Raw genomic sequence first — 57,507 nt, 5'->3', positions numbered from 1 at the left:
AAGTACGAGTCCGAGACGTGAAAGTCCAGCGGCGGCGAGGCCAGCAGAACACCCGTCAGACCACCGAAGAGGAAGGTGACCAGGAAGCCGGTCGCCCAGAGCATCGGCGTCTCGAAGGACAACGAGCCCTTCCACATCGTGCCGATCCAGTTGAAGAACTTCACACCGGTCGGTACCGCGATGAGGAACGTCATGAAGGAGAAGAACGGCAGCAGCACGCCGCCCGTCACGTACATGTGGTGCGCCCACACCGTCACGGAGAGACCCGCGATGGCGATGGTGGCCGCGATCAGACCGACGTAGCCGAAGATCGGCTTGCGGCTGAAGACCGGGATGACCTCACTGACGATACCGAAGAACGGCAGAGCGATGATGTACACCTCCGGGTGTCCGAAGAACCAGAAGAGGTGCTGCCAGAGGAGAGACCCGCCGTTTGCCGGGTCGAAGATCCGTGCTCCGAACTTGCGGTCCGCTTCCAGGGCGAAGAGGGACGCGGCCAGGACCGGGAAGGCGAGCAGCACCAGAACGCCGGTCAGCAGGACGGTCCACACGAAGATCGGCATCCGGAACATCGTCATGCCGGGCGCGCGCATGCAGATGATCGTGGTGATGAAGTTGACCGCGCCGAGGATCGTACCGAAGCCCGAGAAGGCAAGTCCCATGATCCAGAGGTCACCGCCCACACCGGGTGAATGTTCCGCGTTCGAGAGCGGGTTGTAGGCGAACCATCCGAAGTCGGCCGCACCGTTGGGGGTGAGGAAGCCTCCCACCGCGATGAGCGAACCGAAGAGGTAGAGCCAGTACGCGAACATGTTCAGCCGCGGGAACGCCACGTCGGGCGCACCGATCTGCAGCGGCATGATCCAGTTGGTGAAGCCGGAGAAGAGCGGCGTCGCGAACATCAGCAGCATGATGGTGCCGTGCATCGTGAACAACTGGTTGTACTGCTCGTTGGAAACGATCTGCGTACCCGGCCGGGCCAGCTCGGCCCGCATGACCAGGGCCAGCAGACCTCCGACGCAGAAGAAGGCGAAGGACGTGATCAGGTAGAGAGAACCGATCGTCTTGTGGTCGGTGGTGGTCAGCCATCTGATGACGACGTTTCCCGGCTGCTTGCGGCGTACCGGCAGTTCGTCCGCGTACGCGGCTTCGGATTCGACCGGTTCTGAGGTGCCACTCGTCGTCACTCCGACGCTCCTTTGATCGACGGCCCGTTGCGGACTCGCCGACCAGAATGGCCCGGCGCGGTTCGGCCCTGTGGGACATCCTTCCCGGTGGAGCGTCACCGGGCGCCAAGGACACTCAAACGGCCCAACGGCGGGGGTCGCCGCCGGAGGGGCGTCAGCGAAGATCGAAGACGAGGCGGCCGGACACCTTTCCCTCCAGCACTTCACCGATGGAGCTGTTGATGTCGTCGAGCTTCCGGGTCTCGCGGACGACCCGGGTACGGCCGAGACGGTGCAGCCGGAAGACCTCCGCCAGATCCTCGCGAGTGCCGACGATCGAACCGACGACCGTGATCCCGTTCAGAACGGTGTCGAAGACCGGCAGCGCGAGCGTGCCCTCGGCCGGCAGTGCGACCAGCACCAGTGTCCCGCCCCGGCGGAGCGATCCGTACGCGGCGGAGAAGGACGTGTTGCTGACGGCCAGGGAGATGGCCGCGTCGGCGCCGCCCAGCCTCTGGGTCTCCTCGGCGACGTCCTGGGTGCGGGCGTCGACGACGTGGTCCGCGCCGAGGTCCCGGGCGAGTGCCAGCTTCTCGTCGGTGACGTCGACGGCGATGGTCTCCGCGCCGAAGATCCGTGCGTACTGGAGGGCGAGATGGCCGAGGCCCCCGATGCCGGAGACCAGGACCCGCGCGCCGGGCCGGGCGCCCGAGAGCTTCACCGCCTTGTACGTGGTCACCCCCGCGCACGTCAGCGGGGCCGCGTCGAGGGGGTCGATCCCCTCGGGCACCGGCACCACGTAGGTGCCGTGGGCGACGGCGTACTCCGTGTGACTGCCGTCGACCGAGTAGCCGCTGTTGCGCTGTTCCAGGCAGAGGGTCTCCCAGCCGGACACGCAGTGGCCGCAGTGGCCGCACGCCTCGCCGAGCCAGGGAATCGCCACCCTGTCCCCCGGCGAGAGGTGACCCACCCGGTCACCGACGGCCTCGACCAGGCCGATGCCCTCGTGGCCGGGTACGAACGGGGGCTCGGGTTTCACGGGCCAGTCCCCCCGGGCCGCGTGGATGTCCGTGTGGCAGAGGCCGGAGGTCTCCATCCGCACCAGCACCTGGTGCGGCGCGGGGATCGGGACCGGCCTTTCCTCCACGGTCAGGGGTTCGGTGAAACTGCGGACCACGGCGGCTTTCACGGGCATTCCTCCGTTCAGCGGGCGGGTCGGAGGCGTCGGGTGCCACCACTCCACCAGATCGGACATGTGCCACAAAACATACTAAGTCACCTGGGTGATGTCCGACCGGTGCGGTGCCGCGCGAGCAGTGGTTCCCGTATCGTGCGAAGGCCGCTGCGGAGGCAGACCTATCCCCCGGCCCAACTGCGCAGCTCGGCGGGCGAGGCGAAGTCCGCCACGTTCTTGTCGATCGGATGATCCGTGTACTGGTGGATGCGCCAGTCCGCTTCGATGCGGGGCTCCCCGGGTTCGACGTAGTCCGCGATCCAGAGGCCGTCGCCCGCGTACGAGGTCCTGTCGACGTCGAGCCAGAACGAACGGCCGCAGTAGAGCAGTGCCCGGTGGTCCGGACGGAGCCGTTTCAACTCGTGGAGGGACTTGTCCTTGTCGGCGTTACTCGCCCGGGTGCCGTCTCCGGTCCGTTCCCAGTCCACGGCGAGCAGGTCGCCGGATTTCTCCGGCGTCCGGGCGAGGAAGAAGCGCACTTGTTCCGCCGCCTTCCCGGGCCAGAGGAAATGGTAGAAGCCGACAACACAACCGGCGTCCCGCGCCCTCTTTGCCTGCGCCGCCAGATGGGGATTGACGTAGGAACGCCCCTCCGTCGCCTTGATGAAGACGAAATCCACTCCGTCCGTGTCGAACGTCTCCTGGTACGAGCTGACATCGATTCCGTGCAGCATGGGGCCACCTTCCAGCGAGGTGCGGGGTACGTCCTCCGTCCGTTCACATGCCCCCACTGAGGCCGCCCCATTTCCCCTCCGGCAGAAGTATCGATTCTTCACCGGGAATAGCGGGCGGGACCCAGGGCTTGGCGAAGGAGAGGCAAAACGTCACCGTGCGGCACTGTCTGAAAACTCGGATCATATGCAAATCGGAATCATCGGTGCGGGCCATATCGGCGGTGACCTGACCCGGCGTCCGACTGCCCTCGGTCACACGGTGACCGTCGCCAAAACGGCACCTTCGCCCAGGACACCCTGGACCGGGGCCTCGAAGCGGGGGCGCCCGGCCGGCAGACGCTCCCCTCGGCGGGGACGACGAACACGCGGAGCGCGTCGTACGGGACCTCATCGACGAGCCGGGGTCCGACACGGTAACCGCAGGTTCACTGGACGCGTCGTGGCGCCAGCAGCCCGGCACGCCCGTGTACGGCATCCGGGGCGACGGCAAGACCGTTTTCGGGCCACTGGCCGCCGTCTCGCCCGAACGCACCGAGGAGTGGCGGGCCTCAGCCGCGGCGCGTCGTCGAGGACCGGTACCGCGTGGTGGGACGAACGCCGTGCGGTCGCCGTCAGACGTCCCAGTGGGCGGGGCGGGTGAGCGAGGGCGGGATCTTCGTCGTCCCGTCGCCCTGAGCCGCGTTGAGCTGGACCTGTGTCAGGAAGAGAGTGGCCGTCAAGTCGGCGTGTGAGAGCCGGGTGTCGCGGAAGTCCGCTCCGAGCACGTCCGCGACACTCAGGTCCGCGCCGGTGAGGTCGGCCGCGACCAGACATGCCGACCGCAGGTCAGCACCCCGCAGGTCAGCGTCCCGGAGCCGGGCCCCGAAGAGGTCACCGCCCGCGCGCACTTTCCCGGGACGGCTGGGCACGCGGCGGCCGGACGCCGGGCGACGCGACACGGAGGCGCGGGCGAGGGCACTGGCTCCGCGCAGCAAGGGCGCGACCGTCTCCCGGTGCGCGGTCACGTCGAGTCCGGCCAGCTCACCGGCGGGTTCCCGGGTGAGGCGCTCGGTGGCCTCGTGCGCCCGGCGCAGCTCCTCGCGCATCGGCTCGGCAGCGGACAGGGCGAGCGCCTCCGTCAGATGGGCGAGCATTTCGTGGAGCTGACGCATCACCCGGAAGACCTGGAACATCTCGTCCGCTGTCTCCGGGCGGGAACGCCAGTCCTGCCCCGCGTACACGCCCTGCGAGACTTTCTGACCCGCGCCGAAGCACTCGTACACGGTGCATCCGGGATATCCGGCGGGGCGCAGCCGCCGGTGGATTCCGCAGCGGAAGTCCCCCCGGAGGTGTGAGCAGGGCTCGCCCGCCTCCTTGTCGACCGCGAAGTCCGAGGAGGCGACGAGGGTGAGAGCGACGCAGCACAGTCCGAAGCAGTTGGCGCAGTCGGCGCGCAGGGCTTCGGGAGGGGTTCCGTCTCCCGGAACGGGGCCGGGGCCGGGCGCCCGGACGACTTGGGGCATGATCACTGTTCCTCTGAGTTCCGGAGCGATGGCGCGTGCAGGCTAGCCTGGCGGGCCCGTGCGGGTCACCGGATTTTCGGGGGCCCGCCTCCTGGTCGAAGGAGTGCTCAGGGGTCCGCCGGCCGCCCGCGATCCGCGCACGCCATGATGGGTGGCCCATACATCGTTGTAGGAGGTGGCCACCGAGATGACGAACGCACCGGTCGACAACATCCCGGCCCGACGAGTGCTCACGGACCCGGCGGGTCTGGCCCGGTACCAGCACGACGAGGCCGAGTGGGCTCCGTACGGGATGCCCCGGGCCGTGGTGAGGCCGCAGAACACGGACGAGGTGCGCGCGGTGGTGCGCCACTGTGTCGAACACGGAATCCCCTTGGTGTCGCGCGGCGCGGGTACGGGCCTCTCGGGCGGGGCCAACGCGGTGGACGGTGCGATCGTGCTCTCCTTCGAGGACATGAACGCCGTGCTGCGCATCGATCCCGCCGAGCGGCTGGCGGTCGTCCAGCCGGGGGTCGTCAACGACGACCTGCGGGCCGCGTGTGCGGAGCACGGCCTCTGGTACCCGCCGGATCCGGCCAGTTCCCCGTGGTCCACCATCGGCGGAAACGTGGCCACCAACGCCGGCGGCATGTGCTGCGTGAAGTACGGCGTGACCCGCGACTACGTGCTCGGTCTGCAGGTCGTGAACGGTTTGGGCGAAACGGTCCGGCTGGGGCGTAGCACCGCCAAGGGCGTGGCGGGGTACGACCTGGCCGGGCTGATGGTCGGCTCGGAGGGCACCCTCGGCGTGATCACGGAGATCACCGTGCGGCTCCGGCCGCGGCGGCCCGCCGAGCGGACCGTCGCGGGGTACTTCTCCTCGGTCGTGGCGGCGGGCGAGGCGGTCAGCGCCGTAACGGCCTCCGGTGTCATTCCCTCGGCGCTGGAACTCGTCGACCGCCACTGTCTCGCCGCCGTCGACGCGTGGAAGAACATGGGGCTGTCCGCCGACGCCGAGGTGGTCCTGCTGGGCAGGGTCGACACCCCGGGAGCCGAGGGAGACGCGGAGGCGGAGCTCGTACGGGAGTGTTTCGAGCGCGCCGGTGCCAGCTGGGCCGCGGTCTCCACCGACCAGCAGGAGGCCGATGCGCTCTTCGAGGCGCGACGGCTCGCCTACCCGGCACTGGAGCGGCTGGGCCCGGTGCTCACCGAGGACGTGTGCGTGCCCCGGACGGCGGTGCCGGAGATGCTGGCGAGGATCAAGCGTACGGCCGCCCGGCACGACATCCTGGTGGCCAACATCGCGCACGCGGGCGACGGCAACCTGCACCCGCTGATCATCACGCCGCCCGGTGACGACGCCGCCCGGGCCAGGGCGCAGCTGGCGTTCGAGGACATCCTCGACGACGCGATCGCGCTGGGCGGCACGGTGACGGGTGAACACGGCGTGGGCCTGCTGAAGATGAGGGGGCTGGGCCGGGAACTCGGTCCGGCCGTGCTCGCCATGCACCGGGCCGTGAAGTTGGCCCTCGACCCGCACGGCATCCTCAACCCCGGCAAAGTGCTGGCCCGCTGACTGACCGAAGTCTGATACGCCGTCGGAACCCCGGCCGGACCCCGTGTTCTGCCCGTACGGTGCCGGTGTCAGTGGGGCACGGCACACTGGTCGCAGGGGAAACGGGACTTCGGGACTTCGGGACTTCGGGACTTCGGGACTTCGGGACAGGGTGAGGGATGACGGCCACGGGGGACACGGGCTTCGAACCGGCGACGGGGGACGGGCCGCCCCTTCCGGAGTCCGCCGCGGTGGCCCGCTCCGCCGCCGTGGCCACCGCGCACGAGGGCCTGTTGCAGATCCGGCGCCTGACCAACGTGGAGCACCCCGCCCCGGAGGCGGTGCCCGCGGCCTGGGAGCTTCTGCGGCCCGTACGCGCGGTGGCGCTGGCGCTGGAGGCCGCCGGTGTCCGGCCGTCGGCCGTCCACACCTCGGGCCTGCGGGCCTCGACGGGCTACCTGGTCGGATCGGGCTCCGTACCGGGCACGGTCCGGGTGGAGTGGGTGGGCCCCGTGGGCAGCGGCGCCGCCCAGGACGAGGAGGAGTCGCTCACCCGGTGTGCGGGAGTCCTGCGCGGGCTGGGCTGGACGGCCCTGCTCTACCGGGGGCCGCGGCGGCGCCGCTTCCTCGAGGTGGAGCCGCCGTCCGGTCTCCGGCAACCGTCCGCCCGGTGACCCGGTCCGCGTCGCCGCGAGAACGGCTGCGGGGCGTTGTCAGACCCATGGGAGATGCTGATGGACCGACATTTCTGACCAGGAGACGCCGAGATGGAGAAGGACGAGCTCGCCGCTGCCCAGGCTTACGTCAGGCTGCTGGAGGCCACCCGGTCCGTGCTGACGGAACCGCAGGAAGCGCCGTTGTACCTGCCACTGCTCACCGCGCCGATGGAGGAGGCGGACCGGGCGCTCCGGGACGCCGAGCTCTCGGGGAACGAGGAACGCCTCTTCGCGCTCGTACGGGCGCTGCGGCCGAGCCTCTCCGCGAGCAGCCGGTGAACCCCGCCGCGCCCGGCCAGGGCCTGGCGGAGTCAGGCCCGGCCGGGCGCCAGGCCGAGTTCCCGGGCGCCGAGCGGTGCGAAGTACCCGGCCACGTCGGTCTCGCGTACGTCCTCGGTACGGGCCGGGGCCCATCGGGGCGCGTAGTCCTTGTCCACGATCCTGGCCCGCACGCCCTCGACGAAGTCGGGGTGCGCGAAGGCGCGGGTGGAGACACGGAAGTCCTGGTCGAGCGCTTCCTCCAGGCTCCTCGCCGCCCGGGCCCGGCGTACGGCGGCCAGCGTCACCGCCAGCGCGGTGGGTGACAGGGTGAGGAGGGTCTCGGCGGTCTCCTTCGCGGCGGGGGCGCCGTGGTCGCGCAGCCGGTCCACGACTCCGCCCACGGTGTCCGCGGTGTAGCAGCTGTCGATCCAGTCGCGCGCGGCGTCGAGTTCCCCGGCCTCCGGGACGGTGGCGTGGTCACGGACGGTGCGCGTCACGTCGGCGGGCGTCGTGCATCCGGCGAGTGCGGCCGTGAGGGCGGGAAGATTCTCGGTGCGGACGTGGTGGTCGGCGAGGCCGCAGAGCAGCGCGTCCGCCGCGCCGACGGACCGGCCGGTCAGCGCGAGGTGGGTTCCGAGCCCTCCGGGCGCCCGGGACAGCAGGTACGTCCCGCCGACGTCCGGCACGAACCCGATGGCGGTCTCCGGCATCGCGACGCGGGAGCGTTCGGTCACGATCCGTACGCTCCCGTGCGCCGAGATCCCGACGCCGCCGCCCATCACGATGCCGTCCATGTACGCGACGTACGGTTTCCGGTACCGGTGGATCCGCGCGTTGAGCCGGTACTCGTCGCGCCAGAAGTCCAGGGACGCTGCTCCTCCCGCCCGGGCGTCGTCGTGCAGGGCGCGGATGTCGCCGCCCGCGCACAGACCCCGCGTCCCGGCTCCCGAGACCACCACGGCCGTGACGGTGTCGTCGTACTCCGCCGCGACGAGCGCCGCGTCGAGGGCGCGTACCGAAGCGTGGTCGAGGGCGTTCAGCACGCGCGGCCTGTTGAGTGTGATGCGGCGGACATGCCCGTCGGTGTGCAGGAGGACGGGGGCGTCGTCGGTCATGGATACGCTCCGGTACGGTTCCGCGGCGGCGCCCGCAGGGTGTGCGGGCATGGGTATCCGCCATTCTGCGACCTCGTGGGTGACCGCCCGCGGGCGGGGCGCCGCTGTTCGCGGCGGGCCCACCAGCATCTGTGGCACTCCCTCCGGACCGGCTCGACAATTGGACGACCAGGGTCTTTCCTCGCAGCCCGTAGGGCCCGCCGCCGGACGACCTCCGGAGCCGCAATGAACGATCACACAGAGTCCGTGGATCACCCGTCCCCGCAGCCGGCCCCGGACGGCCCGCCTCACGACAGCGGGATCGGCACGGTCCAGCGGCTGGCGATGAACCGGACCGGGAGTTTCGACTGGGACCTGGAGACCCGCACCATGAACGTGGACGACGCGGGGCTGATCGTGTTCGGGGTGGATCCCGGGACCTTCGACGCGAGCCGCCCGGGGACCCTGGTCGAGCTGCTGGAGCCCACGGAACGTGAGCGCCTGAACCTGTCCGTCGACGAGGCCGTCACCAGCGGCGCCCACTCGTACAGCGTGCACTTCCAGGTGCCGATGCCGGACGGGGAACTGCAGTGGACGCACGTCCAGGCCCGCATCCTGCGTTTTCCGGACGGCCGGGCCCACCGGATCGTCGGGGTGGTGCGCGACGCGACGGCGGAGGTCACGCACTCGGAGTTCGTCCAGGAACTTGAGAACCGCCGGCAGCGCCAGACCAGCATCGTCGAGCGGACGACCAGCGCCATGTCGCGTGCCGCCTCCGTGGACGACGTGACGGCGGCGCTGACCGGCCCCGGCGGGACGGCGAGGCTGGGTTGCGACGGGGTGACGCTCGGGCTGGTGCAGAACTCGTCGCTGAACGTCGCCGCGGTGAGCGGGCACACACTGGAGGGTTTCGACGGACTGGGCTCGGGCGATCTCGGACGGAAGCTGCCCCTGGTCGACAGCATCCTCAGTGGCCGTCCGCGGTTCATCACCTCCCCCGCCGACCTGGTCCGGCGCTATCCGTCTCTGGAGCCGTACGAGGACCGACTGGGCTTCTCCTCCGCCGCCTATCTGCCGCTCGTCGCCCAGGCGCGTTCGCTCGGAGGCCTGGCCATGTTCTACGGCAAGCGGATGTCGTTCACCGCGGACGAGCGGATTCTCTGCCTGGGCCTCGCCGCCATCCTCGCGCAGAGCCTGCAGAGGGCGATGCTGTTCGACGAGGAGCGCGAGTTCGCGACCGGGCTTCAGGCGGCGATGCTGCCCCGGCGGATCCAGGACGTCGAGGGCGGCGAGATCGCGGTGCGCTACCACGCCGCGCGGAACGGACGCCAGGTCGGCGGCGACTGGTACGACATGATCGCGCTGCCCAACGGCCGGTACGGCCTGGTCGTGGGCGACGTGCAGGGACACGACACCCACGCGGCGGCGATCATGGGGCAGCTCCGGATCGCGCTGCGCGCCTACGCCGCCGAGGGGCACCCGCCGGCGACCGTGCTGGCCCGCGCCTCGCGTTTTCTCGCCGAACTGGACACCGACCGCTTCGCGACCTGCACCTACGCACAGATCGATCTGGGCTCGGGAGCCCTGCGCGTGGCGCGCGCGGGCCATTTCGAGCCGCTCATCCGGCACGCCGACGGACGGGTCCGCAGCCCCCAGGTCAGGGGCGGACTCCCGCTCGGGATCTCGACGTACTTCGAGTACGAGGAGTTCCCCGAGACCCGTCTCGACCTCGTACCGGGCGAGACCCTCGTGCTGTTCAGCGACGGACTGGTGGAGGAGCCGGGCGCCGACATCGACACCGGGCTCGCGGCGTTGGCGCACGAGGTGCGCACCGGACCACCGGAGGCCCAGGCGCTCGCCGACCATCTCTCCGAGCGTCTCTGGGAGCGCTGGGGGGCGGGCGACGACGTCGCCCTTCTGGTGCTGCGGCGCAGTCCGGACATGGGGTCCTCCCTGGCGCCGCAGCTGCACCAGTACATCCACCAGGCCGACCCGGAAGGCCTCTCGGACGCCCGCTCGATCGTCCGGCAGGCGCTGGCCGACTGGGACATGGAGGAACTCGCCGACGACGCCGAACTCGTCACCGGAGAACTCCTGGTCAACGTGCTTCTGCACACGGAGGGTGGGGCGGTGCTCACGATGGAGGTGCTTCCCGAGCCCGTACGCCGGGTCCGTCTCTCGGTCCAGGACCGCTCCAGCGTGTGGCCGCGCCGGCGCTCCCCCGGCGAGACCTCGACCTCGGGCCGCGGGCTGCTGCTGCTGGACGCGGTAGCCCTCCGGTGGGGCATCGAGCCCCGGGGCGCGGGGAAGGCCGTGTGGTGCGATCTCGGGCCGCCCGGCCCGTCCGCCGAGGAGGACGTCCCCGCCGGAGGAGCGGGGACCTGACGAACGAGCCGTCACCCCTTCGGTGCCGGACCCGGTCGGCCCGAAAGTTGGCTCGAAGCGCTCGGTCGCGGGGATCATCGTTCCGCTCCCGGAACGTTTCCGACGAGTCGTGGAGCGCGTGAAAAAAGACCCTGCGGACTCAGAATGGGTAGGTGTCCTCCTGCCGGACGGCCACGCCGAGGTGTTCACCGACCCGGTTGACCAACAGCGTCATCTCGTAGGCCACATGACCCACGTCGGCTTCCGCCGCGGTGAGCACGCAGAGGCAGCTTCCGTCCCCGGCCGCGGTGACGAACAGCAGCGCCTCGTCGAACTCCACCATCGTCTGCCGAGCCCTGCCCGCCTTGAAGTGTCTGCCCGAGCCGCGTGCCAGGCTGTGCAGCCCGGAGGAGACCGCCGCCAGGTGCTCCGCGTCCTCCCGGGCGAGCCCCGTGCTGGCTCCTGTCACCAGTCCGTCGTTCGAGAGCACCAAGGCGTGCTGTATGTGCTCCACCCGGCTGGTGAGATCGTCGAGAAGCCAGTCGAGTCCCCGGTCCAACGCCATGCGTGCCCTCCCCGTTGCCACTTCCCCGTACCCCTCTTCGCGCGTAAGCCTTGCGCACACCTCTCCTGCGGGCAAGCGGCCCACGGGTTCCGGGGCGTCGCTTCGCGCCACTCGCGTCCCGGCGGCGCAGGATGGGCCCATGGCACACCACATGACCGAGGAAGAGTGGCGGACGTTCCTCTCCGCCGGGACCCGCACCGGCAAACTGTCGACCGTCCGGGCCGACGGGAGCCCCCACGTCGCGCCCGTCTGGTTCCTGCTGGACGGGAACGATCTGGTCTTCAACACCGGCAGGGACACGGTGAAGGGACGCAATCTCGCGCGGGACGGCCGGGTGGCGTTGTGCGTGGACGACGACCGGCCGCCGTACTCGTTCGCCGTCGTCCAGGGGCGGGCCGGGCTCAGCGAGGATCCCGACGAGCTGCTGACCTGGGCGACGCGGATCGCCGCCCGGTACGTGGGTGAGGAGGCGGCCGCGGAGTACGGCCGCCGCAACGCGGTTCCGGGCGAACTGGTCGTACGGGTACGGATCGAGAAGGTGGTCTCGATGGCCGACATCGCCGGCTGAAGGCCCGCCCGGCCCCGATCCGGTCGGCCTCCGCTCCGGCTCCCCTGTCCGGTCCGGCCGTCCGGGTCGGGTCGGGTCGGGTGGACCGGCCTATCCCACGGAGTCGAGCAGCCGGGCGGTGTGCATCCGCCCGGCGTACTCGACCATCCGGATCAGGACCTCCTTGCCGGACGCGCGGTCCCGGGCGTCGCACAGGACGACGGGAGTCCCGGGGTCCAGGTCGAGCGCACGCGACACGTCCTCCTCACCGTAGGACCGTGATCCGGAGAAGCAGTTGACGGCGACGACGAACGGGATGCGCCGGTGCTCGAAGTAGTCGACGGCGGGGAAGCAGTCCTCCAGCCGCCGGGTGTCGGCGAGGACGACCGCACCGAGTGCCCCCTGTGACAGCTCGTCCCAGAGGAACCAGAAGCGGTCCTGTCCGGGCGTCCCGAAGAGGTAGAGGGAGAGCCCGGACCGGATGGTGATCCTGCCGAAGTCCATCGCGACCGTGGTCGTGGTCTTGCGCTCCACGCCTTCGGTGTCGTCGACGGTCTGTCCGGCTTCGCTGAGCAGCTCCTCCGTGCGCAGCGGACGGATCTCGCTGACGGCTCCGACCAGAGTGGTCTTGCCGACGCCGAATCCTCCGGCGACCAGGATCTTCAGGGCGAGGGCCGTGTTCTCGCCACCGGCCCCGCCCGCTGCGGCGTCCCCGTCCGCGTTCACCCCGTCACCGTCTTCACGGACCGCACCGCCTGCGTGCTCGGAGGACATCGATCACTTCTCTCACCCATGAGCCCTGGGGTGCGCCCCGGAAGATCGGGCGCACCCCTTCGGGCTCGGTCGAGTAATTCCCGGCGTGGCGCCGGTCAGGTCCCCAGCAGCATGACAAGCCGGTCGGCCGATCGAGAGAGGCGATCGCAATTTGATCGTTGCGGCCGGAAGGTGGCCGGACAGTGCGCGTATGGCGCCGTCAATCGAGCAGGTGGGTCCGAGGACGACGCCCCCTGTCGGCCAGAATGGTCCGTACCCATATGATCGGCCTGCACCCGCCTCTCAGGAGCGCGTATCCTCCGGGCCGGCCTCCGCGTCCCGCCGCCCGGTCATCATGAGCCGGTTCGGCCACCACGACACCGGGCCGATGTCCAGCACCAGCGCGGGCACCAGCAGCGATCGCACGATCAGGGTGTCGAGCAGCACGCCGAACGCGACGATGAAGGCGATCTGCACCAGGAAGGCCAGGGGGATGACGAGCAGCGCGGCGAAGGTCGCGGCCAGCACCACGCCCGCCGAGGTGATGACCCCGCCGGTGGTGATCAGGCCACGCAGTACCCCCTCGCGGGTGCCGTGCAGCAGGGACTCCTCCCGGACCCGGGACATCAGGAAGATGTTGTAGTCCACGCCGAGGGCGACGAGGAAGACGAATCCGTACAGCGGCACGGAGGCGTCCGTGCCGCTGAAGCCGAACACGTGCTGGAAGACGAGGGCCGAGACGCCCAGTGTGGCGAGGTAGTTGAGCCCCACGGTGGCGACCAGCAGCACGGGCAGCAGGACCGAGCGGAGCAGTGCCATCAGGATGACCAGGATGATGGCGAGCACCACCGGAACGATGAGCGCGCGGTCCTCGGACGCGGTGGTCTGGGTGTCGAGCCGCTGCGCGGAGTACCCGCCGACGGCGGCCTGCGCGCCGGGAACGGCGTGGACCGCCTCGCGCAGCCTCTTCACCGTCGCGTTGGCGGCGTCACTGTCGGCCTCGGCCTTCAGCGTGGCGTCGATCCGTACCCGTCCGTCGACGACCACGGGGGCGCCGTCGCCGGGGCGGCCGGACGCGGTGACCGGGGTGACGGCCGCGATCCCCTCGGTGTTCCGGGCGGCGGCGACGACCTGATCGGTACGGTCGGCCCGGGCGATGATCACGGCGGGGTTCCCGGACCCGCCGGGGAAGTGCTCGCTGAGTGTGGCCTGCGCGGAAACGGACGGCGCGTCGTTGACGAAGGTCTCGTCCAGCGGCACGCCCTGCGACTTCAAGGTGGGTGCGAAGAGCGCGCACGCCACCAGCACCAGCAGGGTGCCGGCCCAGACCTTGCGCGGGGCGCGGTCCACGAAGGCGGCGACCCGCCGCCAGATGCCGTGCCCGCCCGTGGCGGCGTCGGCGGGGCGGGGCCTGGCGGGCCAGTAGGCGGCGCGGCCGGTCAGCACGAGGACCGCCGGGAGGAACGTCAGGGTGGAGAGCACGGCGCAGACGATCCCGATGGCGCCCACCGGGCCGAGCGCCCGGTTGTTCGTCAGATCGCTGAGCAGCAGCGCGAGGAGTCCGAGGGCCACGGTCGCCGCACTCGCCGTGATCGCGCCGGCCGAGCGCCGGAGGGCGGCGAGTGCGGCTGCCACCCGGTCGCCGCCACGGGTCAGCTCTTCCCTGAACCGGGCGGTGAGCAGCAGGGCGTAGTCCGTGGAGGCGCCGATGACGAGGATCGAGAGGATGCCCTGCACCTGGCCGTCGACGCGTACGACCCCGTGGTCGGCGAGGACGTACACGATCGCGCAGGCCAGTCCGAGGGCGAACACCGCGCTGATGATGATCAGGAAGGGCAGCAGCAGACTGCGGTAGACCAGCAGCAGGATGACGAGGACGGCGATGAGGGCCACGCCGAGGAGCAGGCCGTCGATGCCGCCGAAGGCGTCCTTGAGGTCCGCCTGGGCCGCCGCGGGTCCCGCGATGCCCACCGTGGTGCCGGGCACGGACCGTGCGGCGTCGCGTACCCGGTCCAGCGCGCCGGGCAGAGCGTCGCCGAGGCCGGATTCGAGCTGGACGATGCCTTCGAGCGCCCGGCCGTCCTCGGAGGCGAGCGCGGGGGTCGGGGTCCCCTGCACGCCCGGCGTACCCCGGAGCGAGGCGAGCGCGCGGGTGGCGTTCTCGGCCGCGCCGGCCGGGAGCCCGCCGCCGTCGCCGGTCCAGACGACGATGGCGGGCACGGTGCCGGACTTCTGGAACGCCTTCTGCTCCTCGGAGACCTCGGTCGATTCGGCGCTGCGCGGCAGGAACGCGGCCTGGTCGTTGGTGGAGACCTCGCCGAGTTTCCCCGCGTAGGGACCGAACACTCCCCCGATGCCGAGCCAGACGAGAACGAGTACTGCGGGCACCAGCCATCGGAGAGTGCGGTGCCGTGATGCGGACGTCATTGCTTCCCCAGGAGTCGACACGTTCAGAACGACGGGACGGGCTTGCGAGGTGACAGTGGTGTGGAGGGTGGAGGGTGACAGTGGCTTACGGGGCGAAAGCGCCGCGACGTGACGATGCCGCGAGGCGTGACACCTTCCCCGGTTCGGGGCACGTACGGCGCCCGACACGCGGCCGACCATATCTCTCAACGATCAACTATCTCAATCATCAAGAGATATTACCCTGGACCCATGCGCAGCACAGAGGGCGGCCCGGACAGAGGCACGGACGAGGACGCGGCCGGGCTCCAGAGTTTCGCCGTGCTGCTGCGGCGGATGAACAGCGAGTTCAACCGCATCGCACACGAATTCGCCCACGAGCAGGATCTCCATCCGACGGACGTGCAGGCACTCATCGCCATCCTCGACGCGGACTACGGGGAGCCCGGCACCGCCATGACACCGGGTCGGCTGCGGGAGCAGCTGAACCTGACCTCGGGCGCGGTGACGGCCTGTCTCGACCGGCTCGAGCGGACCGGTCACATCCGGCGCGTCCGGGACAGCGGCGACCGCAGGGTGGTGCACCTCCATTACGCGGCCGCGGCGATGGCGGTGGCCCGCGACTTCTTCCGACCGCTGGCCGAGAGCACCCGGGCGGCGCGGGGCCAGTTCGACGCGGCGGAGCTGCGCACGGTCGCCCGTTTCCTCGAGGCGATGAACGACGAGCTGGGCCAGGTCCGCCGGGTGCGGAAGTGACCACCGGGGGTCCTGGACACCCCGGCGGCCGGGCCCGGCCGCACGGCGTCGACGTCCGCGGTGCGGTCCGGGCCATGACACGTCGCCGCACCGGCGGCTTTCCCCGTGTACCCCCCGGCTCACGGGATTCCGTCAGAGCGCCCGCAGTCCGTCGATGACCTCGCGCAGGATGCGTTCGTCGGGCAGCCGCGCGGGCGGGACGGGACGGCGGACCGACACGTGGCCGCCCTCCAGCAGGTCTCCCAGCAGCACCCGCACCACGCCCACCGGGAGATCGGCGTCGGCGGCGAGCTCCGCGACCGACTGGGTCTCGTCCCGGCACAGGGCGAGCAGCGCCCGGTGTTCCGGGCCGAGCATCGTCTCGGCGTCGGGGTCGGACGCGCCGTCGACGACGACCAGCGCGATCAGGTCGAACCGCACCCCGCTCGGGCCCGGTTTCGTACGCCCGCCCGTGACGGCGTACGGGCGCACCAGAGGTCCCGCGTCCGCGTCGTACCACTGGCTTCCGCGCAGGGCGTCCGCGCCGGTGCCCATCTCCCGGTCCCGGTAGGGATCGTGGAACCCGTAGAGCTCCCTGCCGCCGTACGTCGCGTCGGGGTCGTCGGACATTCGCACCGTTTCCTCCCTCCCCTCAGCCCGCGGCGGGGGGCTGTGCGAGCCGTGCCGGCGTACCCAGATGCTCGCCGACCCGCTTGACGAGGCGTGCCATCTCGTACGCGACCAGGCCGATGTCCGCCACGGCGTCACTCAGTACGGCCAGGCAGGAGCCGTTCCCGGCCGCGACGACGAACAGGAACCCGTCGTCCATCTCCACCATGGTCTGACGCACCCCGCCCGCCCCGAAATGGCGGCCGGCGCCCTTGGCCAGGCTGTGGAAGCCGGAGGCGACGGCTGCCAGGTGTTCGGCGTCCTCGCGGCTGAGCACGCTGGAGGCGCCGACCGCCAGGCCGTCGCCGGAGAGGACGACGGCGTGCCGTACCTCCGCGACCCGCTTCACCAGATCGTCCAGCAGCCAGTCGAGTTCGCCCGAGCGGCGGTTCAATTCCGTCCTTCCGTTCGCGATCATCCGGGATCTCCTTCGTCGATGGGGTGGGCCGCCGGGACCGGCGCGGGGGGCGCCGCCGGCGGGCCGGGTGCGTCACCGCTGCCGCGCCGCCACCCGTCCCGGTAGGCCGTCATGCGGTCCCGGACCTGTTCGGGCGTGCGGCCGGCGGGTTCCCCGGCGCCGGTGGTCCGCTGGTCCCGCGGCGCCCGGGCCTGTTCCTCACGGAGCTGGGGCACCAGGTGCGCCTGCCGGACGCGCCGGGGAAGCTCGTCGTCGCCCTCTGGCCGGGGTGCCCGCTCCGGCGGCTCCGCCGCGGCCTGCCTGAGCGGGGTGCAGGGATGGCCGCCCTCGGGCACCCGGCCGGCCGACGGGGTACGGGGCCGCCTCCGGAGTGCGGTGACCGGGGCGTGCGGCGTTTCGGGGGTGTGCTTCCCGGTCTCCCCGGAGTCGGAGCCGGAGTCGGAGCCGGGGTCGGCCACCGCGCCGGGCGGCGGGAAGGGGGGCCGGCGTGCGCGGTCGCCGACCGCCGCGCGAGGCGAGGGCTTCTCGTTCCCGGCGGCCTGCGGAGGGAGTCCGGTCCGGGTCGGGAGAGCGGCGGGCGGGGGAAGCACGCCCGGCTCCGCGTTCTCCGGCTGCTCGTCGTGCAGCAGCGCGGTCGGCAGCAGGACCACGGCGGTGGTGCCGCCGTACGGGGAGGCGCGGAGCCCCACCTTGATCCGGTGGCGGTTGGAGAGGCGGCTCACCACGAAGAGCCCGAGCCGGTCGCTGTCGAAGAGGTCGAGCGCCTCGGACCGCTCGATGCGCTCGTTGGCCCGGGCGAGGATCTCACCGCCCATGCCGAGGCCCCGGTCCTCGATCTCGATCGCGTACCCGTTGCCCACGGGCTCACCGGTGATCCGCACCCTGGTGTGCGGGGGCGAGAACTGGGCGGCGTTCTCGACGAGTTCGGCGAGCAGGTGGGTGAGGTCGGCGACCGCGGCGCCCGTCACGGAGACGTCGGCGAGGCGGCGTACCTCCACGCGGGCGTAGTCCTCGATCTCCGAGACGGCCGCGCGGACGACCTGGGTGAGCGGTACGGGCCTGCGCCAGGCTCGACCGGGGGCCGCGCCGGACAGGATGATCAGGCTCTCGGCATGCCGGCGCATGCGGGTGGTCAGGTGGTCCAGGCGGAAGAGGTCGGCGAGCTCGTTGGGGTCGTCGGCACGCCGTTCCATGCCGTCCAGGAGGTTGAGCTGGCGGTGGACCAGCACCTGGCTGCGACGGGCGAGGTTGACGAAGACCCCGGCGATGCCACTGGCGAGTTCGGCGCGCTCCACCGCTGCGCTGAGAGCCGCGCGGTGCACGATGTCGAGTGCCTCGCCCACCTGGCCGATCTCGTCCGACGACGGTCTGCGCGTCGGGGATTCGGCCTTCACGTCGATCTCCTCGCCCGCCCGCAGGCGCTCCATCGCGCGGGGCAGCTCGCGGCGGGCGATGGCCAGGGCGCCGTCGCGCAGGCTCACCAGCTCCGTGACGAGCCGGCTGCCGATGCGGACGGAGATGACGAGCGCGGCGGCCACGGCGGCGAAGCCGAACAGGACCGCCGCGCCGCCGGGGCTCGTCAGACCGCTCGTCAGCGGGTCCGAACGGCCTGCCACGCGCTCGGACGCGGCGGTTTCGACGGCGCGCAGCCGGGTGAGGACGGGGCCGCCCGCCAGGGACCAGGCGCCGGCCGTCACCGCGCGGGCGGCCTCGGCACCGGGCCGCGCGGCGAGAACCGCGTCCTCGGCGCTCTCCACGGCGCGGTAGGCGCTGTCCGCGGCGACGTCCTGCCAGGCGTCGCGTTCACCGGCGGGCAGGTCGGCGGCGGCTGTCTCCGTGAAGGAACGCCGCGCCTCCACCGCTCCCGTGAACCGGAGCAGCGCCCGGCCGTCGAACGTGCCGGTGCGGGTGGCCACGGCGAGGAGGACGTCCTCGCGGGCCATCATCTCGTGCGCCCTGCCGAGTTCGAGCAGGACGCGCGCCTCGGCGCCGACTCCGGCGTCCTGGATTCCGGTGAGCGCCCCGAGCACCCCGAAGGCGGCGCCGATGGCATCGGTGTAGGCGAGGTAGGCGTTGTCACGGTCGGTGTCGTTGTACTCGCCGGCGTCCGAGGAGGCGCGGAGACGGCTGCGCAGGGCGCCGATACCGTCGGCGCGGGAGAGGAAGACGTCCATGCGGGTGGCGAGACCTGCCGGGAGGCTTCCGGTGTCCGCCACCGTGTGCCCCTCGCCCATGCGCAGCCGGTCGAGCGCCGCGTCGGTGCGGACGGCACGGTTCTGCAGGCTCGCGGCGGCAGCCTCGCCCGGTGCGGCCGCCTGGACGAGTGCCGCCTTCCGCTCGTCCTGGAGCGCGTCGACGGCCTGCCGGACCGGGGTGCGCACCGTCGCGTCCACCCGCTCCGCCTGGCGCAGACGTGCCACCTCCTGGGCGGTGGTGACGGTCGCGAGCCCCCACAGGGCGAGCAGGGACACCACCGGCACCATCAGCAGGGCGAGCACTTTGGCGCGTACGGTACGGGGCCGCAGGGACCAGGTACGCCGGCGTCCGGACGGGTCCTGCGGACGCCGTGAAAAGGCGCCGAGCACGACACGCTCGTCGGCCGGGGGTCCCGCGTGCGCGCGCCTGCCGCGTACCGGGGGTATGGGCCGGTCGTCCTGGGCGCCGGGCGCCTGGGTCGTACGGAGTGGGCGCATGGCCTCCTCGTTCCGGTCGGGGAAGGGGTGGTCGGCGGACGGTGACGACGGCCGGTCAGCGGGTCGCGGCCGTGGAGGGGTCCATGGGGGTGGTGAGCCGGTCGGTGTGCCGGGCTCGTTCGGCCGAGGCGGACACGTAGGCGTCGGTCTCGGTGTCGGCGTCCCGCGCGGTGGGAGAGAGCGCGACGAACGCCGAGGTGAGGAAGAGGTAGGAACCGAGCCCGACGGTGAGGGGGAAGATGAACTGCATGGCCGTGGCCCCGGTCAGGGGTGCGGCGGACGGGGCGACCTCGACGCCGACCGCCAGCATGCCGGTGTAGTGCATGGAGCTGACGGCGGCGCCCATCACGAGGGAGGCGAGCACCACGGCTCCGGGGGTGTGGATGTTGAGGGCCGCCCAGAGCGCCGCGGTGGCGGCGACGACGGCGATCACCACCGAGACCGCGACCATCACGGGGTCGTAGTGGACCACGCCGTGCAGGTGGATGGCGGCCATGCCGAGGTAGTGCATGCTCGCGACACCGGCCCCGGTGGTCAGCCCGCCGGTCAGCAGGGCCCGTTCGCGGTTGCGGCCGTGGCCCACCGCGAAGACGCCGAGCCCGACGACCACCATGGCCACGATCAGGCTGACCAGGGTGAGACCGACGTCGTAGCGGATGTCGGTGCCGGCGACCCCGAAGCCGAGCATGGCGACGAAGTGCATCGTCCAGATGCCGGTGCCGAGCGCGGATGCCGCCGTGAGCAGCCAGTTGCGCCGCGAACGGCCGGTGGTGTGGAGCGCGCGCACGGTGCATCGGAGTCCGAGCGCGGCGCCGGTCGATGCCATCGCGTACGACAGCACGGGTGTCAGCCAGCCGAAGGTTGCGTGGTCCAGGATTCCCATAAATCGGGGACGCTAGCCCGGCGGGAGGTACGTGCCGAGGGCACACTTCGGAATTCATGGAATATGACGGATCGCCGTTCCGAACCGATCGGTGAGTGGCTGATTCTGTCGCCCAAAGTCAGCAAAGAGATGCGGGTATTGTCGCCATGAACCCGCCAAGACCGATCGCACCGCGCGGAGCATCCGCACGTCACACGGCTCGGGGAAGTCTTCCCGGCCCATCGCGAACCCACGCCTCGCACAGCCCTGTTCCGGCCACCGAGCCGCAATCCTGTCCCCATGTCGACAGGGGCGCCGGACGGATACGTGTCCGCGCGGGCGCCGCCCCCGTACGCGGGATCACTCGGCGACGGCGCCATCCGCCGCGCGTCGGTGCGGCACCGGGCAGCCCCGGACCCCTGGTGTGGGGAAGGTGCCGAGCGCGGCCACGTCGTACCCGTCCGGGTAGCCCTTGATCTCCGGGTTCTGGCGGGCGAAGTGCGGCTCGGACCGCGGCGGGAGCAGCCAGAGCGCCCGCGCCCGCAGGCGCAGCACTCCCCTGGTCAGGCCGCGTGCGAAGGCGCTCGGACGCCGGTAGCGAAAGGCGTCGATCAGCGCGTCGTCGAGGAGCGCGAGGCTGGCTGCGCGCAGCAGCGCTGCCAGTGGTGCCGGGTACCAGGAGGCCATCAGGCCCAACGTGGCGTCGGAGACCCTCCTGGCTCCCTCGTCCCACCCGAAGTGGGCGCTCTCGTACGCGTCGAGGGTCTCCTCGAACTCCTCGTAGGTACGGGGCAGATCCTTGATCCCCATGTGCGCGCCGAGCGTCCGGTAGTAGACCGCACAGGCCTGGCGTTCGTGGGCGGACAGCGCGCGCCAGCCGTACGCGTCCAGCCAGCGCTTGGGAACCACGACGAAGGTACAGAGCACGTAGCGCATGTCGTCGTTGCTGATGTCGTAGCTGCGATGCATCGCGTTGATCCGCCGGAGGGCCGTACGGCCTTCCCCGGAGTCGAACCCGTGCTCCACCACGGAGTCGAGCAGGAGCGCCGTGTCGTCGTAGCGCTTCTGGGATCGGTCCGTCAGTTCCGCTGTCGTGGCGAGCAGTCGGCCGATGCTGGGGACGGCGTAGGTGCGGTAGAGGGCGAGTTCGAGGGCGCGGGTGATGTCCCAAGGGAATTCGAGGGTGACGGACAGCCGGTGGATCCGGAGGAAGTCCTCCTCGGGATCGAGACTCTGGATCTCCTTCAGCCGGTCGAATCTCTTCATGCCCGCGTCCCTCCGTCGGTCCGGAGCTCCACTGTAGGGGTGGGGGAAGCGCCCGCGACCGGCCCCTGGGAGCGGCTGGGGGCCCCGGAGTCCGCGATCACCGGTGGTGCGAGGTCTCGACGGCGGGGTTACCGGGTGGTTAGGGTGCGCCGACGCATCCCACGAACGAGTTCCAGGCAAGAGGAGGACACCGTGGCCGGGACGGACGACACGATCGCCGCCGACGACACGTTGTACGTGCTGACCGCGCTTCTGCTGACCCCCGCGAGTTTCCCCGCGGTGCTGGGCGACGACTACCCGGCCGCGTGCCGGTCGCTCTCGCTCGAACCGTACGAGGAGGGGTACGGCCTCGTGCTCGGGCAGGACGGCGCGGGTGCGCGCTGGACCGTGGTGACCGAGGACGCCACCACGGTCGCCGGTGCCATCGCCGCCTGGGACTGCGGCATCGCGTACGAGCTCTCGCCCGACGACCGCACGGTCGTGTGTGCGCTGCCCGGCTGGCCCCTCGCCCTCGCGGTCGCCACGCCCGGAGTGCCCGCGCCCCACGACCCGGAGCCCACCGAGGACGGCTCCGGCGGGAAGTTCCTCCTGACGCCCCCTTCGGAGAGCGCGTGGGGCCCGGAGCAGCGGCGGATGGGGGCCGACGAGATCGCCGCGCGGTGGGCGTCGTGGCGCGAACAGGTCGACGGGACCGGCACCGGAGCGCCCGCAGCCCAGGGGCCGGAGAGCCCGGGGACGAAGCGACACCCCGGCGTGCGCAGGGCGTTGGAGGAGGCCCGCGACTACCTGGACTCGCCTCCGCCGCCGGGACGCATCAGGTCCTCCTTCGCCTCCGCGGACGCCCGGACCCTGCGCGTCGACGGGCCCGGCTGGTCGCTCGTCGCGAGGACCGACGACATGGCCTTCGTCCTGCTGGACGACGAGCCGGGCGAGGTACTGCAGGTGCGACGGGGGGAGCAGCTTCTCGGGCTCCTGGCCGCGCTCGACGCGCTCGCCGCCCGGCCCGCGTAAGGCCTGCGCGGCCGTCGTGCGGGGGCCTCGCCGGTCGGGGACCCGGAGTCAGACCCGGTCGAGGGCCCTGTGCGGCCCGTCGGGGAGCTCGGCCCGGAGGGTGTCTCCGGCTCGCACGGGTCCGCCGTCCACCACCACTCCCATGATCCCGGCCCTGCGGACCACGCGTCCCGCGTCGTCGCGCCCGACGACGCGCTTGAGCAGTCCACTCCGGAAGGCGTCGATCTGGAGGCACGGATTACGCAGGCCGGTGACCTCGACGACGGCCAGGTCCCCGAGGTGCAGCAGGGTGCCCACGGGTAGGGCCAGCAGGTCGAGGCCGTGTGTGGTGACGTTCTCCCCCAGGTCGCCCGGGGCCAGGTCGAAGCCCTCGGCGCGCAGTTCGTCGAAGAGTTCCTGCTGGATCAGGTGGACCTGGCGGAGGTTGGGCCGGGTGGGGTCCTGGGCGACCCTGCTGCGGTGCTTGACGGTGACGCCCGCGTGGACGTCACCTTCGACCCCGTGTCCTGCCCGGAGCGTGATGCTCTCCCGGACCGGCTTGGTGAAGGTGTACTCACCGCTGCTGCTCACCGCCACGACTGTGCCGTTCAGCGTCCTGTCTCCTTGCGTCGTAGGCGCCGGATCCTCCGGCGCTGCGAGGGGTCGAGCAGCAGATAGCCCGCGGTGGGAACCCCGATCAGCACCACGAGAGCCCACCAGAACCCGATGAACGGGATCAGGACGGCCGCCACGACAACTCCCCCGATGGCGATCTTCGCACCGTTCGACATGATCGTGCCTCCTCCGCGGCACGCAGCCGCTTCACCTCCCGCAACGCCTCTACGGCACGTACGGTTCCCCCGCCGGGTGACGCCATGGCCCGCTCCCGGCTCAACGCAGCGGGGCACCCACCTCGTGCATGTGGGACAGGCCCTGGCGGTAGGACTCCACGAGCCCCGTCTCCGTGTACGGCATCCCGATCCGGCGGCAGTACTCCTTGACCAGCGGCTGGGCGAGGCGCAGGTGGGGCCGCGGCATGCTCGGGAAGAGGTGGTGCTCTATCTGGTAGTTCAGCCCGCCGAGGAACCAGTCGGTGAGGACGGCGCCCCGTACGTTGCGCGAGGTGAGGACCTGGCGCTGCAGGTGGCCCCAGCGGTCGCCGTCCGGGTCGGGCATCTCCATGCCCTTGTGGTTCGGGGCGAAGGCCATCCCCAGGTGCAGCCCGAAGAGCGCGTGGAGCACCAGCGCGAAGACGACGGCCTTCCCTACCGGCATGGCGGTGAGGAACAGCGTCGTCCAGAGCGCGAGGTGGGCGACCATCAGCAGTCCGGACAGCACGCCCTCGCGGCCGGGCTGCCGGCGCAGGAACTGGAAGCCGGAGACCTTCAGCGCGATGCCCTCCAGCAGCAGCATGGGAAAGAAGAGGCGTGCCTGGTGGCGGGTGAGCCACCGGGCGAAGCCTTCTCGCTGGGCCGCCTGCTTCTGGGTCCAGACGAGGGCCCCCACGCCGACGTCGGGGTCCTTGTCGATGTGGTTGGGGTTCGCGTGGTGCCGGACGTGCTTGTCGTTCCACCACGCCTCGTTCATGCCGAGGAGGAGGTTCCCGTGGACGAGGCCGATGATCCGGCTCGCTCTGCGGTTGCCGGTGATCTGGGCGTGCCCCGCGTCATGCCCCAGGAAGGCGGTGCGGGTCCACAGGACGGCCAGCGGCACGGCGAGGAGCAGCGTCCACCAGGTGTCGCCGAAAAGTTCGATGCCGGTGGCGACCGCGGCCAGACAGAGCGCGTTCACGGCGATGCCCGCCGCGTACCAGCCGGTGCGCCGGTCCAGCAGCCCCTGCCCCTTGACGGTCTTCAGCAGCGGCGCGAAATCGCTGGCGCCGGGGGTGCCTCCGGTCGGACCCCGCTGGGCGGGCACTGCCTCCGGGGCGGGCCGGGCGCCGAGTCCGGCGGGCCGGGCGCCGTCCGTGTCCGGGGAAGACGGCGCGTCGGAGGCCGTGGCTCGCGCTCCGGACGGGTCGGGGGCGGTGGTGGTCGCCTGGGGCATGGCATCTCCAGCTCTCTGGACGGGTGCGCCTACCCGAAGAAACGTAATGAAGGTGGACACGCGGCAGCCATGACGCCACCATCCCGATGAGCAGGGGGTATTCCCCCTGCTCCCGTGGTGGTGCTGTCCCCCGCACGGCCCGCACGGAACGTCCTGGGCCGCCGTGGCCGGCCGGGGCCCATGGGGAACCGAACGGCCGTTCACCTCGTCGTCCGTGTCGGGGTCCACTCGCCGGAAAGCACGGCTTCCGCCCCGTCCGTGATCCGTCCCCGTCCCCGTCCCCTGGGAGAAGCACCGATGCACCGCAGAAGAATGCTCCAGGCGGCGGCCGGCTCCGCGACGGGCCTTCTTCTCCCGGCTTCCGCGCGCGGGGTGGACGCGCCCTCGGCGGGAACGGACAGCGCGCTGGCCCGCTGGGCGCACGCCTCGACCGCCAACTACACCGTGGCCGGAGGCACCTTGTCCCGGCCGGTCGACCGGGTGGTCGTCCACGTCACCCAGCAGACGTTCACGCAGACGCTCGGCATCTTCCGGGACCCCACGAAGAAGGTGTCGGTCCACTACGTCGTACGGTCCGGCGACGGCTACACCGCCCAGTGCGTACCGGAGCGGGACATCGCCTGGCATGCGGGCAACTGGGACCAGAACGTCCGTTCCGTCGGCATCGAGCACGAAGGCTGGGTGGACCGCCCGGAGTACTTCACCGCGGCGATGTACGAACGGTCCGCGCTGCTCACCGCCGACGTCTGCGACCGCCACGGCATCCCCAGGGACCGTACGCACATCATCGGCCACTACGAGGTGCCGGGGACGGACCACACCGACCCCGGTCCGCTCTGGGACTGGGACCGCTATCTGCGGCTCGTCCGCAGCACCTGAGGGTTCAGGTACCCCCCGCGCGCCGGACCGGGGAGGGGCAACGCCGGACCGGGGAACCGCCCGCGGCCCCTCGTCCGTCCTGCCGCCGTCAGCCCCGTCGCCGCCCGTGGCGCAGCCGGAACCAGACGTCGCGCGCCTGCCTGCCCGCGGTGGTGCGGCTGGCCGACACGAGCCGGTGCGCCTGCTGGCGTGTCTCGACCATGGGTCCGGAGCCGCGCAGCGGCCGGCCAGCCGTCTCGTGGAGGAAGAAGGTGGAGATGAGCCCGATGACGCCCGCCACCATCAGGTAATACGCGGGCACCATGTCGTTTCCGGTGGCCTCCACGAGCCCGGCGGCGAACAACGGGGTGGTTCCGCCGAAGAGCGATACGGAGATGTTGAACGCGATCGAGAGCGCGCCGTACCGGATGCGGGTGGGGAAGAGCGCCGGAAGGGTGGAGGCCGAGGTGCCGGCGAAGCAGACCAGCAGCAGGCCGAGGATCACACAACCGAAGGCCGGGAGCAGGATCCCGCCCTGCCGGATCAGCAGGAACGCCGGGATGGCAAGCGCCACCAGGGCCACGCTCCCCGCCATGAACACCGGCCGCCGGCCCCACCGGTCGGAGCTGCGGCCGACGGTGGTGATGGTCAGGACGACCAGCAGCATGGTGCCGAGGACGAGCAGTTGCGAGGTGGTCTCGGGTTCGCCCAGGGTCTCGGACATGTAGGTCGGGAGATAGGACGTGACCATGTAGTTGGTGACGTTGTACAGGAGCACCAGGCCCATGCAGATCAGCACGGCCTCCCAGTGCTCGGTGAAGATCTCCTTGAGCCGGCCCTTGCCCGACTGCCTGGCTTCCTCCACCGGTCCCGCATCCGCCAGGGCCTCGGCCTGTTCCTCCTCCTGCCGCTGGAAGACGGGGGTCTCCTCCAGCTTCATACGCATGTAGAGGCCGATCAGCCCCAGTGGTCCGGCGACGTAGAAGGGGATGCGCCAGCCCCAGTCGGTCAGCCCGTCGGTACCGAGGACCGCGGTGAGCACAGTGACCAGGCCGGAGCCGAGCGAGTATCCGACGAACGTGCCGAAGTCCAGCCAGCTGCCCAGGAGCCCGCGCCGCTTGTCGGGGGCGTATTCGGCGATGTACGTGGTCGCTCCGGCGTACTCCCCGCCCGTGGAGAAGCCCTGCACGAGCCGGCACACCAGGAGCAGCAGGGGGGCCGCGAAGCCGACGGCCGCGTAGGTGGGGAGGAAACCGACGGCGAAGGTGCTCGCCGCCATCATGATCATGGTGATCGCGAGGACCTTCTGCCGTCCCACCCGGTCCCCGAGCGGACCGAAGACGAGTCCGCCCAGCGGCCGCACCAGGAACGCGGCGGCGAAGGTGGCGAAGGTCGACACCACCTGGGCTCCGGGCGAACTGGACGGGAAGAACACCTTGCCCAGCGTTCCGGCCAGATAGGCGTAGACGCCGAAGTCGAACCACTCCATGGTGTTGCCGAGTGCTGCGGCCGTGACCGCCCGGCGCACCTTCGGCGGATCGGTGACGGTGACGTCCTCGGCACGGATCGCCTTCTTGCGGCGGCGTACGACCGTGCGCATCATGCGGTCCACGGCCTGGGTGTCGTGCCGGGGCCGCCCTCCCGGCTGTTTCCTGGATCCGGCCATGCGTCCGCCCCTTTCCGAGGGCTCTCGGCGTCTCACCTTCCGCGGCCCGTCACCCGGACAGAGGACTGAAGATCATCGGTGCCTCCGAGTCTGGGGCAACCGCCCGCCGGAAGCCTCCCGGACGGCCCGCACGGGTGACGTCCGCCCAGGGAGGGCCGGCAGCGGCCCCGGTCGCTCCGTCCTCACCGCGACCGCGGGTGGCCGCATCACCCGTGACCACCGGCGGCCTTTCGGGCACGCACACCATTCCCAGCCGATCCATAAAAACGATTTTCCGAATACTGCATAAAAACGCCAACATGACTAAGTCACTCACATCGGCGACAGACACCCGGCCCCTATTCCCCGCCTACAGGAGTCGCTGTTCAATGACCATGAGGCCGACTACGGCACTCCGGGGGACAAGCTCAATTCACCGTCGGTCGAGGATTGAATCCGCAGGAAGCGGAAAAGAATCAACCGAGCTCGCACAGGGTGAAAAAGGAGAGGCGACCAGACAGGTCTCCGGATCCGCGGAAACAACTTTCCGCCGCCCATGTCGCCGACTTTCGCACGGGCGCCACCACAGACGAACAGCGCACCCACTCGTACACCCCCCTGAGACTTCCGCGTGCATTCGACGGCCGCACCCACCTGCAATGGCGCAGGACTCGAGGCTGATTCCGTATTCCTACGGAGGATTTCAGGTGCACGAAAACGAATGGCCCACCGATGACACCGTCCGCTCCACAGCGACCCCGCCGCAGCCCACCATCCTTCCGCTCGGGCGACGCGCGCTCAGTTCTCTCGCCTATCCGGTACTCCTGACGGCCACCCTGCTGGTGGCGACAGCGGCCCTGCTGTGGGACTGGCACCCCGAACGAGTGAGTCCCCTTTTCCTCGTCGGCACCCTGATGTATCTGACCGTCCTCGAAAGACTGATTCCGCACCGACGCGACTGGCACCCCGACGGCGCCGAATGGCGTTGGTACGGCGTCTACTTCCTGCTGACCATGGCCGGGAGCACGCTGGCACAGTTCTCGGTCACGGCGGCGGTGGGGAGAATCTCTCCGGCCGATCCGGCGCTCCCCCTGGGAGCCGAGATACCGGCCGCGCTGCTGAGCGGTTCGCTCGCCGGCTATCTGGTCCACCGGCTGGGGCACACCAACCCCGTTCTGTGGCGGTTGCACGGGGTCCACCACGTCCCGCAGAAGGTCAATGTCGCCAACAACGGCGTCAACCACGTCCTCGACATCGTCCTCGCCCAGGGCGTCGTGCAACTCACCCTGGCACTCGCCGGGTTCTCCCAGCGGTCCGTGCTCGCGACGGGGCTCTTCGTCGCCGCACAGGGCTACTTCGTCCACGCCAACATCGACGTGCGGATCGGCCGGCTCAACCACGTCCTGGCAAGCCCGGAACAGCACCGCCTGCACCACAGCACGGATCTCGCGGAAGCGGGCCACTACGGCTCCGACCTGTCCTGCTGGGACCACCTCTTCGGAAGTTTCACCTGGCGTCCCGGCCGTGAGCCGGCCGCCGTCGGGCTCAGCGATCCCACGTCGTTTCCCGGGACCGGCGAGATCCTCGGCAGTCTCTTCCGTCCGTGGCGCCGCGCGAAGCGGCCCGGGGACGGCATCGCCTGAAGGGGCCTTCGGGCCCCGCACCGCTGACTCGGTCGCCGCCCGTGGCAGCGCGACCACTTGATGAGGAGTGTGCGAACTTGGCTGACGCGACCAACGACGTTTCGACGGGCAAAATCGCGATCATCGGCATCGGCTGCCGCTTGCCCGGCGGAGCTTCGGACCACCGTGCTTTCTGGCAGAACCTGTTGGACGGCAAGGACTGCGTCACCCCCACGCCGCCGGACCGCTACGACGTCACGACCCACCGGAGCGGTCACCGGGACAAGCCCGGCCGGCTGGTGGGCGGCCGGGGCGGATACATCGACGGCTTCGACGAGTTCGAACCCGCCTTCTTCGGCATCAGCCGTCGCGAGGCCGACCACATGGACCCCCAGCAGCGCAAGCTTCTGGAGGTGGCCTGGGAGGCCCTCGAGGACGGCGGCCAGCGGCCGGCGGATCTGGCGGGCAGCAACACCGCCGTGTACGTCGGCGCGTTCACGCTCGACTACAAGATCCTGCAGTTCGCCGACCTGAGCTTCGAGACGCTCGCCGCCCACACCGCCACCGGCACCATGATGACGATGGTCTCCAACCGGATCTCGCACTCCTTCGACTTCCGGGGACCCAGCCTCTCCGTCGACACCGCGTGCAGCTCCTCCCTGGTCGCCGTACACCTGGCCTGCCAGAGCCTGAAGCGCGGGGAGAGCGATCTGGCGCTCGCCGGCGGCGTGCTGCTGCACATGGCGCCGCAGTACACCGTCGCGGAGTCCAAGGGCGGGTTCCTGTCACCCGAGGGCCGTTCCCGCACGTTCGACGCCCAGGCGGACGGATACGTACGCGCCGAGGGGGTCGGCCTGGTGGCGCTGAAGCGCCTGGAGGACGCGGTACGGGACGGGGACCCGATCCACGCGGTGGTCCTGGGCAGCGGAGTCAACCAGGACGGCCGGACCAATGGCATAACCGTCCCCAACGGAGATGCCCAGGTCTCCCTCGTGCGGCAGGTCTGCGCCGAGGCCGGCATCACCCCGGGCGATCTGCAGTACATGGAGGCACACGGCACGTCCACGCCCGTGGGCGACCCGATCGAGGCCAACGCCCTCTCGCGCGCCCTGGCCATCGGGCGTGCCCCCGGCGCTCCTTGCTACGTCGGTTCCGTGAAGGCGAACATCGGCCACACCGAATCGGCCGCCGGAATCGCCGGACTGATCAAGACGGCACTCTCGATCAAGCACCGCACCATCCCGCCGCACATCAATCTCGAACGCGTCAACCCGGCCATCGACCGGGACTCCTCGCCGTACGAGATCCCCGACCGGGTCACCCCGTGGCCCGCCCACGAGGGACCGGCGCGGGCCGGTGTGAACTCCTTCGGCTTCGGCGGCACCAACGCGCACCTCGTCCTGGAGGAGGCGCCGGAGCGTGCCCCCGCCCACCCGGTGTCCTGCGCACCGGAGCGCGGCTGGAACATCCTCCCGCTGACCGCACGCCACCCCGACGCGCTCGTTCGGATCGCGGAGGGCGTCCGCGGCGAGCTCGCGGGCGAGCGGGGCCCGGCGGTCTCCCTCGCCGATCTCGGCCACACCCTGGCGCTCCGGCGCCAGCACCTGGAGTCCCGGCTGTCCGTGGTCCACTCCTCGCGGGAGTCCCTGGACCAGGCCCTGGCCGCCTACCTCCGGGGGGAAGCACACCCCCGGGTGGTGCAGTCGAAGCAGCTGGACCCCCAGGACGGCCGCCTGGTCCAGGTGTTCACCGGCATGGGCCCCCAGTGGTGGGGCATGGGGCGCGGTCTGCTGGCGAGCGAGCCCGTGTTCCGGGACGCGGTCGCCGCGTGCGACCGGGAGATCAGGAGGATCGCGGGCTGGTCCCTTCTCGACGAGATGGCGGCCGACGAGGACCGGTCCCGGATGGCGGAGACCTGGCTGGCGCAGCCGGCCAACTTCGCGGTGCAGATCGGGCTCGCGGCCCTGTGGCGTTCGTACGGCGTGCGCCCGGACGCGGTCGTGGGGCACAGCACCGGCGAGATCGCGGCCTTCTACGAGGCAGGCGTCTACTCCCTGCAGGACGCGGTCGCGATCGCCGTCCACCGCAGCCGCCTCCAGCACACCCTGGCCGGGGCCGGCACCATGCTCGCCGTCGGGCTGCCGGAGGACGAGGCGGAGCGGCGGGTGCGGCCCTTCGGGTCGCGAATCTCGGTGGCGGCCGTCAACAGCCCGGCCTCGGTCACCCTGGCCGGGGACGAGGAGGCGCTCACCGCGCTGGCGGAGTCGCTGCGGGCCGAAGAGATCTTCGTCAAGTTCCTTGCGGTCGAAGTTCCCTACCACAGCGCCGCGATGGACCGGATCAAGGACGAGCTGCTGGACTCCCTCGCGGACATCACGCCCCGCCCGGCACGCGTTCCCCTCTACCTCACCGGTCTGGACGGGGTCGCCGAGGGCACCGAACTGGACGCGGGGTACTGGTGGAAGAACGTCCGTGACCGGGTGCGTTTCCGCGGCGCCGTGGACCGCCTCGCCGACGACGGCTACCGGCTCTTCCTCGAGGTCGGGCCGCACCCGGTGCTCGGGCACGCGATCCGCGAATGCCTGGAGGCCGGCGGCCGGACAGCCGTCTCCGTGCCCTCGGTCCGCCGCGCGGAGGACGAGAACGAGCGCTTCGCCCTCTCCCTCGCCACCCTGCACAACCTCGGCGTCCCCATCGCGTGGGACGTGCTCCACCCCGCGGGCGAGACGGTTCCGCTGCCCCGTTATCCCTGGCGGCGCGACCGTCACTGGACGGAGCCCAGCTCCGTCGCCCAGGTCAGGCTCGGCCTGCTCGACCACCCACTGCTGGGGCGCCGGACCAGTCATGCCGAACCCACCTGGCAGTCCCGGCTCGACACCGAGACCCTGCCGTACCTCGCCGACCACCGCATCCAGGACACCGTGGTCTTCCCCGCCGCCGGCTACCTGGAGATGGCGACCCAGGCCGTACGGACCCTCACCGGGGGCACCCATGTGGTGCTCGCCGACATCGCGCTGCGCAAGGCGCTCTTCCTCGCGGAGGACGAGGCGAGGACCGTCCAGCTCTCCGTGTCCCTGGAGGACGGGGACTTCACGATCGCGTCCGCGCCCGCCGGCCCGGACGCGGAGCGCGCCGTGCACGCGAGCGGAGTGGTCCGCTCCGCACAGCGGCGCTCGGCCGGACCGGCGCTGGACGCCGAGGCGGTCCGAGGACGGAGTACGCACCGGCTCGGTGCCGAGGAGTGCTATGCCGGACTCGCCGCCCTGGGCTACCACTACGGCCCCGCCTTCCAAGCCATCCGGGAGGTCTGGATCGGTACCGGCGAAGTGCTGGCACGGATCGTTCCGACGGCTCCGATCGGCGACGACGCCTCCCGCCACCACATTCATCCGACTTTGCTGGACGCCTGCTTCCAGAGCCTGCTGACGCCCCAGATCCTGGCGGCGGACACGCCCTCGCCCGGCACCGGAATCCGGCTGCCGCTCTCGCTCGACGAGATGAGCCTCTCCCCCGTCGGCGACCGGCCGCTCTGGGTGCACGGCACGGTGTCGCGCAGCGACGGCGACGAACTCGTCGGCGACCTCGCGCTGTACGCGGAGGACGGCACGGCGCTCGGGTTTTTACGCGGATTCCGCGCCGCCGACGTGGAGAGGGCGTCGGCCGCCGTCTCGCGGAGCACCATCGACTCCTGGCTCGCCGAACCAGCCTGGATCGATCGCCCGTGGGACGAGGCCCCCGAGGACGGCGCCGCCGCGGTGGGGGCCGGTGGCCAGGACTGGCTGGTCCTCGCGGACGGCCGCGGCCTCGGGGACGCCTTCGCCGATCTGGTGACCGCGCGGGGCGACCGCTGCCGTGTGGTACGGGCGGACACGTCGCAGGGGCGGCCGGTCCGGGACGGTGAGTTCGCCGTCGCGCCGGAGTCCGCCGAGCATCTGGAGCGGCTCTTCGCCGATCTGGACCGGGACGGCACCCCCTTCGCGGGCACCGTCGTCCACCTGTGGAACCTCGACCTGCCGGAGCTCCCGGCCTGTGAACGCAAGGGCCTGGCACGGGCGGCCGGAACCGGCGCCTACTCCCTGGTCGCGCTCGCCCGTATTCTCGCCGCACGGCGTATCGGCGGCCGGCTCCACGTCGTCACCCGGGGCGCGCAGCCCGTGTCACCGGGCGAGACGGTCGAGCCGCTCGCGGCCCCGGCCTGGGGCGTCACGCGGGTGCTGCGCCACCAGGAGCTGGTCGGACACCGCGGCAAGCTGGTCGACCTGGATCCGGCGCGGGAACCCGGCGCGGCCGGTCTCCGGGCCGATGCCGAGGCCCTGCTGCGCGAGTTCCTGACCGACGACGAGGAGGAGATCGGTCTGCGGGGCGACCGCCGCGCGACCAGTCGCCTCCGTCCCGCCGAGGGGCTGACCAGACCTCTGCCGCTGAGACTGCGCGCGGACGGGAGTTATCTGGTCACCGGTGCGTTCGGGGCGCTGGGCCGGCTCCTGTGCCGGACCCTCGTGAAGCGGGGAGCCCGCCGGCTGATTTTGATGGGCCGCACCCCGGTACCGCCGCGTCAGGAGTGGGCCGCCGCCGACCCGGCCACCGCCGTCGGCCGGGCCGTCGCGCTCCTGCGCGAACTGGACGCCCTCGGCGCTCAGCCGGTCCTGGCACCGGTGGACGTGACCGACGAGGACGCGCTCACCGGCTGGCTCGACACGTACCGGCGCCGGGGCGGCGCCCCGGTGCGCGGCGTGTTCCATCTCGCCGGACAGGTGCGCGACACACTCGTCGCGGAGATGGACCGGACCACCTTCGACGCGGTGCTGGACCCGAAGGTCATGGGTGCCTACCTGCTCGACCGGCATCTGCGGGACGAGCCGCTCGACCACTTCGTGCTCTTCGCCTCGATCGCCTCGCTGCTGACGACCGCCGGCCAGACCAACTACGCCGCGGGCAACGCCTTCCTTGACGCGCTGGCGCACCGGCGGCGTGCCCAGGGGCTGCCCGCGCTGAGTCTGGACTGGGGTCCGTGGGCGACCGGCATGATCGAGGAGCTCGGTCTGGTCGACCACTATCTGCACAGCCGGGGCATGAGCTCGTTGTCCCCGGACGCCGGGATGAGTGTGCTGGAGCGGGTCATCGGGCAGGACCGGGCCCAGTTGCTGGTCGCGACCGTCGTCGACTGGCCGACGTTCCTGGCTTGGTACGACTCGCCTCCCCCGCTGGTCTCCGAGCTCGCCGCGACCGCCCGTGAGCAGGTGGCGGAGGAGGGCAACGGCTTCCTCGACACCTTCCGGCGCGCCGGGGAGGCGGAGCGCCGGGCCCTGGTGGTCGAGCGGTTCACCTCGCTCATCGCCACCGTGCTGCGTACGGCGCAGGAGGAGATCGACCCGTCCGGCGGCCTCGGTGGCCTGGGGCTCGACTCACTGCTGGCGATGGAGCTCCGTGCCCGGGTGCAGGCGGATCTGGGCATCGCGCTGCCGGTGGTCGCGCTGCTGAGCGGCACCCCTGTCGGCCAGTTGGCCGACCAGTTGTACCAGGGGCTGCTGGAACGCGTGGCGGCGGACGCCGCCGGGGACGGCGAAGCGGCGAGCGCCGTGGAGGTGTTCACCGACGAGCGCAGTCACCCGCTGACCCAGAACCAGAAGGCGCTGTGGTTCCTCAAGCAGCTCAACCCCGACGGGTACGCGTACAACATCGGCGGCGCGGTGGAGGTGCGCGCCGAAATCGAACCGGACCTGATGTTCGAGGCCGTGCGCCGGCTCATCGCCCGGCACCCCGCGCTGCGCACCAACTTCCACCTGGAGGACGGGCAGCCGGTGCAGCGGACGACGTCCGGGGCGGAGCCCGACCTCGCCCTCTTCGACGTCCAGGGACAGGAGTGGGAGGAGATCCGGCGGACGATCATCCGCGAGTACCGCAAGCCGTACGACCTCGAACGCGACCCGCTGGTGCGGTTCCGCCTCTTCAAGCGTGAGCCGGGCCGCTGGGTCATCATGAAGGCGGTCCACCACATCGTCTCGGACGCGATCTCGACCTTCACCTTCATCGAGGAACTGCTCGCTGTCCACGAGTCCCTGAAGCAGGGGCGGGAGCCCGCGCTGCCGCCGGTGGGCGCGCGGTACCTCGACTTCCTCAACCAGCAGAACCGCTTCCTGGCGAGCCGGGAGGCCGGCGCGATGCTGGAGTACTGGCGGTCGCACCTGCCCGCCGAGGTCCCCCTGCTGGACCTGCCGGTGGACGGGGCGCGCCCGGCCGTGCAGACGCACAACGGCGCCTCCGAGTTCTTCGTCCTGGACGACGGCCTCAGCGCCCGGGTGCACGCCTTGGCGCAGCAGCACGGGGTGACCCCGTTCATGGTGCTGCTGAGCGCGTACTACGTCCTCCTGCACCGCTACTCCGGCCAGGACCACGTCGTGGTCGGGAGCCCGGTGACCGGCCGGACCCAGCAGGAGTTCTCCTCCGTCTACGGCTACTTCGTCAATCCGCTCCCGCTGCACGCGGACCTCTCGGGCGCGCCCACGGTCGCCGAGCTGCTGGAGCAGGTCCGCTCCACCGTGCTGAACGGCCTGGACAACCAGGAGTACCCGTTCGTGCTGCTGGTCGAGGAGCTGGGGCTCCAGCACGACCCGAGCCGCTCCGCCGTGTTCCAGGCGATGTTCATCCTGCTCACCCACAAGGTGGCCACCGAGCAGTACGGCTACCGGCTGGAGTACATCGAACTCCCCGAGGAGGAGGGACAGTTCGACCTGACCCTGTCGGCGTACGAGGACGAGGCGGAGGGGCGCTTCCACTGTGTGCTGAAGTACAACTCCGACCTCTTCCGGCTGGCGACCGTCCGCCGGATGGCCTCGCACTACGTCCAGTTGCTGGAGAGCATGACCCGTGCGGCGGCGGACCTGCCGACGCCCCGGCTGGAGATGCTGGAAGCCCAGGAGCGTGAGCGGCTGGTGGGCGAGTGGAGCGGCGCCCGCGCGCTGCCGGCCCGCACCGGGCCGGCAGCGGCCGGCGCCCGCCCGGTCCACCGGCTGATCGAGGAGGCCGCCGCCGCCCGGCCCGACGCGGTCGCCGTCTCGGTGCCCTCCCTGTCCGGGGAGACGGAACGGATGACCTACGGCGAGCTGGACCGCCGGGCCGACGCGCGGGCGCGGCGCCTGCGCGACCTGGGGGTCACCACCGGGTCGGTCGTCGGGGTCTGCCTGGACAAGTCGCCGGAGCTGATCGTCACGCTGCTCGCCGTGCTGAAGTCGGGAGGCGCCTACCTTCCGGTCCATCCGGACCAGCCGGCGGACCGGGTCGCGCACGTGCTGGACCGCGCCGAGGCCGCTCTGCTGGTCGTCGAGAACGCGCGCGCCCCGTGGGCGGAGGGCCTGCCCGTCCCCGTGACGACCCTGGACGGTCTGCGCGGCACGGAGTCGGACGGACCGGCTCCGCGGCTGGAAACGGACCCGGACGCCCCGGCCTACGTGATCAACACCTCGGGCTCCACCGGCCGCCCCAAGGCGGTCCGGGTGAGCCACCGGAGCCTGGCCTCGGCGTACGCCGCATGGCTGCGGGAGTACCGGCTCGACGGTTCGGGCGTCCATCTCCAGATGGCGGAGCCCTCGTTCGACGTGTTCACCGGCGACCTGGTGCGGGCCCTGTGCTCGGGAGGGAGCCTCGTGCTGGCCGACCGGGACCTGATCTTCGACACGCCCCGGCTGTACCGCACCATGCGGAGCGAGCGGGTGGACTGCGCGGAGTTCGTCCCCGCCGTGGTGCGGGGTCTGATGGACCACTGCGCGCGGGAGGGCGCACGGCTCGACTTCCTCCGGCTCCTGGTGGTCGGTTCGGACGCCTGGAAGGTCGCGGAGTACACCCGGCTGCGCGGGCTCTGCGGGCCCGGGACCCGGGTGATCAACTCCTACGGTCTCACCGAGGCCACGATCGACAGCGCCTTCTTCGAGGGGCCCGCCGACGACCTGGAACCGGGGCTGATGGTGCCGATCGGCCGCCCGCTGCCCAACAGCACGCTCCATGTCCTCGACGCGCACGGTGAACCGGTGCCGCCGGGTGTGCCGGGCGAGCTGTGGATCGGGGGCGAGGGTGTGGCCCTGGGGTACGCCGGCGACCCGGAGCAGACCGCGGCGCGTTTCGTCACCCGGCGACTGAGCCGGGAGTCCGGGGCGCCGCCGGAGCGCCTGTACCGGACCGGGGACCTGGCGCGCTGGGACACCGAGGGCAGGGTGCACCTCCTCGGGCGCGGCGACCACCAGGTCAAGCTGCGGGGCCACCGGATCGAGATCGGTGAGATCGAGGCGCATCTGGCGGGCTGGCCGGGTCTCGCCCGGGCGGTGGTGGCCGTCCGCCCGGACGCCGCCGGGGACGCCACGCTCTGCGCGTACTGCGTGGCGGAGCCGGGGGCAGTGCTCGACCGGCGGGCCCTGCGCCGCCATCTCGCGGGCGCCCTGCCCTCGTACATGGTGCCCTCGCACGTCACCGAACTCGACGCGCTGCCGCTCACCCCGCACGGGAAGGTCGACGTCACAGCGCTGCCGGTGCCGGTGAGCGGGGACCGGCAGCAGTCGTACGAAGCGCCGGTGACCCTGTACGAGGTGAGCATGGCCCGGCACTGGGGGTCCCTGCTCGGGACGGAGCGGGCGGGGCTCGGGGACGACTTCTTCGAGTCCGGAGGGAGTTCCATCAAGCTGATCGAGCTGCTCCACCATCTGCGCACCGAGTTCGGCGTCAGCATCCCGGTCAGCCGGCTCTACCAGGTCACCACGCTGCACGGCATGGCCGCGGCGGTGGAAGAGCGTGTCAACAGCACGTCCGCCGAGGAGCTCCCCTGTCTGACCTTCAACCCCGGCCCGGGCCGGCCCGTGTTCTGCTTCCCTCCGGCGGGCGGCCACGGCCTGGTCTACCGGGGTCTCGCGGAGCAGCTCGCCCGGCACCAGTACCGCACCGTCGCCTTCAACTACGTGCCGGGCGACGACAAGGTGGCCCGCTACGCGGACCTGGTGGAGTCCGTCGAACCGGACGGCTCCTGCCTGCTGCTCGGCTACTCGCTCGGCGGCAACCTCGCGTTCGAGGTGGCGAAGGAGCTGGAGTCGAGAGGCCGCGAGGTGGACCGGGTGGTGGTGCTCGACTCCCGCCGCATCATGGAGACGTACGAGCCGGGAGAGGAAGGGATCAAGACCTTCGAGGCGGAGCTGGGCCGCCACATCCATCTGCACACGGGCTCGGAGGTCGTCACCCGGACCGTTCTCGAACACGCCGCGGAGTACCTGGAGTTCTGCGGCCGGACGCCCAACACGGGGACGGTGGACGCCCTGGTGGGCGTGGTGACGGACGAGGAGAAGGCCGGCCTCTACGCGGCCGGCGCCCCCGGTGCCTGGCACGGCAGTTCCACCACCGGGACGCGCGTCCTGAGGGGTTCCGGGACCCACGCCGACATGCTCGATGCCAAGCACCTGTCCCGCAACGCCGAGCTGGTGCGCGCCCTGCTGACGGGAGAGGACGGCCATGCGGGATGAGGCAGGCTCCGACTGGAGCCGACGGGAGCGCGTTCCTGGCAGCAAACCCCGCGTCATCATCGTCGGCGCGGGAGTGGCGGGGCTGTCGACCGGCGTGTACGCGCAGATGAGCGGGGCCCGCACCAGGATCTTCGAAAAACACGTGCTGCCCGGGGGCTGCTGCACGGCCTGGTCCCGGGACGGCTACATCTTCGACTACTGCATCGAGTGGCTGATCGGCACGGCCGCCGGCAACGACGCAAACCAGGTGTGGCGTGAACTGGGCGCGCTGGACGGCAAGTCGATCACCAACTTCGAACTGTTCAACAAGGTGGTCGACGAGAACGGCCGGTCGGTCACCTTCTGGAACGACCCGGACCGGCTGGAGGAGCACCTGACCGGTGTGTCCCCGGCGGACGCCCGGCTGATCCACTCGTTCTGCCGAGACCTGCGACGGTTCACGAAGATCGAGCTGTATCCCTTCCTGACCGCACCCGCCCTGCGGACCGTACGGGAGAGGGCGGCGACGCTGCGCACGGTGCTGCCGGCGTTCCGCCTCTTCTGGCGGACGGCCGCCACGCCGATGCACCGGTTCGCCGACCGGTTCGAGGACCCGCTGCTGCGAAGGGCGTTCCGGAACATCTTCTTCCAGGATCCGGAGGGCTTCCCGCTCCTGCCGTACCTCTTCAACATGGCCAGCGCCTACCACGGCAACGCGGGCTTCCCCCAGGGCGGTTCGCTCGGGCTCGCGCGGTCGGTGGAGGAGCGGTACACGGGGCTCGGCGGGACGGTCACCTACCGGGCCCGCACCGAGAAGGTGCTGGTGGAGAACGGACGGGCGATCGGGGTCGAACTCCGCAACGGCAGGCGGTACTACGCCGACCACGTCGTCTCCGCCTGCGACGGGCTCACCACGATCCAGGGGCTGCTGGAGGGACGCTGGACCAGTCCGAGAATCGACCGGCTCTACGGGGAGCTGCTGGAGAAGCCGGGGACCCTCTTCCCCGCGGTGGTCTCGGCCTTCGTCGGGATCCAGGGTCCCCTCCCGGCGGAGGACGCCCACAGCACCACGTACCTGTTGAAGCCCGAGGACGCCGCCCGGCTCCCGGGCGCCCTGCAGAACAGCCTGGTGGTCCAGTTGAGGTCCCGCTACTCCGACGGGTTCGCCCCTCCCGGCAAGTCGGTGGTGCACTGCACCTATTTCAGCGACTACGCCCACTGGCAGGAGCTGCGCCGCAGCGACCGCAAGGCGTACCGGGCGCAGAAGCAGCAGGTAGCCGATTTCGTGCGGGGCTTCCTGGTGCGGCGGTGGCCGGACGCTGCCGAGCGCATCGAGCTGGTGGACGTGGCTTCGCCGGCCACGACCCGGCGGTACACCGGCAACCACAACGGTTCGATCCTGGCCTGGAAGGCGTTCTCGGACGCCGACGACGTGGCGTCCGATCTGGTCGGCAAGGACCGGATGCGGCTTCCCGGGCTCAGTGGTTTCTCCATGGCCGGTCAGTGGGTCGGCATGGGCGGCCTGATCCGTGCCGCGTCCACCGGCCGGTTCGCCGCGCAGTACCTCTGTGAGGAGCTGGGCATCCCGTTCAGGGCGTGGGAGAGCACTCCCTCCGGTCCCTGGCACATCGGCAAGCTGGGGCGGCTGCCGCAGCTCGACCGGTGGACCGCCAAGGAGGGCACCGGCGCGTGACGACCGAGGAAGGCAGGCCCATGGCCCGTTCACCGCACGGCAGGGAAACCATGATCATCATCGGCGCGGGGCTCGGTGGTCTCTCCACCGGCGCGTACGCGCAGATGAACGGTTACCGCACCGTGGTGCTGGAGATGCACGAGCTCCCGGGGGGCTGCTGCACGGCCTGGGAGCGCGGGGACTTCACCCTGGACGCCTGCGTCAGCTGGCTGCTGGGCAGTGGTCCGGGCAACGAGATGCACCAGATCTGGCTGGAGCTCGGCGCGTTGCAGGGCAAGGAGATCCGCCATTTCGAGGTGTTCAACATCGTGCGCACCCCGGACGGCCGGGCGGTCTACTTCTACTCCGATCCGGACCGGCTCCAGGAGCATCTGACCGAGCTGTCGCCCGCCGACGCGAAGCAGATCAGGGATTTCTGCCGCCAGTTGCGCGCCTTCCGCAAGGCGCTGGCCGTCTACCCCTTCCTGAAGCCGGTCGGGCTGATGGGACGGGTCGAGCGCTGGCGGATGCTCGCGTCGTTCGTTCCGTACTTCAACGCGGTGCGCAAATCGATCTCGGTGCTGATGTCTGAATACTCGGCACGGTTCAAGGACCCGCTGCTGCGGCAGGCGTTCAACTTCGTGCTGTACGAGAGACATCCGGGGTTCCCGGTGCTGCCGACCCACTTCCAGCTCGCCTCGCACGCCAATCTGTCGGCCGGGGTGCCCGAGGGTGGGTCGCTCGGTCTGGCCCGGTCGATCGAGCGGCGCTATCTGAAGCTGGGCGGAAGGGTCTCGTACAACACCAAGGTGGAGGAGATCCTCGTCGAGCGGGACCGCGCGGTCGGGGTGCGGCTCAGCGACGGCCGGGAGATGCGCGCGGACATCGTGGTATCGGCGTGCGACGGTCCCACCACGATGATGAAACTGCTGAAGGGGCGCTATCTCGACGACGCCTACCGCCGGCTCTACACCCGGACCCTCCACGAGCCGGGCATGGTGTTCCCGGGGTACTTCACCCTCTTCCTCGGGCTCAACCGCCCCTTCCCCGAGGGTGACCCGTGCACCACTTATCTGCTGGACGAGGCGCAGGCCGCCGAGCTGACCGGCATCCGCCATCCCAGCATCAACGTCCAGTTCCGCAGCCGCCATTACCCGGAGCTGTCGCCGAGCGGGACCTCCGTCGTCTACGCCACGTACTTCTGCGACATCGCGCCCTGGCGGGCCCTGGACGAGGGGCCGGAGCAGCTCACCCGGACCCGGGGCGGCGAGCGGCTCCACACCCTCCCGGTCCGGCACGGGCGCGGTTACTACGCGGCGAAGCGGCGGGCGCGCACGGCGCTCGTACGGTTCCTGGAGGAGCGTTACCCGGGCATCGAGGACGCCATCGCGGTACGCGACGTGTCGAGCCCGCTCACGCAGGTCCGGTACACGGGCAACCACGACGGGACCGTGCTGGGGTGGCAGCCGTTCGTGGAGAGTGGCGAGACCCTGGAGGAGCTCGTCAAGAAGCATGGTCCGGGTCTGCCGGGGCTGGAGAACTTCTACCAGTCCGGCGTCTGGGCGACCACCGGCGGCCTGATCCGCGCCGCCGCCGCGGGGCGGCACGTCATGCAGTTCGTCTGCCGCGACGACGGCCGGGAGTTCACCGCGTCGGTCGACGACAGCGGCCCTCTGCCGACCCACCTCGTCGTCCCGGTGCCGAGGCGCCCCCAGATCCCTTCCGCCGCGGCCCACCTCACTTCCACCGGCACTTCCACCGGCGTGGACAAGGAGCACCAGTGAAGACCAAGAAGTGGGTCGTGCGGGAGCACGTCGAGGGGACTCCCGACGTGGGCCGGATCTACGAGCAGGTCGTCGAGGACATCGACGTGGATCTGGCGCCCGACGAGATGCTCCTGCGGACGCTCTACGTGTCGGTCGATCCCTACCTCCAGGGCATCGCCCTGGACACCCCGCTCGGCAGCCACATGGGCGCAGACTCGGTCATGGAGGTGCTGGAGGCCGGCCCGCTCGCCCCCCACCGGCCGGGCGACCTGGTGCAGGGCTTCGGCGGCTGGCGCTCCCATCTCGTCAGCAAGGGCACGGAGTGGCTCTGGCAGACGGGCACCTTCCCGATGGTGTTCCCGGCCTACCGGCGTCTCGACCCGGGCTGGTTCGACGAGGCGCTCCCCCTCGCGACGGCGCTCAGCGCGATGGGCGGCCCCGGCATGACCGCCTGGGGCACACTCACCACCTTCCTGACGGTCGGTCCGGGCGACACCCTGGTCATCAGCGGGGCGTCCGGCGCCGTCGGGACGCTGGTCGGACAGATGGCGCGGCTGGCCGGCGCCCGGGTGGTCGGTACGACATCCAGCCCTCGGAAGGCCGAGTACCTGACCGGGCTGGGGTTCGACGCTGTCGTCCTGTACCGGCAGGGCGACAGCGCCGGGAGTGTGCGCGAGGCGCTTGCGTGGGCGGCGCCGGACGGTGTCGACCGCTACTTCGACAATCTGGGCGGCGCGGTCACCGACGCGGTGTTCTCGCTGCTCAACGTCGGCAGCCAGGTGGCGGTCTGCTGGCAGTGGGCGACCCAGGTGGGCCGGGACGCGGTCGGGCCGAGGCTGCTGCCGTACATCATGTTCCCGCGGACGACGGTGCGCGGGATCTTCTCCCTGGAGTGGTTCACCGACGAGAACTGGCGGGCCCTCCACACGGAGCTGGGCGGCCGGATCCGGCGGGGGGAGATCGTGTGCGACCACACCCTCCACCACGGTTTCGACTCCATCCCCGCCGCCTACCGGAGCCTCTACCACGACCGTGCCGCCAACCTGGGCAAGGTGCTGGTGGAGCTGTGACCGTTCTCCCCTCCTTCGCTCCGCACCCGGCCCCACCCCGTCGATCCCGTACAACCAGGAGGTCGTGTGTCCGCCGCAGTCAGTGACAACGCCGGTCCCGAGCAGGCTCTGCTCCCGCTGCACCGCCTGGAGTTCGGGGTCCCCGGCCCGCCCGAGCGCGTCGAGCTGTCCGACGGCTCGCCCGCCTGGCTGGTGAGCCGGTACGCGGACGTCCGCCAGGTGCTCGGCGACAGCCGGTTCGGGCGGGCCGGGCTGTACACGCCGGACGGGCCGTCCCTGCCGGACCAGCCGGTCCTCGTGAACGATCCGGACCTGCTCTTCAACCAGGACGGCCCCGAACACCTGCGTCTGCGCCGCACCATGCACCGCGCCTTCACTCCGAGGGCCGTCGCCCGCTGGCAGCCCTGGATCGCGGCGATCGTGGAGCAGCTCCTGGACGAGCTCGCCCGCCGTGCGGCTCCCGTGGACGTCGTCGCCGAGTTCGCGCTGCCGCTGCCGGTGGCCGTCATCAGCCGGCTGATGGGTCTCGACGCGTCGGCACGGGAGCGGATGCGCCACTGGAGCGAGTACGCCCTCTCGGACGGCTCCTGGCCCGCGGAGGAAGTCGGCGCGGCCATGGCCGAGTTCTCGGCGTTCGGTGCCGAGCTGCTGGCCCTGCGGCGGCGCGAGCCCGGGGACGACCTGGTGAGCGGGCTGGTGCAGGCCGCCGACGAGGAGGGCGGCATCCCGGAGGCGCAGTTGGTGAGCCTGGTCTGCGGGCTGGTGGTCGGAGGCCACGACAGCACGATGACCATGCTGAGCAACTCGCTGTTCTACCTGCTCGGCGAGCGGCCGGAGAGCTGGCCCCGGCTCGCCTCGGACGAGGAGGCGGCCGGGCGGGTGGCGGACCGGCTGCTGCACGGCATTCCGCTGGGTGACGACCGCGGCACCACCCGCCGTGCGCACGAGGACGTCGAGGTGGGAGGAGTGTTCATCCCGGCAGGCGCCGTGGTGGTCGCGGACTGCGGCATGGCCAACCGGGACCCGGCGGTCTTCCCGTCGGAGTGGTCCGCGGACCTGTTCGCTCCGCTGGAGACGCCCACCCTGTCGTTCGGAGCGGGGCCGCACTACTGCCTGGGCGCGTGGTTGGCCCGGACGGAGCTCCAGCTGGCCCTGCACCGTCTGGCGGCCCGCTTCCCCGAGCTCCGGCTCACGGAGCCGGCCTCGTCCGTCCAGTGGCGTCTGGGCTCCACCTCGCGCGGTCCGGTGCGGCTCGGGGTGACCTGGTAGGCGGCACCGGGAGCGCTGGGCTCCGGCCGGCCGGGACGAACCCGGGGGGCGATCTCCGCGCACCCGGGACAGACTGGTGGGCATGAAGCGGCGGCGCTGGTACTTCGACGGATGGATCGGGGCCGTGGGCACCGCCTCGGGGACGCGGCTGGTGCTGGGGCACTGGCCGCGCTCTCCGTTCGGGGCGTTCAGCGACGTCATGGTCGAGCACCCCGACGGTGAGCGCCGGCTGCTGGCACCCACCCGCCATATCGCGGGCTTCGTCGCACAGACGTACACCTTCGACCGGGTCGAGGTGGTGCCGGTGGACGTCCGGCGGGACGGGGCCCGTTGGCACGTCGAGGCGGGCCCGCTCGCCCTGGACCTCGTCACCGGCCCCCGGACGGCGCTGGGGTGGCTGTTGCGGACGGTGCCGGCGCCGCTCGCGCGCAGCCACACGTGGGCCGCCGTGTGCGACGTACCGGCTCGTCTGCTGCCCGGCGTCCGTACGCTCGGCAGTGCCGGTCCGGGCCGGCGCGAGTGGTACGGGGCACGGGACCAGCACCGCGTCCTGTCGGCGAGCGCCTGCCTCGGCGGGGCGGATCTCGGCGGACTCGCCCCCGTCGACCCACCGGTGACCTTCGGGTTCGGATCGGCACCCCGCGATCCGTCGGTCGTGCGGATCACGTCGACGGTGGAGACGTCCGAGGAGCCGGGGGCGACGGGGAAGCCGGGCTGACCAGTCCTGTACGGGGCGCGGGTCCGCGCACGGAGAGGACAGAGTCGGGGCGTTCACGGGCAAGCCGCCCGTGCTCCGGGCCGTAGCGTCCCTGTCGTCACCCCCTTTTTCCACACCGGGCCCTGACCCGTGGGCCGACCGGCCCCGGCCGGAGCCCGGACGACAGGAGACGAACCATGCCCGAGTTCCCCGCCACGCCTGCCACCCCCGTGCTGGAGCCGGCCGCCGCCGCGTTCGCCGAGGCGACCTCGAACCCGCCGTACCTCTTCGAGCTCGCCCCGGCCGAGGGCCGCAAGGCAGTGGACGAGGTCCAGTCGGGCGACATCGAGAAGCCCGGGATCACCGAGGAGTGGATCACCGTCGAAGGCGGTCCCACCGGATCGGTCAAGGCGCGCATCGTCAAGCCCGCCGGGGCCACCGGCACGCTCCCGGTCATCCTCTACATCCACGGCGCGGGCTGGGTGTTCGGCAACGCGCACACCCACGACCGGCTCGTCCGCGAGCTCGCGACCGGCGCGGGCGCGGCCGTCGTCTTCCCGGAGTACGACCTCTCCCCCGAGCACCGCTACCCGGTCGCGATCGAGCAGAACTACGCGGTCGCCCGCTGGGTGGTCACCGAGGGCGCCGGCAAGGGTCTGGACGGTGGCCGCATCGCGGTGGCCGGCGACTCGGTGGGCGGCAACATGACCGCCGCCCTCACCCTGATGGCCAAGGAACGGGGCGACGTGCCGCTGGTCCAGCAAGTGCTGTTCTACCCCGTCACCGACGCGTCCTTCGACACCGCCTCGTACCACCAGTTCGCCGAGGGGTACTTCCTCCGCCGCGACGGCATGCAGTGGTTCTGGGACCAGTACACGACCGACCCGGCCCAGCGCGCCGAGATCACCGCCTCGCCGCTGCGCGCCACCACGGAGCAGCTCACCGGTCTGCCGCCGGCGCTGGTCATCACCGGTGAGGCCGACGTGCTGCGCGACGAGGGCGAGGCCTACGCCGGCAAGTTGCGCGAAGCCGGTGTCGCGGTCACCGCGGTCCGCTACCAGGGCATCATCCACGACTTCGTGATGCTCGACGCGCTGCGCGGTACACACGCCGCCGGGGCGGCCATCGAGCAGGCGATCGGTACGCTCCGCGCCGCTCTGCACTCCGCCTGATTCCCCGCCCGGAACCACGAAGAACCAAGGAGTTCCCCCATGCCTTCGTCAGACAGTCCGACGATCGTCCTGGTGCACGGTGCGTTCGCCGACGCCTCCAGTTTCGCCCTGCTCATCCCGGAGCTGACGGAGCGCGGCTTCGACGTCGTCGCCCCCGCGGTGCCCAACCGGAGCCTGATCGGCGACGCCGCCTACATCGCCTCCGTGGTCCGGTCGATCGCCGGTCCGGTGATCCTGGTCGGCCACTCGTACGGCGGGGCGGTCATCACCGTCGCGGGCGAGGAGGAGAACGTGAAGGGCCTGGTCTATCTGGCCGGGTACGCACTCCAGGAGGGCGAGAGCCTGGGTGAGCTGCAGGGCCGCTTCCCCGATTCCGACCTCGCGTCCGCGCTCGTCTACACCCCCTTCCCGGTCGAGGGCTCCGACGAGCCGGGCACCGACGTCTCCGTGGTGCCGGAGAGCTTCCCGGCCGTCTTCGCCCACGACGTCGACCCCGGTCTCGCGAAGATCCTCGCGGTCTCCCAGCGTCCCCTGGCCGCCCAGGCGTTCGCCGAGGCGGCTCCCGTGGCCGCGTGGAAGACGAAGCCCTCCTGGGGTCTGGTGGCAACCGCCGACCACACCATCAACCCTGAGGTGGAGCGTTACGGTTACCGGCGCGCGGGCATGTCGGTGGTGGAAGTCGACTCCTCGCACCTGGTGATGCTCTCCCACCCCGCGGACGTCGCCGACCTCGTCGAGAAGGCCGTGCACAGCATCGGCTGACCAGCACGCGGACAGGCCGGGCAAGCAGCCCACCCGCCGTCCGCGCGTGCGCGTCCTGACCGCCCCCGCGCGGACGGCTCCTCGGATCCCGTCCGGTCCTCCCCGACCGGACGGGATCCGCGTGCGTCCGCCCGTCACCGGTGGCCGTCCACAGACGGCTGTTCACCCGTACATCACCCGGTGCACGGGTGGCGGTGGGCAGCCGTTCGTCCCGGCTTGTGAACCTGCGTGGCGTCGCACCCGCCCGGTCGGCAGTCCCGAAGCACCCGAGGAACCCCCTGTGAAGCGCACGCTCTCCTCCATGGCCGCCCTGGTCCTGGCCGCTTCGGCGGTCACCGCCGCCGGCGGTTCCGCCTCCGCGCACGCCCCGGCCCGGGTCTTCGGTTCCGGTCAGCACTTCTTCACGACGAAGACGCCGTACGCCCCCCAGCAGGATTGGCGTGACTACGAGGCGGTTCCCGCGTCGTTCACCCCGGTGTTCACGGAGAGCGTCTCGCGTCACGGGTCCCGTGCCATGTCCGACAGCGAGGACGGGGACGCGGTGCTCGCGGTGCTGCGGGACGCGGAGAGCAAGGGCGGGCTGACCCCCCTCGGCGCCCGGCTCGGCCCGCAGGTCGAGTCGCTGCTCGCGGCCGCCTCGTCCGTGGGTTACGGGGAGCTGTCCGGCCGCGGTGTCCAGGAGCAGCGGCAGACCGCGCAGCGCATGGAGCGGCGCCTGCCCTCTCTCTTCCGCCACATCGTCGCCGGCCAGGAGCCCGTCGAGGTCAAGACGTCCGGGGTGAACCGGGCGACGGCCAGCGCCAACGCCTTCACCGGCGGTCTCACCGCCGCCGATCCGAAGCTGACGGATCTCGTCGGGGCGCCCGTCACCGACAAGGACCTGCTGTACTTCCACAAGCAGCCGCAGAACGCCGACTACCAGGAGTACGTGGCGGGCGACCCGGATCTGGCGGCGGTGCTCGCGCGGATCGACGGTGCTCCGGACACCGCGCGCAACGCGAGGGACGTGGTGGCGCGACTGTTCACGTCCCGGTATGCCGCCGCCATGACCGCCGAGGACCGGGTCGCCTTCGCGCGCTCGCTGTACGAGCTGTACGCCGCCGCGCCCGACCTGCGGGTGGAGGCCCCGGACGTGGACCTCGACGCGTTCGTGCCCGCCCGGAACGCCGAGTGGTTCTCGTACCTCGACGACGCCGAGGAGTTCTACGAGAAGGGCCCGTCGTTCAGCGGGCGCACCATCACGTACGCCATGGCGGGCGTGCTGCTCGACGACCTGTTCGACCAGGTCGAGGCGAAGGCCGCGGGCACCAGCGCGAAGGGGGCCGTACTCCGCTTCACGCACGCCGAGGAGATCATGCCGCTCGCCGTCCTGCTGGGGCTGCCCGGCAGTACGAAGTCCGCCGGGCTCGACGCGCCTTACACGTACAGGAACAACGCGTGGCGCGGCTCGCAGGTCGCACCGATGGCCGCGAACGTGCAGTGGGACCTGTTCGCCGGACCGCAGCGCACCGGAAAGAGCGGGAAGGACGGAAAGCAGGCTTCGGGCGGCACGCGTTACCTGGTCCGGATGCTCTACAACGAGAAGGAGACGGCCTTCAAGGCGTCCTGCGAGCCGATCTCCCGGGGCAGTCACTTCTACGACCTGGACGAGCTGAAGAGCTGCTTCGGCCGGAGCTGACACCCCGCCCTCCCCCGGATGCGCGGGAGTGTTCCGCGCGCGAGGATCGGACCGGAGGGCGTGTCCGGCGCGGAAGTCCGCCGGGCGGGCCCGGAGGGGCGCGCACCCGCCGCCCCTCCGCCGACCGATACCCGTCCCCGTTCGCCCTCGACCGGGGGCGGGGCGCCTGGAGGTAGTCGATGCCGCGACCCCTGTGGACCGGTGCCATCAGCTTCGGGCTGGTGACGATCCCGATCAAGGTGGTGTCCGCGACCGAGGATCACTCCATCCACTTCCGGCAGGTGCACCTGGAGGACATGGGCCGTGTCCGCACCCGCAAGGTGTGCGAGGTGGACGGCGAGGAGGTGCCCCAGGAGGAGATCGCGAAGGGGTACGAGGTCGCCAAGGACCGCACCGTGCCGGTGACCGACGAGGAACTGGGCGGGATGCCGCTCCCGACCGCCAAGGCGATCGAGATCGTCGCGTTCGTCGACGCGGGCACCATCGACCCGGTCCGGATCGGCGATTCGTACTTCCTGGCGGCCGACGGCGAGGTGGCCGACAAGCCGTACACCTTGTTGCGGAAGGCGCTGGAGCGCTCCGACAAGGCCGCCGTCGCCAAGTTCGCCTGGCACAACCGCGAGCGCCTGGGACTGCTGCGGGTCCGGGAAGGGGCGATCGTGCTGCATTCGATGCGGTGGCCCGACGAGATCCGCAGTCCCGGGGAGCTCGCGCCCGAGGCGGTCGAGCTGGACGACGGTGAGATCGACCGGGCCGTGGAGCTCACCGAGACCATGGCACTCGACTCCATCGACACGTTCCGGGACGAGTACCGCACCGCGCTGGAGGAGCTGATCGCGGCGAAGGCGGAGGGCCGGGAGCCGGCCGCGCCCGCAGCGGAGGGTGAGCGGGAGCCCGGGAAGGTGGTGGACCTGATGGCGGCCCTCAACGCCTCGGTCAAGGCCGCGCAGGAAGGCCGGGGCGAGCACGTGGGTGAGGCGACCGTCCACGAGATGCCGGCCGGCGGGCGGGGCGCGCGGAAGGGGGCGGCGAAGAAGAGTACGGCGGAGCGGACGACCGCGAAGAAGGGCACCGCCACGAAGTCCTCCACGGCGAAGAAGACCGCGAAGAAGACTCCCGCCCGCAAGGCACCGGCGCGGAAGCGCAGCGCGTCCTGAGGCGCCGGACCGATGGACCTCCCCCGGATCGCCCCGATGCTCGCCACCCCCGGCCGGCTGCCGCCCGCCGGGGTGGACGCGCGGTGGGCCTACGAGGTCAAGTACGACGGGCAGCGCGCGGTGGCCTGCCTGCCCGGCGACGGGTCGGTGCTGCTGCGCTCACGGTCCGGCGCGGACATCACCGCCGCCTACCCGGACCTCGCGCCGCTCGGCGTGGCTCTGGGGGGCACGGCCGCGGTCCTGGACGGTGAGATCGTCGCGTTCGACGAGTCGGGCCGGAGCGACTTCGAACGCCTGCAGTCGCGCATGGGCCTGGCGGGCACGCCGTCGAAGGCGGCCAGGATGGCCCGCACCGTACCGGCGCACCTGGTCCTCTTCGACCTGCTGTTCCTCGGCACCGAGCGACTGACACGGCTCCCCTACACCGAGCGCCGCGCCGCCCTCGAGGCCCTCGGCCTGGCCGGGACGCACTGGTCGACCCCCGCGTTCATCGCGGGGCACGGCGAGCGTGCCCTGGAGGCGACCCGGGAAGCCGGGCTGGAGGGTCTGATCGCCAAGAGGCTGGACTCCGGTTACGAACCGGGGGCCCGCTCGCACGCGTGGATCAAGATCCGTCACATCCGGACCGCCGATGTCGTGGTCGGCGGCTGGCTGCCCGGCCACGGCCGGCTGAGCGAGCTGCCGGGCGCCCTCCTGCTGGGTGAGTGGCAGGGCGGCGAGCTGCGGCACATCGGGAACGTCGGCACCGGATGGAGCGACGTCGAACGGCGGACGCTCGCCGGACTCCTGCGCGCGGCGGCGAGTGCCGACTGCCCGTTCAGCCCGCGCCCCGAGGTCCCGGGAGCGCGGTGGGTGCTGCCCCGCCTGGTCGGCGAGGTGGCCTACGCCACCCGGACCCGCGCCGGACTGCTGCGGCAGCCGTCCTGGCACCGGCTGCGCCCCGACCTGACCCCGGACGACCTCGCCTGAGCCGAGCCGGTGGCCCGCTCCCGAAGGAGCGGTCAGTCGGCCGCCACGGTGTCGCGGTGGGCGGGGTCCGCCGGGGCGGTGAGGTCGAGCAGGAGCATGGCGTCGTGGTCGGGGGTGCCGGGTTCGGCGGTGTAGACGCCGAGGCGCCGGCCGGGGGTGCCCTCCAGGTTCATGCTCTGGCTGCTGAGGGTGAGGATGCCGACCTTCGGGTGGTGGATGGTTTTCTGGATCTTCTTCCGGCCGATGACCTCGTAGCGTTCCCACAGCTTCGCGAAGTCGGGGCTCTTGAGGAGGAGCTCGCCGACCATGCCTGCGAGGTCGGGGGCGTCGGGGTTGAGGCCGGCTTCGGCGCGCAGACGGGCGACGCAGCCGCGGACCTGGATGTCCCAGTCGGGGAACAGCTCGCGGGCCACAGGGTGCAGGAAGAGGTAGCGGGCGAGGTTGCGCCGGGTGACCGGCCAGTCGTCGATGCCCGCGTACAGGGCCAGTCCGCCGGGGTTCCAGGCCAACAGGTCCATGCTGCGGCTGACGATGTAGGCGGGGTTCGGCCGCATGGTCTCCAGCAGCAGTTTCAGGTGGGGGCGCACGGTCCGGCTGGGCGGGGGCGGCGGCTCGGGCGCAAAGCGGGAGGCCCTCACGGCTAGCTCGCGGAGGTGGTGGTGTTCGTCGTCGTCGAGCTGGAGGGCGCGGGCGAGGGCGTCGACGACGCCGGGACCGGGCCGGGTCTCCTTGCCCCGCTCCAGGCGGGTGTAGTAGTCGATGCTGACCCCGGCGAGCGTGGCCAGTTCCTCGCGGCGCAGGCCGGGGGTGCGGCGGACGCCGAACCCGGGGGTGAGGCCCACGGACTGCGGACTGGTCCGGGTGCGGCGGGCGCGCAGGAAGCGCGCCAGCTCGTCACCGACGGTGTGCTGCTGCTCGGGTGCCATGTGTCCAGTGTCGCAACACCGCCACCGGGCTGGCACGCGCGAGGGGGGCCCTGCCGTACCCCCCTCTGTCCACCCCCCGTCAGAAGCCGGTCTGCCTGTCGGACGGGTGGGTCGCCATGGTGGAGGACGTACCGCTTCGCCTGTACTGATCAGGAGCATCTTCCCGTGTCCGTATCCCTCACCACTCCCGCCGCACCGGTGCAGGACGCCCCGGTGCGGCGGCCCGGCGCTGCCGTCGGGGTCGCGCCTGCGCGGATGTCCGCCTCCAGCGATCCAGACTGGACACCTACCTGACGCGCGGGACTCATCCGCCCGTCTGCCCCGGCAGCGGGCGAGGCCGCACCGGGGCGCCATCCGCTCGAACGCCGGACCCGCCCTGCCCCTCCGGTCCGGCCGGACCACCCGTACGAACACCCCGCCGCCGAAGGACGGGCGGCCTTCAGGAAACAGGAGCAGCTCTCATGCGTGCAGCGGTGGTGTACGGCGCCGGCGACGTCCGGATGGAGGACCGTCCCGACCCCGCGGTGCGGCAGCCCTCGGACGCCGTCGTCCGGGTCGTGCTGTCGGGCGTGTGCGGCAGCGACCTGTGGCCGTACAGGTCGATGCCCGCGACCGGGACGGGCCGCCCGACGGGGCACGAGTTCCTCGGCGTGGTCGAGGAGACCGGCTCGGACGTCTCCGGCGTCACGGCCGGTGATCCGGTGGTCGCTCCGTTCACGTACTGCGACAACACCTGCGACTTCTGCCGCAAGGGCCTGCACTCCTCGTGCCGCAACGGCGGCCGGTACGGCCTCGACGGTGTGGACGGCGGCCAGGGCGAGGCGGTACGCGTCCCCCTGGCCGACGGCATGCTGGTCAAGCTCCCGGTCGGCGCGGACTCCTCGCTGCTGCCGTCGCTGCTGGCCCTGCCCGTCGATGATCATGCGGAACGTCACCCTCACCGGAGGGGTCTCCCCGGCCCGCGCCTCCATCGAGGAGCTGATGCCCGACGTGCTGGACGGTGTCATCGAGCCGGGGCGCGTCTTCGACCGGTCCTTCACCCTCGACCGGGCTCCCGAAGCGTACCGAGCCATGACCGACCGCCACGTCCTCAAGGCCCTCATCAACCCTGTGACCCCCGGGTCGCCCCCCGATCCCTCGCACGAACGACAAGGAAGACACCCATGCAGTACGTCACCCTCAACAACGGCGTCCGGATGCCGGTCCTCGGCTTCGGCGTCTACCAGATCCCGGCCGACCAGACCGAGCGGGCCGTTTCGGAAGCCCTCGCGGCCGGCTACCGGCTGCTCGACACCGCGGCCGCGTACGGCAACGAGGAGGCCGTCGGCCGCGCCATCGAGGCCGGCGGCATCCCGCGCGAGGAGCTGTTCGTCACCACCAAGCTGTGGGTCCAGGACGCGCCCGCCGAGGAGAACACCCGGCGCGCCTTCGAGACCTCGCTGCGCAAGCTGGGTCTGGATTACCTCGACCTGTACCTGATGCACCAGCCTTTCGGGGACGTGTACGGCCAGTGGCGGGCCATGGAGGCGCTCAACCGCGAGGGCCTGGCCAGGGCGATCGGCGTCGCCAACTTCCACCCCGACCGCCTTCTCGACCTCACCTTCAACAACGAGATCACGCCTGCGGTCAACCAGATCGAGACCCACGTCTTCTTCCAGCGCACCGCCGACCACGACCTCATGCGCGAGCACGGTGTCCAGCACCAGTCCTGGGGTGGCTTCGCCGAGGGAAAGAACGGCTTTTTCACCAACCCCGCCCTGAGCGCGATCGGCGAGGCGCACGGCAAGTCCGTGGCGCAGGTCGCGCTGCGCTGGCTGATCCAGCGCGGCATCGTCACCATCCCCAAGTCGGTCAGCCCCGACCGGATGGCGCAGAACTTCGACGTCTTCGACTTCGAGCTGACGGGCGACCAGATGGCCGCCGTTGCCGCCCTCGACACCGGTGAGACCCTCTTCTTCGACCACCACGACCCCGAGATGGTCGCCTGGCTCAGCAAGCGCCGTCTGGACGGCTGACCGGGCGGGCGGACCGGGCAGCACACCGCCCCGGGCACCTTGCCCCTGCGGGAAGGCGCATGATCAGGTGCACCTGATCATGCGCCTGGGGCACCGGACATCACAGAAGAAGCGAGGAAACATGAAGCACATCAACCTGGGTGACCTGGAGGTCTCCCGTATCGGTCTGGGCGCGATGGGCATGTCGCACGGCTACACCGGCGCCGGGACGGACGACGCGGAGTCCATCCGCACCGTGCACCGAGCCCTGGAGCTCGGCGTCACCTTCATCGACACCGCCGAGGTCTACGGCCCCTTCGTCAACGAGGAGCTCATCGGACGGGCCCTCCGGGGACACCGGGACGAGGTCGTGCTCGCGACGAAGTTCGGGCTGATCTCCCACACCGGACGCGAGGGCGGAGCCGACAGCAGCCCGGCCGGTATCCGCACCGCCGTGGAGGGTTCTCTCAAGCGCCTCGGCACCGACTACATCGACCTGTACTACCAGCACCGCGTCGACCCCGGCACTCCGATCGAGGAGACCGTCGGGGCCTTGGCCGAGCTGGTCGGCCAGGGCAAGATCCGGTACATCGGCCTGTCCGAGGCCGGACCCGACACCATCCGTCGCGCGCACGCCGTCCACCCGGTCACCGCCCTGCAGTCCGAGTACTCGCTCTTCACCCGGGACCCGGAGGACCGTGTGCTGCCGGTGCTGCGCGAGCTGAACATCGGTTTCGTCCCCTTTTCCCCTCTGGGACGCGGCTTCCTCACCGGCGCGATCCGCTCGACCGACCAGTTCGACCCCACCGACTTCCGCGCCGACAACCCCAGGTTCACCGAGGAGAACTTCCGGCACAACCTGCGGCTGGCCGACGAGGTCGCAGCCGTCGCCGCCGAGATCGACGCCACCCCCGCCCAGGTCGCTCTCGCCTGGCTGCTGGCCCAGGGCGACGACATCGCCCCCATCCCCGGAACCCGACGGGTGGCCAGGGTCGAGGAGAACATCGGCGCCGACGCCGTGACGCTGGCCGAAGAGCAGCTGGCCCAGCTCTCCAGCCTCCCCCCGGCTGCCGGCAACACCCACAACGACGCCCAGATGCGCATGATGGAGCGCTGACCGGAACACGGAACCGGTCGCGGCGGGGGTCGGGCTCACGCGGCGAGCGCCGTGCCCTCCCCCAGGTGCGCGGCGGCCGTGCGCCAGGCAGCCGTGACCGCCCGGTGCGCCTCCGCGGTCGCTGCGTGCATGTCTTCGGGCAGCCGTACGGGGCTGCCGAAGTGGACGTGCAGGCGCGGCCGGCGCGCCGGTGCGGTGAGCAGCCCGGCGATCTGCTTCACCGCACCGCCGGAGACCACACGGCGGGCACCCGCCTGGCCGAGCGGTACGACCGGGGCGTCTGCGGCCAGCGCCAGACGGGCGAGCCCGCTGCGGAACCTCTCCGGAGCGGCCTCTGCGGAGTCCTTCCGCAGGGGCAGTCCGCCCTCCGCGTAGATGAGGACGTGCCGGCCCGCCCGCAGCGCGGTGGCCGCCAGCTGCAGGGACTCGGCGGCCCGGACGCTGCCCCGGTGGACGGGCACGTGGCCGCCCTTGACCAGCAGCGGGCCGAGCACCGGAATGCGCCAGAGGCCGGCGGTGGCGAGGACGACCGGTTCGATGCCGTGGCGGAGCAGGGCGGCCAGCACGATCCCGGGGTCGACGAGCGAGGTGTGGTTGGCGACGATGAGCGATCCGGGGGCGGGGGCCGTCTCGTCGTCGGAGGTGGTCGTCAGGTGCCCGAGGGAGGGCACGACGGCGGCGGCAATGCGGCTGAGCACGGATTCTCCTGCGGTCGGACGGTAGGGCGGCGTGGCGTGGTGGGTCCATCGTCCGGCAGCGGTCCGCCCGCGGCCTGAGTCTTCGTACTCAGCCGCCCGGAGTGCGGAGTGGCCGGGGACGGATCCCGGTGCCGGCTCTCCTAGGGCGTGTGTCGAAAGTGGCGCCGTTCGCCCGGAGGGCGGGTCCGGCGACGTCCGGTGCGTGCGATCGCAAGGCGGAGGGTCGCCCCGATACTGGATGTATCGGGGCGACCCCGACAACGCGGCGAGCGTGCGTGCCGGGCGCCGCCGGACAGGCGGGACTTTCGACACACGCCCTAGGCGGCCGGTCCTCAGCGCGAGCCCGATCCGGGCCGGCGTGTTTGGGTGGAACGGGTGGCGAACCGCCGCCGGACCGGAGAGGCACGGTCCTCACCCGCACAGCCGAGGAGTGCACCATGCGCGACAGGAATCCGCTGGAAGGACGGCTCGCGGTCGTCACCGGAGCGGCGCGCGGGGTGGGTGCCGGGGTCGCGAGGGAACTGGCACACCGGGGCGTGCGCGTCGCCCTCCTGGGCCGGGAGGGAAAGACGCTGGAGAGGGTGGCCGACGCCCTGGAGACGGAGGCGCACTGCTTCGAGGTGGACGTCACGGACGACGCGGCCATGAAGCGCGTGGCGGGCGAGATCTCCGCACGCCTCGGCCCTCCGTCGGTCGTCGTGGCGAACGCCGGAGTGGCGGAGGGCGGCCCCTTCGGTACGTCGGACCCCGTGAGCTGGCGCCGGGTCGTCGAGGTCAATCTCGTCGGCAGCGCCGTCACCGCGCGGGTGTTCCTGCCGGGGCTGCTCGCGACACACGGCTACTTCCTCCAGGTCGCCTCGACGGCCTCGTTCGGCGCGGCCCCGATGATGAGCGCCTACTGCGCGTCGAAGGCGGGTGTCGAGTCCCTCGCGCAGTCCCTGCGGGCGGAACTCGCCCACCGCCGGGTGGGCGTCGGCATCGCGTATCTGAGCTGGGTGAGTACCGACATGATCCGGGACGCCGACCGGTACGACGTGCTGCGGGAACTGCGCGGGCACATGCCTCCCCCGGCCCGCCGGATCCACCCGGTGGAACAGGTCGCCGGCTGGCTGGTGCGCGGCATCGAGCGCCGCTCCCCCACGGTGTACGCGCCGCCCTGGCTGCGGCTGGCGCAACCCGTACGCCCCTTCCTGCCGCCGCTGGTCACCTGGGTGTCCCGGCGGCAGCTGCCGCGGCTGGAGGAGCGGGCCCGGTTCGAGGCCACCGGCCTGCTGGGTGCGGGCGGACAGGCTGCCCGGCGGGCGGACGGACAGGGGTGACCGGGGCAGCCCGCCCCGACGCACGGGCGGCCCCGCGCCGCCCACAGCCGTCCCGCGCGCACAAGCTGCCCTGAACGCCGCGCCGCCCGCGCGCACGCGACCGCGCCCCCTGAACGCGCCGCACGCCCGCGCGCGCAGCCCCGCACGCGCCGCACGCCTCGGTGGTGGGCGGCGCCACCGCGTGCGCCGGGGCCCGGGTGGAGAGACGGTTGATGCATGACTACAGCACTGAATCCCCCGGGAGAGACACCGCCGGCCGAAGGCTGCATCAGCGAGGCGCACCAGGAGCGGGCGGACGGAGGCATGTGGGAACACCCGGCCGTCTGGGCTGCCGTCGTCCTGGTGGGCGCGGCGGTCTTCGCCGCCTTCTTCCTCGCACGCATCTTCGGCTTCGGCTGAACCTTCCTCCGCGGCGCGCCCCGATCCCCTTCCCTCGTTCTCCGCGCGGCCGTACGCGGCACGCGCGGCCGCACCCCACCCTGGCGTGGATCACCCCGTCTCCCTACCGTGTTCGAGCATGGAATGGATGACGCTGGTGGCCACGCTCCTCGGTGCGGTGATCGCCATGGGCTCGGCGCTGCTGATCGAGGTCCGCAAGGACCGGCGTGAGGCGGCCGGGGAGTGGCGGCGCAGCAGGCGCGAGCTGTACGGGGCCTACCTCGGGACGCTCTCCCAGGTGCGCGGCGAGCTGGCCCTCCTGATACTCGACCGGACGCCGACCGACGCCGACCGTCAGGTCCGCGCACGGCAGAGTTTCGCCAAGTGCTACGAACTCCGTTACCAGCTGGAGGTTTTCGCGCCGCGCGCCGTCGTGGAACCCGCCCTCCGCTACTTCCGGAGCGTGCGCAGGCTGCGGGACGAGGCGGGTGCCGGGGTGGTGGACGGTGACGCCCGTTGCGAGCGCGCCTTCGTCGACGTCATGGACGCGCTCGCCGAGGTGCGCGACGCCATGCGGCTGGACATGGGGACGGACGCCCTCGCCACGCACTGAACTCCCCGTGCCGCCGCGCCCTCATGGCTCTTCGCCCCTGTGGCGTGCGCCCGCCGGGGGCGGGGGGCCCCCCCCGGGGGCAGAGGGCCCGGGAGGTCCCCCGGGGCGGGGGGCCCGGGGGGGGCGGCCCCTCCCGGTGGGGCCCCCCCCGGCA

Annotated in this window: 44 protein-coding genes and 2 pseudogenes (1 of these 46 cut by a window edge); 27 read left to right on the top strand and 19 right to left on the bottom strand. The window is 71.6% G+C overall.

The window, feature by feature from the left end; genetic code table 11:
• From ctaD to ACFZAX_RS23085, 3 genes are all read right to left on the bottom strand, one after another.
• Positions 1–1,187, bottom strand: the 5' portion of a protein-coding gene (ctaD, locus tag ACFZAX_RS23095; RefSeq protein WP_390963836.1) for a cytochrome c oxidase subunit I. 544 nt of this gene lie to the left of the window's left edge; 1,187 of the gene's 1,731 nt are visible here — the first part of the coding sequence; it begins with the start codon at positions 1,185–1,187; its stop codon lies off the left edge, out of view.
• Between the two features lie 154 nt (positions 1,188–1,341).
• Entirely contained in the window at positions 1,342–2,355 is a 1,014-nt protein-coding gene (gene adhP, locus ACFZAX_RS23090) for an alcohol dehydrogenase AdhP (protein ID WP_390963835.1), read from the bottom strand.
• Positions 2,356–2,522: 167 nt separating this feature from the next.
• Complete coding sequence (locus tag ACFZAX_RS23085) at positions 2,523–3,074, bottom strand: GH25 family lysozyme (protein WP_390963833.1); 552 nt, start codon at positions 3,072–3,074, stop codon at positions 2,523–2,525.
• Between the two features lie 273 nt (positions 3,075–3,347).
• Between ACFZAX_RS23085 and ACFZAX_RS23080 the strand changes: the two are divergent.
• Positions 3,348–3,622 (top strand): annotated as a pseudogene (locus ACFZAX_RS23080) (NADP oxidoreductase); the annotation flags it as partial.
• Between the two features lie 63 nt (positions 3,623–3,685).
• On the opposite strand, the gene ACFZAX_RS23075 reads toward ACFZAX_RS23080, so the two are convergent.
• Positions 3,686–4,576 carry a pentapeptide repeat-containing protein gene (locus tag ACFZAX_RS23075; protein WP_390963832.1) on the bottom strand — a complete coding sequence of 297 codons (891 nt, stop codon included), beginning with the start codon at positions 4,574–4,576 and terminating at the stop codon, positions 3,686–3,688.
• A gap of 187 nt (positions 4,577–4,763) precedes the next feature.
• Between ACFZAX_RS23075 and ACFZAX_RS23070 the strand changes: the two genes are divergently transcribed.
• From ACFZAX_RS23070 to ACFZAX_RS23060, 3 genes are all read left to right on the top strand, one after another.
• Complete coding sequence (locus tag ACFZAX_RS23070; protein WP_390963830.1) at positions 4,764–6,131, top strand: FAD-linked oxidase C-terminal domain-containing protein; 1,368 nt, start codon at positions 4,764–4,766, stop codon at positions 6,129–6,131.
• Between the two features lie 158 nt (positions 6,132–6,289).
• A complete protein-coding gene (locus tag ACFZAX_RS23065) occupies positions 6,290–6,784 on the top strand; it encodes a hypothetical protein (RefSeq protein WP_390963829.1) in 495 nt (164 codons plus the stop codon).
• A gap of 93 nt (positions 6,785–6,877) precedes the next feature.
• On the top strand, positions 6,878–7,105 hold the full coding sequence (locus tag ACFZAX_RS23060) for a hypothetical protein (RefSeq protein ID WP_390963827.1): 228 nt from the start codon (positions 6,878–6,880) through the stop codon (positions 7,103–7,105).
• A 32-nt stretch (positions 7,106–7,137) separates the two neighbouring features.
• Here the strand turns inward: ACFZAX_RS23060 and ACFZAX_RS23055 are convergent, their stop codons facing one another.
• Complete coding sequence (locus ACFZAX_RS23055) at positions 7,138–8,202, bottom strand: 3-hydroxyisobutyryl-CoA hydrolase (RefSeq protein WP_390963826.1); 1,065 nt, start codon at positions 8,200–8,202, stop codon at positions 7,138–7,140.
• Between the two features lie 225 nt (positions 8,203–8,427).
• On the opposite strand from ACFZAX_RS23055, the gene ACFZAX_RS23050 reads away from it, so the two are divergent.
• Positions 8,428–10,566, top strand: a complete 2,139-nt coding sequence (locus ACFZAX_RS23050) for a SpoIIE family protein phosphatase (RefSeq protein WP_390963824.1) — start codon at positions 8,428–8,430, stop codon at positions 10,564–10,566.
• Positions 10,567–10,705: 139 nt separating this feature from the next.
• Here the strand turns inward: ACFZAX_RS23050 and ACFZAX_RS23045 are convergent, their stop codons facing one another.
• A complete protein-coding gene (locus ACFZAX_RS23045) occupies positions 10,706–11,110 on the bottom strand; it encodes a roadblock/LC7 domain-containing protein (protein ID WP_390963823.1) in 405 nt (134 codons plus the stop codon).
• Positions 11,111–11,249: 139 nt separating this feature from the next.
• Between ACFZAX_RS23045 and ACFZAX_RS23040 the strand changes: the two genes are divergently transcribed.
• On the top strand, positions 11,250–11,678 hold the full coding sequence (locus ACFZAX_RS23040) for a TIGR03618 family F420-dependent PPOX class oxidoreductase (protein WP_390963821.1): 429 nt from the start codon (positions 11,250–11,252) through the stop codon (positions 11,676–11,678).
• A 90-nt stretch (positions 11,679–11,768) separates the two neighbouring features.
• Here the strand turns inward: ACFZAX_RS23040 and ACFZAX_RS23035 are convergent, their stop codons facing one another.
• Both ACFZAX_RS23035 and ACFZAX_RS23030 read right to left on the bottom strand, forming a co-directional pair.
• Positions 11,769–12,431, bottom strand: a complete 663-nt coding sequence (locus ACFZAX_RS23035) for an ATP/GTP-binding protein (protein ID WP_390963819.1) — start codon at positions 12,429–12,431, stop codon at positions 11,769–11,771.
• A gap of 282 nt (positions 12,432–12,713) precedes the next feature.
• A complete protein-coding gene (locus tag ACFZAX_RS23030) occupies positions 12,714–14,837 on the bottom strand; it encodes an MMPL family transporter (protein ID WP_390963818.1) in 2,124 nt (707 codons plus the stop codon).
• A gap of 231 nt (positions 14,838–15,068) precedes the next feature.
• Here ACFZAX_RS23030 and ACFZAX_RS23025 point away from each other — a divergent pair, with 231 nt between their 5' ends.
• Positions 15,069–15,572 carry a MarR family transcriptional regulator gene (locus ACFZAX_RS23025; RefSeq protein WP_390963817.1) on the top strand — a complete coding sequence of 168 codons (504 nt, stop codon included), beginning with the start codon at positions 15,069–15,071 and terminating at the stop codon, positions 15,570–15,572.
• Between the two features lie 132 nt (positions 15,573–15,704).
• Here ACFZAX_RS23025 and ACFZAX_RS23020 read toward each other — a convergent pair whose 3' ends face one another.
• From ACFZAX_RS23020 to ACFZAX_RS23000, 5 genes are all read right to left on the bottom strand, one after another.
• Positions 15,705–16,106, bottom strand: a complete 402-nt coding sequence (locus ACFZAX_RS23020) for a DUF742 domain-containing protein (RefSeq protein ID WP_390963891.1) — start codon at positions 16,104–16,106, stop codon at positions 15,705–15,707.
• Between the two features lie 97 nt (positions 16,107–16,203).
• Entirely contained in the window at positions 16,204–16,638 is a 435-nt protein-coding gene (locus tag ACFZAX_RS23015; RefSeq protein ID WP_390963815.1) for a roadblock/LC7 domain-containing protein, read from the bottom strand.
• Complete coding sequence (locus ACFZAX_RS23010; RefSeq protein WP_390963813.1) at positions 16,635–19,331, bottom strand: nitrate- and nitrite sensing domain-containing protein; 2,697 nt, start codon at positions 19,329–19,331, stop codon at positions 16,635–16,637. Before ACFZAX_RS23010 ends, ACFZAX_RS23015 begins: the two co-directional genes overlap by 4 nt.
• 55 nt (positions 19,332–19,386) lie before the next feature.
• A complete protein-coding gene (locus ACFZAX_RS23005; protein WP_390963812.1) occupies positions 19,387–20,214 on the bottom strand; it encodes an MHYT domain-containing protein in 828 nt (275 codons plus the stop codon).
• A 339-nt stretch (positions 20,215–20,553) separates the two neighbouring features.
• Positions 20,554–21,459 carry an oxygenase MpaB family protein gene (locus tag ACFZAX_RS23000; RefSeq protein ID WP_390963811.1) on the bottom strand — a complete coding sequence of 302 codons (906 nt, stop codon included), beginning with the start codon at positions 21,457–21,459 and terminating at the stop codon, positions 20,554–20,556.
• A gap of 192 nt (positions 21,460–21,651) precedes the next feature.
• Between ACFZAX_RS23000 and ACFZAX_RS22995 the strand changes: the two genes are divergently transcribed.
• A complete protein-coding gene (locus ACFZAX_RS22995; protein ID WP_390963810.1) occupies positions 21,652–22,470 on the top strand; it encodes a hypothetical protein in 819 nt (272 codons plus the stop codon).
• A 48-nt stretch (positions 22,471–22,518) separates the two neighbouring features.
• On the opposite strand, the gene ACFZAX_RS22990 is transcribed toward ACFZAX_RS22995, so the two are convergent.
• The 3 genes from ACFZAX_RS22990 to ACFZAX_RS22980 all read right to left on the bottom strand — a co-directional run bounded on the left by ACFZAX_RS22990 (position 22,519) and on the right by ACFZAX_RS22980 (position 24,495).
• Entirely contained in the window at positions 22,519–23,061 is a 543-nt protein-coding gene (locus ACFZAX_RS22990; protein WP_390963890.1) for an MOSC domain-containing protein, read from the bottom strand.
• Positions 23,058–23,240 carry a hypothetical protein gene (locus tag ACFZAX_RS22985; RefSeq protein ID WP_390963809.1) on the bottom strand — a complete coding sequence of 61 codons (183 nt, stop codon included), beginning with the start codon at positions 23,238–23,240 and terminating at the stop codon, positions 23,058–23,060. Before ACFZAX_RS22985 ends, ACFZAX_RS22990 begins: the two co-directional genes overlap by 4 nt.
• 100 nt (positions 23,241–23,340) lie before the next feature.
• Complete coding sequence (locus tag ACFZAX_RS22980; protein ID WP_390963808.1) at positions 23,341–24,495, bottom strand: fatty acid desaturase; 1,155 nt, start codon at positions 24,493–24,495, stop codon at positions 23,341–23,343.
• 297 nt (positions 24,496–24,792) lie between these two features.
• Here ACFZAX_RS22980 and ACFZAX_RS22975 point away from each other — a divergent pair, with 297 nt between their 5' ends.
• Positions 24,793–25,374, top strand: coding sequence for an N-acetylmuramoyl-L-alanine amidase (locus ACFZAX_RS22975; protein WP_390963806.1), 582 nt, complete (start codon positions 24,793–24,795; stop codon positions 25,372–25,374).
• 88 nt (positions 25,375–25,462) lie between these two features.
• Here the strand turns inward: ACFZAX_RS22975 and proP are convergent, their stop codons facing one another.
• Complete coding sequence (gene proP, locus ACFZAX_RS22970; RefSeq protein WP_390963888.1) at positions 25,463–26,956, bottom strand: glycine betaine/L-proline transporter ProP; 1,494 nt, start codon at positions 26,954–26,956, stop codon at positions 25,463–25,465.
• Between the two features lie 815 nt (positions 26,957–27,771).
• On the opposite strand from proP, the gene ACFZAX_RS22965 reads away from it, so the two are divergent.
• From ACFZAX_RS22965 to ligD, 12 genes are all read left to right on the top strand, one after another.
• Positions 27,772–28,641 (top strand): sterol desaturase family protein, encoded by an 870-nt coding sequence (locus ACFZAX_RS22965; protein ID WP_390963887.1) that lies wholly within the window; start codon positions 27,772–27,774, stop codon positions 28,639–28,641.
• Between the two features lie 77 nt (positions 28,642–28,718).
• Entirely contained in the window at positions 28,719–38,117 is a 9,399-nt protein-coding gene (locus ACFZAX_RS22960) for an amino acid adenylation domain-containing protein (RefSeq protein ID WP_390963805.1), read from the top strand.
• Positions 38,107–39,789 (top strand): FAD-dependent oxidoreductase, encoded by a 1,683-nt coding sequence (locus ACFZAX_RS22955; protein ID WP_390963804.1) that lies wholly within the window; start codon positions 38,107–38,109, stop codon positions 39,787–39,789. The genes ACFZAX_RS22960 and ACFZAX_RS22955 overlap by 11 nt, the downstream gene beginning before the upstream one ends.
• Positions 39,790–39,839: 50 nt before the next feature.
• A complete protein-coding gene (locus ACFZAX_RS22950; RefSeq protein ID WP_390963886.1) occupies positions 39,840–41,552 on the top strand; it encodes an FAD-dependent oxidoreductase in 1,713 nt (570 codons plus the stop codon).
• Positions 41,549–42,604 (top strand): zinc-binding dehydrogenase, encoded by a 1,056-nt coding sequence (locus ACFZAX_RS22945; protein ID WP_390963803.1) that lies wholly within the window; start codon positions 41,549–41,551, stop codon positions 42,602–42,604. The genes ACFZAX_RS22950 and ACFZAX_RS22945 overlap by 4 nt, the downstream gene beginning before the upstream one ends.
• A gap of 66 nt (positions 42,605–42,670) precedes the next feature.
• Positions 42,671–43,873 carry a cytochrome P450 gene (locus ACFZAX_RS22940; RefSeq protein ID WP_390963802.1) on the top strand — a complete coding sequence of 401 codons (1,203 nt, stop codon included), beginning with the start codon at positions 42,671–42,673 and terminating at the stop codon, positions 43,871–43,873.
• 82 nt (positions 43,874–43,955) lie between these two features.
• The gene (locus ACFZAX_RS22935) at positions 43,956–44,591 is read left to right on the top strand and encodes a hypothetical protein (protein ID WP_390963801.1); all 636 of its coding nucleotides are present in this window, start codon (positions 43,956–43,958) and stop codon (positions 44,589–44,591) included.
• A 176-nt stretch (positions 44,592–44,767) separates the two neighbouring features.
• A complete protein-coding gene (locus tag ACFZAX_RS22930; protein ID WP_390963800.1) occupies positions 44,768–45,742 on the top strand; it encodes an alpha/beta hydrolase fold domain-containing protein in 975 nt (324 codons plus the stop codon).
• 39 nt (positions 45,743–45,781) lie between these two features.
• Complete coding sequence (locus ACFZAX_RS22925; protein ID WP_390963799.1) at positions 45,782–46,504, top strand: alpha/beta fold hydrolase; 723 nt, start codon at positions 45,782–45,784, stop codon at positions 46,502–46,504.
• 280 nt (positions 46,505–46,784) lie between these two features.
• Positions 46,785–48,182 carry a histidine-type phosphatase gene (locus ACFZAX_RS22920; RefSeq protein ID WP_390963798.1) on the top strand — a complete coding sequence of 466 codons (1,398 nt, stop codon included), beginning with the start codon at positions 46,785–46,787 and terminating at the stop codon, positions 48,180–48,182.
• Between the two features lie 179 nt (positions 48,183–48,361).
• The gene (locus ACFZAX_RS22915) at positions 48,362–49,339 is read left to right on the top strand and encodes a Ku protein (RefSeq protein ID WP_390963796.1); all 978 of its coding nucleotides are present in this window, start codon (positions 48,362–48,364) and stop codon (positions 49,337–49,339) included.
• Positions 49,340–49,351: 12 nt separating this feature from the next.
• Positions 49,352–50,308: a non-homologous end-joining DNA ligase gene (gene ligD, locus ACFZAX_RS22910; protein WP_390963794.1), complete on the top strand. Its 957-nt coding sequence runs from the start codon at positions 49,352–49,354 to the stop codon at positions 50,306–50,308.
• A gap of 32 nt (positions 50,309–50,340) precedes the next feature.
• Here ligD and ACFZAX_RS22905 read toward each other — a convergent pair whose 3' ends face one another.
• A complete protein-coding gene (locus tag ACFZAX_RS22905) occupies positions 50,341–51,234 on the bottom strand; it encodes a helix-turn-helix domain-containing protein (RefSeq protein ID WP_390963793.1) in 894 nt (297 codons plus the stop codon).
• Positions 51,235–51,695: 461 nt separating this feature from the next.
• Here ACFZAX_RS22905 and ACFZAX_RS22900 point away from each other — a divergent pair.
• From ACFZAX_RS22900 to ACFZAX_RS22890, 3 genes and pseudogenes are all read left to right on the top strand, one after another.
• Positions 51,696–52,344: pseudogene (locus ACFZAX_RS22900) on the top strand (alcohol dehydrogenase catalytic domain-containing protein); the annotation flags it as partial.
• Positions 52,345–52,397: 53 nt separating this feature from the next.
• Positions 52,398–53,249 (top strand): aldo/keto reductase, encoded by an 852-nt coding sequence (locus tag ACFZAX_RS22895; protein ID WP_390963792.1) that lies wholly within the window; start codon positions 52,398–52,400, stop codon positions 53,247–53,249.
• Positions 53,250–53,370: 121 nt separating this feature from the next.
• A complete protein-coding gene (locus ACFZAX_RS22890; protein WP_390963790.1) occupies positions 53,371–54,345 on the top strand; it encodes an aldo/keto reductase in 975 nt (324 codons plus the stop codon).
• A 35-nt stretch (positions 54,346–54,380) separates the two neighbouring features.
• On the opposite strand, the gene ACFZAX_RS22885 is transcribed toward ACFZAX_RS22890, so the two are convergent.
• Positions 54,381–55,043: a 1-acyl-sn-glycerol-3-phosphate acyltransferase gene (locus tag ACFZAX_RS22885; RefSeq protein ID WP_390963789.1), complete on the bottom strand. Its 663-nt coding sequence runs from the start codon at positions 55,041–55,043 to the stop codon at positions 54,381–54,383.
• 437 nt (positions 55,044–55,480) lie between these two features.
• On the opposite strand from ACFZAX_RS22885, the gene ACFZAX_RS22880 reads away from it, so the two are divergent.
• The 3 genes from ACFZAX_RS22880 to ACFZAX_RS22870 all read left to right on the top strand — a co-directional run bounded on the left by ACFZAX_RS22880 (position 55,481) and on the right by ACFZAX_RS22870 (position 57,353).
• Entirely contained in the window at positions 55,481–56,362 is an 882-nt protein-coding gene (locus tag ACFZAX_RS22880; protein ID WP_390963788.1) for a short-chain dehydrogenase/reductase, read from the top strand.
• Positions 56,363–56,578: 216 nt separating this feature from the next.
• Positions 56,579–56,761 carry a DUF6480 family protein gene (locus ACFZAX_RS22875; RefSeq protein WP_390963786.1) on the top strand — a complete coding sequence of 61 codons (183 nt, stop codon included), beginning with the start codon at positions 56,579–56,581 and terminating at the stop codon, positions 56,759–56,761.
• 118 nt (positions 56,762–56,879) lie between these two features.
• Entirely contained in the window at positions 56,880–57,353 is a 474-nt protein-coding gene (locus ACFZAX_RS22870) for a hypothetical protein (RefSeq protein WP_390963784.1), read from the top strand.
• The last annotated feature ends 154 nt before the right edge of the window (positions 57,354–57,507 follow it).

The organism is Streptomyces sp. NPDC008125 (genome assembly GCF_042957125.1).
In the GTDB taxonomy this organism is placed as follows: Bacteria; Actinomycetota; Actinomycetes; order Streptomycetales; family Streptomycetaceae; genus Streptomyces.
The sequence above is the reverse complement of the archived record's forward strand: the minus strand, read 5'-3'. Positions and strand labels throughout refer to the sequence as shown.

Excerpts from the sequence above, each read along its gene's own strand:
- ACFZAX_RS23055 (WP_390963826.1), bottom strand. The coding sequence starts at position 8,202 with ATGACCGACGACGCCCCCGTCCTCCTGCACACCGACGGGCATGTCCGC.
- ACFZAX_RS22930 (WP_390963800.1), top strand. The coding sequence starts at position 44,768 with ATGCCCGAGTTCCCCGCCACGCCTGCCACCCCCGTGCTGGAGCCGGCC.
- ACFZAX_RS23040 (WP_390963821.1), top strand. The coding sequence starts at position 11,250 with ATGGCACACCACATGACCGAGGAAGAGTGGCGGACGTTCCTCTCCGCC.
- ACFZAX_RS23025 (WP_390963817.1), top strand. The coding sequence starts at position 15,069 with ATGCGCAGCACAGAGGGCGGCCCGGACAGAGGCACGGACGAGGACGCG.
- ACFZAX_RS23075 (WP_390963832.1), bottom strand. The coding sequence starts at position 4,576 with ATGCCCCAAGTCGTCCGGGCGCCCGGCCCCGGCCCCGTTCCGGGAGAC.
- ACFZAX_RS22905 (WP_390963793.1), bottom strand. The coding sequence starts at position 51,234 with ATGGCACCCGAGCAGCAGCACACCGTCGGTGACGAGCTGGCGCGCTTC.
- ACFZAX_RS22980 (WP_390963808.1), bottom strand. The coding sequence starts at position 24,495 with ATGCCCCAGGCGACCACCACCGCCCCCGACCCGTCCGGAGCGCGAGCC.
- ACFZAX_RS22935 (WP_390963801.1), top strand. The coding sequence starts at position 43,956 with ATGAAGCGGCGGCGCTGGTACTTCGACGGATGGATCGGGGCCGTGGGC.
- ACFZAX_RS22875 (WP_390963786.1), top strand. The coding sequence starts at position 56,579 with ATGACTACAGCACTGAATCCCCCGGGAGAGACACCGCCGGCCGAAGGC.
- ACFZAX_RS22950 (WP_390963886.1), top strand. The coding sequence starts at position 39,840 with ATGATCATCATCGGCGCGGGGCTCGGTGGTCTCTCCACCGGCGCGTAC.
- ACFZAX_RS23030 (WP_390963818.1), bottom strand. The coding sequence starts at position 14,837 with ATGACGTCCGCATCACGGCACCGCACTCTCCGATGGCTGGTGCCCGCA.
- ACFZAX_RS23005 (WP_390963812.1), bottom strand. The coding sequence starts at position 20,214 with ATGGGAATCCTGGACCACGCAACCTTCGGCTGGCTGACACCCGTGCTG.
- ACFZAX_RS23070 (WP_390963830.1), top strand. The coding sequence starts at position 4,764 with ATGACGAACGCACCGGTCGACAACATCCCGGCCCGACGAGTGCTCACG.
- ACFZAX_RS22955 (WP_390963804.1), top strand. The coding sequence starts at position 38,107 with ATGCGGGATGAGGCAGGCTCCGACTGGAGCCGACGGGAGCGCGTTCCT.
- ACFZAX_RS22880 (WP_390963788.1), top strand. The coding sequence starts at position 55,481 with ATGCGCGACAGGAATCCGCTGGAAGGACGGCTCGCGGTCGTCACCGGA.
- ACFZAX_RS23010 (WP_390963813.1), bottom strand. The coding sequence starts at position 19,331 with ATGCGCCCACTCCGTACGACCCAGGCGCCCGGCGCCCAGGACGACCGG.
- ACFZAX_RS22985 (WP_390963809.1), bottom strand. The coding sequence starts at position 23,240 with ATGTCGAACGGTGCGAAGATCGCCATCGGGGGAGTTGTCGTGGCGGCC.
- ACFZAX_RS23020 (WP_390963891.1), bottom strand. The coding sequence starts at position 16,106 with ATGGGCACCGGCGCGGACGCCCTGCGCGGAAGCCAGTGGTACGACGCG.
- ACFZAX_RS23045 (WP_390963823.1), bottom strand. The coding sequence starts at position 11,110 with ATGGCGTTGGACCGGGGACTCGACTGGCTTCTCGACGATCTCACCAGC.
- ACFZAX_RS23050 (WP_390963824.1), top strand. The coding sequence starts at position 8,428 with ATGAACGATCACACAGAGTCCGTGGATCACCCGTCCCCGCAGCCGGCC.
- ACFZAX_RS23035 (WP_390963819.1), bottom strand. The coding sequence starts at position 12,431 with ATGTCCTCCGAGCACGCAGGCGGTGCGGTCCGTGAAGACGGTGACGGG.
- ACFZAX_RS23000 (WP_390963811.1), bottom strand. The coding sequence starts at position 21,459 with ATGAAGAGATTCGACCGGCTGAAGGAGATCCAGAGTCTCGATCCCGAG.
- ACFZAX_RS22925 (WP_390963799.1), top strand. The coding sequence starts at position 45,782 with ATGCCTTCGTCAGACAGTCCGACGATCGTCCTGGTGCACGGTGCGTTC.
- ACFZAX_RS23015 (WP_390963815.1), bottom strand. The coding sequence starts at position 16,638 with ATGATCGCGAACGGAAGGACGGAATTGAACCGCCGCTCGGGCGAACTC.
- ACFZAX_RS22975 (WP_390963806.1), top strand. The coding sequence starts at position 24,793 with ATGCACCGCAGAAGAATGCTCCAGGCGGCGGCCGGCTCCGCGACGGGC.
- ACFZAX_RS22890 (WP_390963790.1), top strand. The coding sequence starts at position 53,371 with ATGAAGCACATCAACCTGGGTGACCTGGAGGTCTCCCGTATCGGTCTG.
- ligD (WP_390963794.1), top strand. The coding sequence starts at position 49,352 with ATGGACCTCCCCCGGATCGCCCCGATGCTCGCCACCCCCGGCCGGCTG.
- ACFZAX_RS23065 (WP_390963829.1), top strand. The coding sequence starts at position 6,290 with ATGACGGCCACGGGGGACACGGGCTTCGAACCGGCGACGGGGGACGGG.
- ACFZAX_RS23060 (WP_390963827.1), top strand. The coding sequence starts at position 6,878 with ATGGAGAAGGACGAGCTCGCCGCTGCCCAGGCTTACGTCAGGCTGCTG.
- ACFZAX_RS23085 (WP_390963833.1), bottom strand. The coding sequence starts at position 3,074 with ATGCTGCACGGAATCGATGTCAGCTCGTACCAGGAGACGTTCGACACG.
- ACFZAX_RS22895 (WP_390963792.1), top strand. The coding sequence starts at position 52,398 with ATGCAGTACGTCACCCTCAACAACGGCGTCCGGATGCCGGTCCTCGGC.
- ACFZAX_RS22870 (WP_390963784.1), top strand. The coding sequence starts at position 56,880 with ATGGAATGGATGACGCTGGTGGCCACGCTCCTCGGTGCGGTGATCGCC.
- ACFZAX_RS22915 (WP_390963796.1), top strand. The coding sequence starts at position 48,362 with ATGCCGCGACCCCTGTGGACCGGTGCCATCAGCTTCGGGCTGGTGACG.
- proP (WP_390963888.1), bottom strand. The coding sequence starts at position 26,956 with ATGATGCGCACGGTCGTACGCCGCCGCAAGAAGGCGATCCGTGCCGAG.